Source organism: Prosthecobacter sp. (assembly GCF_046154365.1).
Classification (GTDB): domain Bacteria; phylum Verrucomicrobiota; class Verrucomicrobiia; order Verrucomicrobiales; family Verrucomicrobiaceae; genus Prosthecobacter.
This window is the reverse complement of record NZ_JBJXFV010000068.1, coordinates 1-56454: the sequence shown is the minus strand read 5'-3', so window position 1 is coordinate 56454 and position 56454 is coordinate 1. Positions and strand designations below refer to the sequence as shown.

The window sequence follows — 56454 nt, the reverse complement described above, 5'->3', positions numbered from 1 at the left end:
GATTTCGCTTGCTTCACCTTCCTGATTTCCTGCTCCAACAGCTCTTGAGTCACCCGCCACTTCGCCGGGTCTGCGTCCACGCTGCCCGCATGAATCGCGTTCAAGCACACATTCAGGATGTCCCCGCCGCTGAGGCCGCGTGAAAGGGCCGCGAGAGTTGCGTAATCAGCCTTCACTCGATCGGGGTTGGGAAGATGGAGGGCGAACAACTCCCGGCGCATGGAGGCGTCTGGAAGGCGAAATTTGATGTGGCGCTGGATGCGGCGCAGCAGGGCGGGGTCGTAGTTCTCGAACAGGTTCGTGGTCACGATCACCACGCCATCGAAGCGATCCAATTCCTGCATCAGGCAGTTGCGGTTTTGGTTGATGGAGGTTGAGCAGGATTCGCCGGTGGCGACGCGCTTGGAGAGCAGGCTGTCGGCCTCGTCGAAGAACAGCACGGCGTCTTGTTCACGAGCCTGCTTGAACGCCAGCGCGATGTGCTTGGCGGTGTCGCCGAGGTATTTGGAAATCACCGCGCTGTAATCGATCTGATAGAGCGGCTTGCTCAAGCGCAGCGCAATGCCAAGAGCGGCGCGAGTTTTGCCAGTGCCGGGCGGGCCGTAAAAGTTGAGGATGCAGCGGCCTTGCTGCGGCTGGATGGCACTCAGGTTCCAAATGCGTTCCTGGTCAGCGCGGATCTCCAGCGCTCGCAAGCCCGCGTGGATGTCGCGCTTCACCTCGGGATGCAGGATCAGCTTGTCGAGGTGATGGCGTGGCTCGGGCTGGACGAGTATGCCCACCTCTGGTGTTGGTTCTTCGGTTTCACGCCTGCGACGACGCGGGTTGCGATGATCGGCGGCAGTGGCCGCGTCGGGCGGCAGTTCAATTTCAGGGGCGGACGTAGTGGGCATGGTGGTGCGTTGGTTTGGGTTGATTGAGCCGTCCGCAACGTGCGGGCGGCCCCTCCTGCCTCGTCACCGTGGGTGCCGTTGTCGCGCCGATTGGCGCACCATTTTCCATCACCGCTCAGGTGATGAATCGGTGCTTCATCATAGCGCGGCATTCCTCCAGCGGGCTGCGCAACTGCACGGGGTAGGCCGCGTCGGCGCGCTTCATGACCACGCCCTCGAAGAACTCGGCTCCCAATTGGCGATTGCTCTGCCGGAGGCTCTGGTAGAACGCGATAACCTCGTCTTGAGCGCACATCATGCGGCTGGTGGTGAGCAGGAGAGGCGGTTCATCGCCTGCATGGAGACCGCTCGAAAAAATCTCAAGCGGAATGCGCAGCGATTCCAAGAACGCCCGGCGCTCGGCATAGCTCGGCGTGAACTGCGCATCCTGCGGGATCGCATCGAGCAAGATCAGCGTGCCGCGTGCGATGTGATGCCGGCGTTCCAGTGCTTCGCAGTCGGCCCAGATGAGGCCGTCATCGGCGAGATCACGCAACTGTTCCACTGCGTCACGAAAGCATGCTGCGATGGTCAGCTTGCCACCATGCCGGTTCCACAGCGCGCCGCTGGGCGTGTGGACCAGCGTCCGCCAGCCGTTGAACTTCGGCTCGGCGAACCACAGACCGCGCTTCGGTGGGGCCAGCTCCAGCCGCCCGCCCTGAATCGGACGTGCTGGGTAAGTGAGCAGCGCGGGAGGTGCTGTGGATTCAAGTTGCCTGCACCGTTTGCGTTCGATGCTGCGGGCGGCTTCTTCCAAGGCCGCCCGCGCCGTTTGGCAACGTTCACCATCAAAGATCGTGAGCGTGAGAGCATCATTCATCCTCACCGCCCCTCCCGAGCTTGGTCTTCACGCTCGCGCTCACCGGCACCACCTTGTCGAGTTGCTGATTCTCGGCGGCATTGAACAGCGTATGGCGTGCGGTATGGAACTCCTTGGTCGGCTTGATCACGGCTTTGGCGACCAAGGCCGCTGTGGCACCGTGGCGGGCAAAGAGCGCCTGCAACTCGGCCAGCAACGGCTCCACGGCAGCTTCGGGGATGGCATCGCCTTTGATCTTGATCTCGAAACTCTGCTTGAAGAACCGCTCGGAGTGTTCGCCCGCCAGTCGAAGCAGTGCGGCTTAATCACTCACCCCGCGATACGAATTGGAGAACCCCACGCGCACTACGCGGCCATCAGCCGTTCGTGCCTCAATGGAAGAAGCAAGAACGTGCTGACCAGCGTGATGCGCAAAGTAGAACGGCTTGGCGATGGCGATGAGTTCGGATTTTTCCAGTTCGAGCGCCCCCTCAAGCGCTTCGGCCTGCGCGGAGTGATCGAGAATGGCTGTGACCAGCTCAGCCACCTGACCCTCGGGATCAGGCAGCAGTGGATAGGATTTCGTGCTCTTGCTGGCCGGCGTTTGCACGGCGAAGCCCGCGAGGCTGACCTTGCGCAGGACAGCGGGTGCGGGCGTGGTGGGAGGAACGGGCGCGGCCTCAGTGAGGATGGCGGCGACAGGTTCAGGCTTGGCTTTGGTTCTAGGCATGGTGGTGGTGGGGTGTGGGTTCATGCGGCAGACCGGCTATCCGCAGTGTGCGTATAGCAGGTGCCGCAAAAGGCGTGTTCAAGGCGGGTGGGTTCGGTGCATTCCACGATCTGCCGCGCATAGGCCGGCATGCGTCGGCGCAGGATGATCATCTGCTTGGGGCTGAGGCATCCGCGCCGCTGATACTGACGGGCGAAGCTGGTCATTATCTCAGCATCGGGTCCGGTGAACCCGATGCCATTGCGCTCAATGGTGGTTTCACGGCATTGCTCATCAGCCGTCTGGTTCTGGTAGATGCGCATTAGCGCTCGCAAGGCCCAGCGGTCGTTGCTGGCGAGCCGCTGGCGCAGTTGTTCGATCATGTCTTTCTTGCTCATGGGTGGAGGGATGGGTTCAGATTCATGAATCGGCGTTGAGCCGATCTCCCCTTGGCCTCGTCACCGTGACTGCTGTTGTCGCACCGTTTGCAGCACCATATTGGCGCTCAAACACGGCCATGAATCCCTGCTGCAAGAGGTTGCGGTCCCACTGGGTGGCGAAGTGGAGCAAATCACGCATGAGCGCGGGTTCTCGCGGCTCGATGAGTCCTGCGCTGTTCACGCTTGCCACCACCTGATAGCAGGCGAGGTAGCTGTTCTCGAAGGTGAGCGGCGTCCACGTCTTGCCCTCCGCAGCAGGAACCACGAGGAACGTAATTTCAGGATCGCGCATCGCGTCACCGTTTTGTTCGGCGTAATGCGCGACGCTGACCTCATACGCGCCGTTTGGATACGGGCCACCGATGACCTCGATCACCAACCGCATGAACGGCGGGTTCTCGAGGCGGAGGTAGCGAGTGCGGACGGCTTCAAAGCCGCCGTGTTGATCAATCATTTGTTGGATGTGTTGCATGGCCGTTCGTTGGTTCGGGTTCAGGGTGTGTGGTCGAGGTAGGATTCGAGATCGGCGAGTGCAGCTCGCACGCAGCCGCCGCTGCCCACGGCGATTTGTGAGGCCGTGAATGCAGGCACCGCCCAGTGCGTGCTCAGGAACGCTGCCAGCTCCTCCGTGGTGGGCGGCAGCAACTTGATGGCTTGGAACCGCGTCTGGAACCGCTCGGTGAGCAGATCGAGCTGGAGATTGCTCGTGCCGAGGAACGCTCGTCCCGGAGGCAATCGGTCGAGGTAGGTGAGCAGCAGGTCCTGCGCTTCACGGGAACACCGATCCAATTCATTGACGATCTTGACCGACCATGAACTGAACAGGCTGCCATAAGGAAGCTGCTTCATCCACTCACGCACGAGGTCCACCGTCACCTCGCGTCCGTTGTAGTCCTCGATGGAGAGCGGCGTGCCGGCCAACTGCAAGGCCACCAACTCCACCACGCTGGTCTTGCCCACTCCCGGCGGGCCGTAGAGCAGCAGCTTCATGGTGGCGCTTGGATCACTGGCAAGCCGCTTGGCTTTGCCCGCCTGCGCCAGCGCCACCCGCCGGGCCTGGCCGATCAAATCCTCCGCCGTGTGTGGCCGCCAGTTCATTGGTGATGGTGCAAGTGGCGCTGGTTTGAGCGCACGTTCACGCGGCTTGGATGCCATGATGGACCTCCTTTCCGTGAGGCGTGGAGAGCGTCGTAATCGCGGCCGTGATGGCCCGTGCGCCCTTCTTGTAGAGCGTCACTGCCAGCAGCTCGCCGTCGAGCCACACGGCCCAATACCGCGAGCCATACTTGGTGATGGAGAGGCGCTCACTCATGGCTCCAGCCCTCCCGGCGAATGCGCGCCTTCACGGAGTTGATCGACAGCTTAAACTGCGCCGCTGACTGCTTGATCGAACCGGTGCGGCGATACAGCCGCTTCACCGCCTTCCAATCCACCAGCGTGCCGTTGGTGGTCACGCTGGTGCGCTTGCGCTGTGCCTTCGGTGCCGTGGGCGTGCCAATGATTTGATCTACGGCAGGCGCAAACGCATCAAAGCGTTGCGACGATGGTGGCGGATCATCCGGCGCGATGCGGGATTCGCGCAGGCTGGCGAGTTGCTCGCGCACCGCCGCACTCGCCAGCGGGCGGATCATCTGCTCGACGCTGACCGGCGGCTGGCCGCTGTGCAGGCGTTGGAGGGCTTCGGCGAGCCGCGCATCGACGATGCTCTGGATCAGCTCGACGGGGATTTCGGTGATCGCATAGACCACCCCAGTTAATGATTGAAGGCCAAGCAGGGCTTTCATCTGCTCGCGGGCCTCCCTGGGCGACGGTGCCTCGATACGGTCATCGAAGACCACGTTTCCGGACTTGCTGGCAATGAGTTTGAACAGGCGCATATCAGTGTTGGGTTATGGGTTGAGTTGAGATTCAGACGGCAAAGAGGCAGGACTGGTGGCGCGGTCGGTGATCCGCAGACTGCGTAGCCGTGCGGCGTGCTTGAGCAGACCGCAGACGTGGCACGAAGAACGTGTTGCTCACCTGCATGCCACCCCACGCCTCCCATGGGCCAAACAACCGCGTCTCCGCGTGGTTCATCCACACCCAGCGCCCCGGCAGCTTGTGCAGCGACTCCGGCCCGGTGGTGTGGACCACCAGCGCCGCCGCACGCGTGTCGCTCATCGGCGCAGCGGGAATGGGTTCCTTGCGGTGCTGCGCCAGCCGCTTGAGCGCATCTTCATAACCGCTCCAGGTGCCGTTGTGGAACAGCACCGTCTCGGCCATGCCAGTGAGGCTGGTGCAGGATTTCGGGGTGACGGGAAACGGGTGGCACAGCCGCGCATCGACTCCACCCACGCTGGCCCAGCGGAAGTGGATGACCACTTCGCCCGCCATCTTCTTGAGCAGGGTGACGAGTTCACCGGTGCTCAGGTTCTTCTCCCAGCGCACCCGGCCACTTTCCCGCCATGCCACGCCCGCACCGTGCGGGTTGGCATCATGGCAGGCATACAGCACCTCGGCTTTGGGGCGCACGTTCTCAGGACAAACAAGGATCACACACATATCAGTTTCAGTTGGGTTCAGGTTCGTTGTTCTTCGTTTGGCCCGTCTATCCGCAGACTGCGTATAGCACGGGCAAAGGCTTAAAGGTTGGCATCGGGGTAGCGCTCATCGAACTGCTGGCAGAGCCGCTGCGCGTGCTTGCGGTAGTGATGGAACTCGGCGTGCAGCTTGCCAAAGAGGCCAAGGGCGACGGGCCGCGCGCTGCCGGTCCACCCAAGGTAGTCCCACAGGAACCGCAGGCCGTCGGCGGCCGTGGCGGTGCGCTTGGCTTGAATCTTGTTCTTGCCGAACCCGCCAAGGCATTGGACCTCGCAGGCGCGGCGACACAGGCCAAGCACGCTGGCAAGGTGATGCAGTATCTTCTCGATGTTCACCGTGCCGGCAAAGACGCGGAACTCCACCACACCGACGAACCGGCCATCGCGGTCACGCTTGAACGCCTTTCTAAAGTTCACCATGCCGCGCCCGCATTGCTCGGCGCACTCGGCTTTGACCCGCTCCTGCTCGCAGGTGACCATTTTGCGCATATGCTCGGCGGTCTGCTCATAGAGCGGGTGGCTGTAGTGGTTCAGGTGACGGTCCGTCCCGGTCTGGCCGTAGAGGCTGCGCGCGTGCCAGCGGGCAATGTGGGCGAGTTTGCGGATGAACTCGCTCACCGCTTTGGTGTCGGACGTGCCGATGATGGATTCAATGCCCACGGTGATGTGGCAGCCGCAGGAGCGGTCCACCGTGGCACCGATGGCATTGAGCCATTCAACGAATCCGATCAGATGCTCCACGCCTTGCTCACCGTGGAGGATGGGTGACACAAACTCACAGGGGATCTGCCCGGCGTCGCAGCGAATGGAGCCATCGCGCTCGGCCTTCCACATGTCAGCGTTGAAGGCAGGCGCGTTGCTGCGGGCACCGGCCGTGGTGCGACCGGTGGTGACGGGATGCCCGGCGTGGTAACTGCCCACCGCCACTTGGCTGGTGACAGGCAGGCGCGTTTCGAGTTCGATGCCCCACTGGATGAGGGCGGCTTTAGGATCGGCAGTTTTCATGAGGATGGATGGATGCGGATGACTGGCCCCATGCAGGGCACCCCTTGGCCTCGTCACCGTGGCCGCGTGTGTCGTACCGTTTTGAGCACCATTTTGCGATCCGCTTATGAGAGGTCCCATTGCTCGCGGAACCCGATGAACTTCGGGAAACGCGGCGCTTCCTTCGCGCCGCTGGGTTGGTGCTTGAACTTGACCATGCGGCCCAACAAAGAGGAGCGCTGCTGCCACAGCGTGATGCGGTCCACACCACCGACGACATGGTTGTAGCCCAGTCGGAACTCGATGCCCGTCTCCACCAGCTTAACCACAAAGCCGCCGAGTTCACCGCGCCCGATCATGCCGGACTGCGCCATGCTGCGCTTGGTGCGGCCAAACGCGTCCTTCTCGGCAGCGTTGTGATTGCTCATGCCCTCGTAGGTGTCGAGCACCACCGCCTCCGCGTCCTCGAAGCGTTTGATCTTGAGCAGGTAGCCCTCGCGCTCCGTGGACCGGCCACACTTGTAGGGGGAGCTGGGTGTGCGGATCATGACGCCTTCGTAGCCCTCGGCCACGCAGCGCTCCTCATAGGCCATGAGGTCATCCAGCGAATGCATCTCCTCGGGCAGCACTTTATCGACGTGCGCGTAATCAGGCAGCCGCGCCAGTTCCTGCATGCGGCAGGCATAAGGCACGTCGATGCCATCACTCACATAGTCGAAGACGGCGAAGGTGAAGTCGGGTTCACCGCTCTCGCGGCCCACATGCCCGGCGGTTTCATTGAACGTGGTGCCTTTGACGATCAACTCGCCATCCAGCCCATCGGGCAGGTTGGTTTCGATCCACTCGCGAATGAAGCGGTTGGACACCGGCTTGAAGCTGCGGGTCAGGGCGCGGCCGTTGAGCTTGAGGCAACGAATGCCATCGAGCTTGGGAGTGGCCAGCAGCGGGAAGCTGAGGGCATGGAGACGCTCGCATTTGTCGGCGAGCATGGGTTTGGTGATGGGGGATGCGGCGGTGGTGGTGTTCATGGCTTGGAGTGCCCATGTGGGCATCCTGAGGGCCTCGTCACCGTGGCTGCGTGTGTCGCACCGATTTGATCACCATTTTACAGGCTCAAAAATACCGGCTCACCTGCATGCACAAAACCAGCCTCTTGGTTGCGCATGGGAAGCGTTTAGAGAGCACGAAGGGGCCACAAGGTATGAGAGTATGCCGACCCCCGACATGCACTTGTTGCGACCATCAGCGCATGTTGTTGCGACCATCAGGTCAGCCTTCAATCAAGTGATCAAACAACCCCGGCTGCAACGGCTCCAGCGCCGCCTGCTCCGCTTTGAAGAAATCCGCCTTGGTCTTGCCGCGCTTCTTGCCCTCGCGCGTGTGGCAGTCATACGCATATTCAGGAATGGCAACGTAGTCACCGCTGCTGCGCAACTCCAGCGCCAGCGTGTCAGGGTCAAGACCTGCGCTCTGATCATAAACGTAGTTTTGCAGATGATCGGGATCGCGGCTCTTTTTCGATAAGCACAGCAGAATGATCGCCTTGCTGATGAAGATGCGGCCCTTCGCCTGTTTGGGCGGGATGCCGTCATTGATGACGAGGTAGCTGTCATGCAGCGCTTTCACCTCCTGCGTGAGGATACCCCAGCAGTCCTCCGCGCTGATGGTGAGCAGGCGCTTCCACACATACTTGCCAAAGCCGCTCTGCCACAGCTCCAGCGCCCAATATCCGGCTAATGCAGCATCACCCCGACGGATGGCCTTCTGCATGGCAGAAGATACTTCGCTGAAGTTGTAGCTGCGAATCGTGCGCAATTGCATGGGGTTGGCGGGAAAGAGGTCTGGCAGGTCCATGGAAGGTGCCCTCGTCACCGTGACTTTGGGAATCCATCCGTTTGCATCACCAAATGATGCCGTGAGGTTTGAGTAGGTCGCAGGGTTTGGAAGGTGCCGTGGGGTGCCTGCGTAATATTGACGGCACTCCGCTTTTTGCGTAGTCCTGCCGCATGCCCATGAAACTGCCCAAAGGGGTGACTCCCCGTAAATTCGCCCGTGCTCTCCAGGAGTGGCGTGAACGCAAGGGATTCAGCCAGCGTGATGCGGCTGAGTTCCTCGGCATCAGCAAACGCACACTGGAGAACTGGGAGCAGGAGCGGGCTACGCCGCGAGGCTATGCTATCCAAATGCTCTTAAAGTTGATTAGTCCGGTGCAGGCCAAGCCGAGCAGGCGATCCATTCAGCAGCGGAAATCGTGAACCTTGTTGCGCAACGAGGATGCGCTCAAGCCGTTGTCCTTGGCTGAACACCAAAACGAGCCGCCAGAGCGCTCATCACGGCTGCGGGGTCAAACAGATGCAGCCGGGGGCTCGGCGCAAGGTAGGGGATAAACCGCTGCGCCACCCAGGTGTCGATCGTGCGGCTGCTCACGCCGAGCAACAGGGAGAGCGGCTTCTTTTTCAGCAGTGTAACAGGAGATGGATGTGGTTGGTTCATGCAGAGATTCGCATGTCAACGAGGGGTCTCCGGCAGGATGCCAAACCACTTGTCAGCTTCGTCCTTCGTCACCAGTTCGCGGTAGTGCTTGAAGATAATCGTCGGTGAGTTCCCCGCCTCCAGAGCCACCTGCGCGGCGCTCTGCACCACGGCGATGCGGTAACTGATGTAGGAGTGACGCAACGCGTTGTGCGGCCACGGCAGGCCCAGGCTCTTCGCCAGTCGCCGCGCCTGCAAAAAGACCCCTGCATCCGGCACAACAGGGCCATGCATGTCGATCTTCGCCAGCCAGCCGGCGAGATTGTCGCTGATCGGCACAATGCGACGTGAAGCCGTCTTCGCCTGCCCGGCACGCAGTTCAATGATCTTACGCCCCAGATCCACCGCGCTCCAGTTCAGCCGGGCGATTTCAGCCCCGCGCAGCCCTGCAAACCCGCCAATGGCAAGCACGGGGATCAGCTCGGCAGTCGCCGCGCTCATGAGTTGCGCCATCTGCTCGGGGGTGAAAATGCCGACATCCGTGTCCGCCTGTTTGCCGCGCTTGAGCGCTTCCGCCACCGTGGCCTCATTCTTGGGCAAATAGCCGCGTCGTTTGGCAAAGGCGAACAGCTCCTTCACGCGCTTGAGCCAGTTGTTGCGGGTGACCATCGAATGACCACCACGCCGCAACCAGCCTTCGATCATGGCTCCCGTCACTTGGGTGATCTCACCAGGAAAAGATTTGGCAAACTGGCGCAGATTTCCGTCCAGCAGCTTGAGATAGTGCGCATTGATGCGGTCCTGCTGCTTGTGTTGGATAAGTTCGTCCACCACCCGAGGAACCAAAATGCCAGGCTCGTAACTGCGCGATCTAGTCACGAAATCCTCCACCGCCAGCAACAGTGGCACTGCTCCGAGCCTGCGGCGGCATTGGAGGTATTCTTCGACGACCGCCACCAACGGCAGGCCGAGCGGACTGAGCAGGTCCTGAACGGCACGCAGATTTTCCCGGTCTTGGGGGCGCAGGTCATTCTCGCTGCTCAGGCCGCGCTGGATATTCAAGGCCGCCATGCGGGCTTCTTCCTTGGCGGCATCCAGACTGCCAAATGTGCGCCGTTCGCGTCGCCCGTTCATGTAATAGGCGATGGTGAACCTGGAGCTTCCTCGTGAACTGCCCCGGTAGATTGGAATCGCCGCTGAGCCTTGCTTGACCACTGCCACTGGTCTGCCCTTGGCCCGAGAGGTTCGGGCCGGAGTTGTCATACTTTTGTCATGCATATCCTCGGTTGGGGTGTCAACCGAGACTCCCTGAACAGCATGGGAACCTGATAGAATAAGGGCTCCAAGGCGATTTGATGCCTTGTCCCCGTTGTCGCTTTCGGAAGGCCGTTGGGCTTGATGGGAGGCGTGAAATGGGACGTAGGTTGGGTGTGTGCTGCGTCGAGGGCAGGGCAACATCCCAGACTCGCTTCGCAGCACCGCCCGACGGTTTGGGCGTGGGTGGCCTTTGCGTGAGCGTCAAGCAGACGGGCGGGCTTGCGCCACACCCATCCTACTTGATGACTGGCAGCAGCACGCGTGAGGCGTGCGCTTTTTCGTGGAGAATTGTGTGCGTGCCGGGTTTGGTTTCCTTCATCCAATCGACGGTTTGCGGGCCGCCGGTTTGATTGTTGGGCTCGTAGAGCGGTGCGCCGGTGCTGGCGACGGTGACGCGGAGGCGGTGGCCTTGATTGAGAATGATGCTGGTCCAGCCGATGTGCCATTTGAGCTTCGCAGGCTCGCCGGGCTTGAGCAGCGCCTGATGATCGAAACCTTCGCGATAACGGGCACGCAGTGGGTAATCCATGAGCACGATGCTGCGGCCGTCGGGATAGACATCGGAGACGCGGAGGATGAAATCGGTGTCAGTGACGGTGGACTTGACCCACAGCTCGGCCTCGATCTCGCCGGTGATTTCGAGCGGTTTCGCCAGCGGCTCGGTGGTCCAGGTGCGCACGTCTGGTTGTTTCTCGAAGGACTGGCCATCTTTCGCGCCGAGGAAGCCGCGACCGGGCATTTCCATCGGCTTGAGCGGATCGCAGTCGTAACTGGTGCTGCTGGCGACTGCGGTGGGCGCGGCGGATTTCAATACCGCGCCGTCGTGGAGGTAGAAGCTGGTTTTTTCGACCTGCGGCGGCCAGTTGGCGGCTTCGCGCCAGACATTGCCAGGCGCGTTCGCCTCGCCAACGGCACCCATGACGTAGTAGCGGACGGCGGGCTCTGTTTCGATGCCGTTGTCGCTGCCTTTGAGCCAGTGATCGAACCAACGCGCCATGTGCTCGACCTCAGGCCACGTGGCGTTGTCGGGATAGACGAGTTCGGCGACTTTGCTGCCTTTGTTGAGGCGGCCATGCAGCCAGGGGCCAAGCAGAAGCTGCTGCGGTGCGTTGGGTTTGCGGCCGATGAAGCTCTGCACGCTGCCCTGCACCATGAAGTCATACCAACTGCCAATGGTGAAGCACGGGACGTTCATCTTCGCGAAATGCAGCGTGCAGTCCTCGGCACGCCAGTAGTCGTCATAGTCGGGATGCTGGTCCCACTCGCGCAGCAGGGCGGCGTTGTCCTCGGGGTTGCGGCAGTTCGTGCCGAAGTCGGCGAAGCGGCCCGGACGCGTGACGCCGCCGATGCGGTAGCCTTCGTGAAACAGGCTCAAGCCGGTATCGACCATGTACTGGCAGGTGAGATGCGGTGGCTGTGTGACAGCGAGGAAGTTCTGCGCAAAGCCGCCCTGCGAGCTGCCGAAGCTGCCGACCTTGCCCGTGCTCCATGACTGCGTGGCGAGCCATTCGCAGGTGTCGTAGCCGTCTTTCAGCTCGCCCCAAGCGAGAGCGCGATAACCGACGTATTGGCCCTCGCTGAGCTGCGAGCCACGAAAGTTCACCATTGCCACCGCATAACCACGGCGGGCGAGATCGGCGGAGTTTTTGCGCGTTCCGGCACTGGTGAGTCCGGCGTAGCGCTGCTCGAAGACGACGGGCCATTTGCCATCGCCTTCAGGAAGATAGAGATAGGCGGAGAGCTTCACGCCATCGCGCATCGGGATCATCACATGCTGCTCACGAACGCCTGGGACATCGAGTTTGGGCAACTCCTGGGCGGATATGATCGAGGCGATGCTGAAGAGCAGGAGCGTGGATTTCATCCACCTGATACGTGCGCGTCAGCGCACATCCATCGGGTGTTCAATTCCGGTTCAGCAGCTTCTTCACCTCGGCTTCGGTGTAGGCGCTCTTCTTGTTGCCAAGGTCATTGTAGTTTTCAATGATGCTTGGCGCTTTGCCGATGCTCTGAGAGCGTGTGAGAGCGGAGTCTGTTTTGAAAATGTCACGGGAGCCATTGAAGGCGGCGGCGCCCTCGCGGGACTGCATGCTGCCAAACCGAGATTGATTCGTCTTGAATCCGTTCAGGCCTGAAGGCGTCTTGTCTCCCAGCGCATACGTTTGGTCCATGCCCGGCGCCTTGGATTTGCCGAACCAGCTTTGACTAGTCTTGAACTGCTTCTGCCCGGCGTAAGAGTTCCCGCCGGAGAAGCTTTTGGAGTGATGTGTCTGCTTCTGAAAGTGGGTTCCGGCGCTGCCTTTGAGGCCATTGGAGCCCGTGAGGTATTTTTCGAACTGGCTGCGCCGCTTGTCGTCCGGCTTGAGCATGGCGCGCTGTTCGAGCTTCATGTCCGCCAAGTCGGTCTTTTTTTTCTTCGGGCTGGAGCACTGGCACAGGACCACGCCTGCGCTGAGGCAGATCAGGAGTCGCACGGACTGGTTCATGGCTGGGTGGTGGGTTTGGCGGTCGCGTGACGGGTGAGAAAGAGAATCTCCTGCTTCACCGCACCGGGCAGATGGAACTTTGGCAGCTCCGTCTCGATGCCAGCCAGTCTGCCCCAGCTTTGATAGAGTTCAAAGACCAGTTTCGCCGCCTCGTTCGGCACCACCCAGTTCTGGCGGATGAGAAAGGCCTCCGCGGCATCGAATTCACGCTGGCGCATGAGAAAACGTGCATACGCGGCGAACAACTCGGGCTGCAAGGCGGCGGTGCCTTCGAGACGCTGCAAGGCGGCATCAAACAGCTCGTGGGCGAGTCCCGCGTGGCCGGTGTCCTCAAACGCACGCGCCCATTCGAGGGTCTGCACCCCACCGGGGAAGGACAGGCGCAGTGTTTCGCTGAAAAGCTCCTGCACCGCCGCCGCATCATTCAAAGCATGCGCCACGCGCACGGCCAGCGGCAGCTTGCGGCCCTGCTCGCGCAAGGTGGGAATGCCCGCCACGATTTCACACGCATCCCAGGCCCACGACGCACGTCCTGCCTGCAGCATGGCCTCGGCGCTCAACTCGATGCAGGGCCGATCTTTTTCCTCGGCCTTCTGCCAGGCGGTGATGAAATCAGCCTGCGCTTCCTCGGGCAGCTTGGTGGCAAAGGCGCTCAAAGCCAGCGCCGCCAGCGGGCGGTCGGCACCCGCGCGTGCTTCGGTGCGCAACACCGCCATCCAGCCTGCGGCCAGCCTGCCGGCCGCAAGTTCCTTCAGCCATTGCTGCATGCCTTTGAGCGTGTCCAGATCCCGCGTCGTCACGCGAAACAACGTGGCAATCTGCACGCGTCCACGCTCCGGCGTCCAGTTCGCATCCGTCACCAGCACCTTGAGCTGCTCCAGCCGCAACGTGAAGCGTTCATGATCGCCCTTGAGCGTGCGCTCCGCCTGCGTGAGCAAGTTAAGCGCCTCTGCGGACCGGTCGTGCGTGCGCAAGCCGGCCGCCAGCGCCACCACACAGGGCAGCGATTTGCGTTCGACGCACAGCGTCATCAGCTCACGCACGTCATTCCAGTCGCCTGCGGTCGTGGCGATCTGGCAGCGCAGCTTCAGCACGTCCTGCGCCGCAGGGTCCAGCGGTTCCGCCAGCGGCACTTCACGCAGCAGCTTCGACGCAGCCTGGGATTGCGCGAGACGCTGCAGAATCTGCCCGCGATGCAAACTCGCCTCCACATCCAGATCGGTGCCAGCCTGATCGTTCGCGACGTAGGCGGCATGCAGGCGGTCCCACGCGGAGAGCGCCGCTTTGAAATCCTCCATGCGCTCCAGCAGCAGCCCGAGTTCACGCAGATACGAGATCTCATGCGGGCGGCGGCGCTCCAGCACCTGCGAGAACTGCTCGCGGAAGCCGCATCGGCGCAGTTCATCCACATTGAAATCGCGTGCGAGGAACATCGCATGCTTTTCCCGCAGCGTGTCATCCCCCAGCGCCGGCGGCTTGAGCGGTGGCTCGGCCAGCAGCAGTTGCAGTGCAAAACTCATGCCCGGCTCGATCTCCATCGCATTCTCGCACACGCGCAGCAGCCACTGCGCATACTCGGGATTCGACGGCGCACGCGCCGGGAGTTGGCGATAGACGCTGATCGCCTCACGCGCCATGCCGACTGTCTCCAGCCGGCTGCCGAGATTTCCCAGCGTGTCCACCGAATGCTCCGTGCGCAGATCCACCGCGGCCAGATGCTCGCGGATCAGCCGCAGCCGCGTCGGGTAATCCGCACCGCGCAGTCTGCCGAGCAGCTCATTGATGCGCCATTCACCAAACTCCGAGTCGGAACGCGGTCCCAGCATCGTCGCGCCCGAATGTGCGGCGAGGGTGGCATTCGCACCCTTCACCACGTTGCCGAGGCCCTGCTGCACCATCAGCGCTTCAATCTCCTGCGTTTCTTCCCACAGGCTGCGCAGATGCAGCGGTTCATCATAACGCGACGAACCTTGCGGGATCAAACTGCCCTTGGTCTCAGCCATGTCACGTTGCGCTAGGAACGGCCCCGACAAAAAACGCCCCAGCGTCTCTGCACCCTGGTGTTCCGCACCCGCCAGACCCGCTACCGTTGCTTTACGGATCGAGGTCATTGCCGAAGGCTGTGTGCGTTGCAGTCGCCGCCATGCCATGCGCAGCGCCTCCTCGCGCTGCTGCTCGGACTCCGCCATCCGGCTCAGCAACGTCAGGCTCAGCAGAAACGGATCATAACTCATGCGATAGTTCTCCGCCGCCACGGGTCCGCGCACCGCCGTATTGAGATACTGCCGTGCCAGATCCCAGCGCTCCGCACTTTCCGCGATGCGGGCGAGAAACTGCGAGTAGCCCATCTCATTTTCCGGCGAATTGCGCGGCAAACACCCACCCAGGGCCAGCGCCTCGTCGTAGCGCTGCTTGTCCGCCAGCTTGCGCGTAAGATCGATGACCGCAGCGATGCGCAGCACACGCGAATCTCCCAGCAGTTGCAGATCCTCCGGGTGGTAGCGAAAGCCCGGCACATCCGCCAGCATCGAAACGCAGGCCTGCAGCAGTTCCGCGCGTGCTTTCATCACCTGCGGTGCCCAGCCGTTCTCACCCGCCCACTGTGCCGCTGCCGCCATCCCACGACTGCGCAACGACAGCCACAGCAGGCAGAACTGCGCCTCCAGCGTGCTCGTGTCCGGCAAAATTTGGCGCAGCACCGTGCGAAACTCCCCTCCCGCATCCGCATAATAAAAGGCCCACAGTTTTTCCACATCGTTCGCCGTCGCATCGTCGCGCCACTGCTTGATCCATGCGTTCAAACCAGCGCCACCGCTTGCACGGTGCAGCTTTGCCAGTTCCTCAATCGCACGCAGCCGCACCAGCGCGGCATCCTCCGGCAATTCGGCAAATTCCGCTCGCGGTTGCCCCAGAAACGCACGCAGCGTGTCCAGTTCCTTGCGTTCCAGGCCCGGCGCGAGATCCAGCAGTGACACCAGATCACCCGTCGTCACCCCGCCGCCCGTGCGCCGCGTATCCGTCAGTGGTAGCGGCGCTCGCACGCCCTTCAGCGCATAAGCGCCCGCCTTAACCGGCGCGGCCAGCACCATACGCAGTTGCTTCTCCGCCTCTGCCACATCCGCAAAGCGCAGACACTTCAGCGCCAGCCGCAGCCGCGCCCGGCCATCCCACGCCCGCACGCGTGACATTTGCTCATAGACACGCCGCTCCGCTTCATCCTGCCCCGTTGTTTGATAATACTTCGCCAGTTCCTCCAGCGCCGCCGCATCCTGCGCGAACCGGCTTTCCAAGCGCCGCCGCACGCGATCCGCCTCCGTGATCTGAAACGTCTGCTCCAGCAGTTCCACCAGCCGCCGCGACTCTGCCGCGACCTCCTTCGGTGGTGCCCCTGCCGCGATCTGTTTTTGAAAATAAATCGCCGACTTCACATCCGCCACCTTCAGCGCCGCATCACGCAGTTGATCCAGCGAAAACGGCGTGTCCGGCGCGGTGTAATACGCCTGCTTCATGCTCGCAAACGCCTTCACATGATCCCCGCCGCGTTCAAACACCTGCGCCAGCGCCTCGTGATAAAACCCATCGAACGGATGCCGCTGCACGCGCTCCAGCAGCGCACGCTCCAGCAGCTTCAGCCGATCGCGCGCCACGCTCGGTGCCAGTTCACCACCGCTCGCATCTGAAAACGTCAGCCGGTCGATGCAGCGCCGCAGCACCTCGCGCCGCCGCTTCACGTCCGTCTCACGTTCCATGATCTGCGCCTGCACCTCCACATGCTCCGCGATCTTGTGCTGCCGCAGCAGGATGTCCGCATAACTTTCCAGCAGCGGCAGCGCCGCCGACCCCTCCACACGTTTCACCGCCTGCTTCCAAAGATTGAGCGCATCCTCCACACGCCGTTGCAGAAAATAAATCTGCGTCAGCGCCGACAACAACTGCCCCGACTCCGGGAACTCGCGATACACCCGCTCCAGCACCTTTGCCGCCGCCACGCCCGGCGGCGGCAACGGCGTGTTGCTCTTCCAGCCGGGGCTGCTCGTCTCTGAATCCGCACGGCGTTCCGACTCCAGCAGCAACTCCGCCAGCCGCAGCGTGTAGCGCACCTTCCCTGCCGCATCACGTTCTGACAGCAGCCGCAACTGCCGCTCCACCAACGACAAATTCTCATCCGCCTGCGCCAGATCCAGTTTCAACTGCTCCACCACCAGCGACACCGGCCGCGCTTGCTTTGTCTCTGGATCAAACTCCAGCCGGCACAGCAAGGCATAGGCTTCATCGAACCGGTTCGTCCGCACCGCCCACCAACAACCGCGAAACCCGGCGGCTTGAGCTGCTTTCGATTTGAAATCGCCCTGCTGCGCCGCAGCGATCACTTGCAGTGCAAACTCCATCACCCGCTCCGGCAGCTTCTCACGCTTCGGGCCATCACCTTCATCGCTGGCAAAACCCGTGCCCGTAAACGCATCCGGCAGCTTGAACTCACCATTGGTGGCCGGCTTCGCCGTCGCTTTCGCATCGCCCATCAGGATTGATAGCAGCCGTTCATCCACATCCACCCGTTCCTCGTCCGTCGTGCTCGCATGCCAGGCTTTCTCCACCCATTCCGCCGCCTCTTCACTCTCCCCTTGTTCGGCGAGCAGCTCCGCCAACCGCAACCATCCATCACGGCCCGCACTTGGTTTCGACACCGCCTCACGCGCTAAAATGATCGCACTGTCGGTGTTGTTGCTCGCCGCGAGGAATGCCGCTGCATCACTCAGCCGCTTCTGCTGCTCCTCCGCCGTCGCCGCACCGCCTGTAAATTCACGCAGCAGCTTGTCCTCCGCCACCACATCGCGCCGCAGCCGGAAAAAACCCGCCAGATCAAACACCGCCTCCGCCTTCTGCGGATCGCGCTCCATCCGTGCGCGCAGAATCTTCTCGATCACCGCATCCAGCGCCCGCGTTTGCGCAAAGACGAGCACCTGCTTTTCCACCTCGGCGGTATGTTGCTGCTCCAGCAGCTTCATCAGCCGCTTCGTCGCACTGTCCGCATCGCCCCCACGCAGATCGGCCTCACAGCGCAGCAGCACGATGGCCGGAAGGTCGCTGCCATCACTCTTGAGTCGTTCATCCAGCAGTTTCGCTGCCTCCACCGCGCCTTCATGATCCAGCAGCGCCCGCACCAGCTCCCAGCGATAATCCTCCACCTGCGGCACCGCCCGCACCAGCTCACGCAGCCACCGCACCTGCTCATCCTGCTCCACCGTGATTGCAAAGAAACGCATCGCATTCAGCAGCGCTGGTTCTGAGGGCGGCGTGACCTCCGCCGCTGCCACCAGCACCTTTTGCAGCTCATCCAGCGCCCCAAATCGTTCATGCAGCCGCACCCGGCGACGGAAGAAGTCGAGATAACGACCATCCCGAAAATGCAGCAGCGCCAAACCGTCCTTCAGCGCCTGGTCCGCCTTCGCAAACTGGTCCGCGAGTTCATAAATACGCGCCAGGTCATAGAGCGCGTCCAGCTTGCGCTGCGGATCCTTCTGATCAGCCAGTTTGGCAAAGAAACTCGCCGCACGCTCCGCAAACCCGGCCTGGAGAAGCAACTGCGCCACCTGCCGTGCCAAAGCAAAATCCCCCGGCTGCAAACTCGCTGCCTGCTCCCACGCCGCCGCCGCTGCCACCGCCTTCCCGCTGCCAAACGAAAGATTCCCGATCTCAAGCCAGGTGCCAGCCGTGCTTTCGACCTCCGCCAGACGTTGCAACAACGCGATGGCCGCATCCGGTTGCTTCATCTCCACCGCCAGGTCCGCCCGGCTGCGCAAGGCGAACCCGTTCTTCGCCTCCGCCTTCAGCACCTCGTCATATTTCGCGACCGCCGCTGCCAGATCACCGCTGCGCCGCAGCAGATGCCCATGCACCAGCAACACCGACGAGTGCTTCGAACTCGCCGCCTGCTGCGAGACATTCTCCACCAGCAGCTTCGTCGCCTCATGCTTCTCATACAACGCCCACAGCAGATCCAGCACCCGCCCATACTCCGGCTGCTGCACCAGCAGTGAAAGATACTCGTTCGCCAGCCGCGTCTCACGCTCCGACCACGCCTTGGCCGTCGTCTGCGCCGGGCAGTTCAGCACCAATGCCAGCGCCAGCGTCCCCATCAGACGCCTGAATCGAAACCAATGACCTGTAGTGCCCGGCATAAACTTCCATCCTGATCCTAAACGTCTTTGCCAGCAACGCCAAGGGGCAAGGTTTGTCGTGCGCTGGAAAGACCTTCAGGTCTGGGAAGCACTGCCACATGCGGAGTGGGCGAAGAACAAGACGAAGCTGGCGAAGAAGTGACGGTCGCAGAGATGCTGCGGCAATGGTCACATATCCCACCCCAAGATTCCGCGATTGACTGCCGTCTAGTCATCGCCATCTCCATAACCGTGCTGATCAGTCTCCATCATGTCCTCTTTCTGCTGCTGCCCATCGCGCTGACTGCGCGCATGGTCATCAAGCCGCGTCCAGTCGCCCTGGATGTGGCGCAGGGCGTGATGCGGTTCTGCCTGGGTTTTGGCAAATGGGTGCTGCTGGTCGATCCGCTGTGGCATCTCTCCACCATCGTTCTACGCGGTGGGCCAGACAGTCTGAGCACGAGCGTGGCGTGGATGGGGTTTCTGGCGCTGCTGCTGAGCCTGCATTTTTTCTTCACCGCCGCAGGCGACCTTCTCGCCGGCCTCGGCGGTATGCTGGGCTTTGCGGTGCCTGACAAGATTCAGGATGCGCTCACGCTGCAACGCCTCACTCAGGGGAAGCTCATTCGACTGTTGGTGGTGTTGCTGGTGATGACCGTGCTCGGAGTGCTGCTGCAAACGCTGTCGTTGGGTGACACTTGGTTGCACTTGGAGGCCATGTTTGCGTCTCCAGCCAGAACGATTGCCACGGTGTTTCAACAAGCGCGGGTATGGACGGATTATCACGCGGTCACGATGTTTGCCGCGCTGGCCTGTCTCATCGGCCTGCCGCATTCACGCGATTTTCTGCGCGTTCCAGCGCCCTGGAAGGGAACGATTTGTTTGAGCGTGTTTCTACTGGCGGTGGTGATGCTGTGGACCCACGCCGCACCGATGTCATGAAGCCGACCCCACCCAAAATTGATCCCGCCAAGCGCACGTTCGTGCCGCCCGAGCCGGAATTTGGCCTCAAGGCGGCGCGGAACATCGTGCGGGTGTTTGTGTGCCTGCTGGTGGTGCCGCTGGTGTTTGAGATCGCGGCATGGTTCACCGCCGCGAAGATAAATCTGGCCGCCGCATGGATGCGCAGCGGCATGCAGTGGGTGCTGACGCATGCGTTGCATGAGGGCAATCGTGCCGTCTATCTCGGACGTGAAGGCTGGTTGTTTGATCAGCGTGAACTGGACCGGCTGGTGCAGGCAAAACGCGATGGCAACGACGTGCATGCCGGATTGATCAAGCTGGCGGGACAATTGAAGACGCAGGAGACACAACTGCTCGTGATCGCGGTTCCGGGCCGGGCAGGACTTTATCCCGAGCAGATTCGGCCGGGCACTTATACCGGCGCGGTGCGTTTGGGCCACGAAACCGCCAAGCTGGATGAACTGAAAGCGGCGGGCATTGATGTGATGGACATGACCGATGCCTTGTGGGAGTTCCGCGACAAGGAACAGATCTTTTTTGTTCAAGACAGCCACTGGACGCCTGAAGCGATGAAAGCGGTCGCGCTGGCGGTGAACAAGCATGTGCGGGAAAAATTCCCGCGCCTGGGGAGCACTGAGACACCGATCATCCAAGCCACCATTCTGGAACACACGGATGCTGGCGATCTGGCACGCGAACTTGATCCTTTGAATGCCTCGAATCTGCTGGACGATGAAGAAGCGAACCTGATTTCGATTCAAGGCATCGAATCGAGCGCCAAGTCGCCGGTTGTCCTGCACGGTGGTGAATTGATGCGCGTGTTTGATGATGCAAAACTCAGCTTCAGCGGTGGCAAGCAGCCACATGCCGGGTTTGCCACGCAGCTTGGCACCTTGCTGGGCCGACCGCTGGATGTGCGCGGGCTGCCGCAGGCCGGTGAAGCCTACGAAGACAAAAAACTCGTCATCTGCCTGCTGCCGATGGCCGAACTGGTGCCATAGTCTGCGTTTCTCATGCTGAGACTGCTTCTCCATTTCTTTTTCGGCGGCGTGTTTGTCTATGCGGGCATTCTGAAGGTCGCGGACCCAATGTCGTTCCTCGATGATGTGCGCAGCTTTGACCTCATTGGCGATCCGTTTGCCGCATGGCTGGCGATGGGGCTGCCGTGGCTGGAAATCTTTGCCGGACTGGCGGTGATGAGCGGCTTTCTGCGTTCTGGCGGCATGCTGATCCTGAATGCATCGCTGCTGATCTTTCTGGGCGCGATCATCCTCTCCTGGTGGCGCGGCATCGACATCCGCTGCGGTTGTTTTGGCCACTCCGACGCGACCTCGAACTACCGCGACCTGATCCTGCGTGATCTGCTGCTGCTGGCGACAGGCATCGTGTTGGTGTGGCATGGCAGGCCCAAACTCAAATCATGAGCGTCGAAACCAAATATCACTTCGCCTCCGACAACACGTCCGGCATCTGTCCTGAAGCGTGGCAAGGTCTTGAAGAAGCGAATGCGGGCTACCAGCCGTCTTACGGTGCCGATGCGATCACGGCGGCGGCGTGCGAGACGTTCCGGCAGTTTTTCGAGACCGACTGCGATGTGTATTTCGTCTTCAATGGCACGGCGGCGAATTCGCTCTCGCTCGCGACGCTGTGTCAGAGCTATCACAGCATCATCACAGCCCAGGAGGCGCATGTGGAGACGGACGAGTGCGGTGCGCCGGAGTTTTTCAGCCACGGGTCAAAAATCCTGCTCGCCCGCAGTCCGCTGGGCAAACTGGACCCCGCCGATGTCGAACGTCTGGCGACGAGCCGCAACGACGTGCATTTCCCGAAGCCGAGGGCGCTGAGCATCAGCCAGAGCACGGAACTGGGTACGGTATATCGCCCCGGCGAGGTGAAAGGACTCGGCGCACTCGCCAAACAGCACGGTCTCGCGATCCACATGGACGGCGCACGGTTTTTCAATGCGCTGACCGGTTTGAACTGCGCCCCAGCGGACATCACCTGGCGTGCCGGGGTCGATGTCCTATGCTGCGGCGGCACGAAGCTGGGCATGGCGGTCACGGAGGCCGTGGTGTTCTTCAACAAGGAGCTGTCGCAGGAGTTCGCCTACCGCTGCAAGCAGGCCGGGCAGCTTTGTTCCAAGATGCGCTTCATTTCCGCGCAGTGGCTGCGCATCCTCCGTGATGAAACGTGGAAGCGGCATGCGCAGAACGGCAACACGCTGGCAAAGCGCCTCGCTGATGCGCTCGGTCATCTGCCCGGCGTGCAGATTTTGTATCCGGTGGATGCGAACGCGGTCTTTGCCAAACTGCCGGAGAAGATGAAGGACGGCCTCAAGGAACGTGGCTGGATTTTCTACAGCTTCATCGGCGGCGGCTCGCGTCTGATGTGCTCGTGGCGCACTCAGGAAGCTGATGTCGATGCCTTCGTGGACGATGCGGCACGATTTGCCTGAAATCGTGCCAAATACACGTTGAATCGTGCCATAATCACGCCACTATCGTGCCACCCATGAGTGACACCAAGCTGAATCGTGCCATTACCGATGCCCCACACGGCATCGGGATTGATGCGCTCGTGCAGAAGCTCGGCAAGGAAGCTTCACGCCGCACTTTGCTGCGCCGACTCGAAGAAATGGTGGGTCGAGGCGAGATCGAGCGCATCGGCAAAGCAAGGGCGACGAAGTATCATGCCATCAAGAAAGCTACGGCAAATCTGCCACGCCGCGAGATGCGGCACGAAATGCCGGAGCGTGAATCCATGGTCGTGCGCGAGGATACGCCGACTCATGAGCCAGCGGGCAGTGATGCCACGCTGCGTGAACTGCGGGATGTGTTCCGTGAGCACTACTCGCTGCGCAAGCCGGTGGGGTATCGCCGCGAATTCCTCGATGCGTATGTGCCGAATGAGACGGCGTATTTGCCAGCCAGTCTGTGCGAGCATTTGCGTGCGAAAGGTCAGTCGGCACAGATGGCGGAGCTGCCGCCAGGGACATACGCACGGCAGGTGCTCGACCGGCTCATCATCGATCTCAGTTGGAACTCCAGCCGCCTCGAAGGCAGCACCTACTCGCTGCTGGAGACGGATTTCCTGCTCCAGCAGGGACATAGCGACGATCCCATGCGCCACAAGGAGGCGCGGATGATCCTCAATCACAAAGCAGCCATCGAGTTCCTCGTGGATTCACCAGATGCTCTGGGTTTCAACCGCTACACCTTCCTGAACCTGCACTCCGTCCTCACCGAAGGGCTGCTGAAGAACTGGAAGGCTGAAGGAGCGCTGCGCACCTGCCCGGTGGGCATCGGCGGAAGTGTGTTTCATCCGACGAGCAACCCCGCCGTGATCGAGGAGTGCTTTGATCTAATCCTGCAAAAGGCCGCAGCGATCCGTGATCCGCTGGAGTGCTGCTTTTTTCTCATGGTGCAGATGCCGTATCTGCAACCCTTTGAGGACGGCAACAAGCGCACCTCGCGTCTAGCAGCAAACATCCCGCTGATACGTGCGAACATGTCGCCGCTGTCGTTTGTCAGCGTCCCGGTGCAGGATTACACGACCGGCGTCCTCGGCGTGTACGAGCTGAACCGCATCGAACTGCTACGCGAGGTCTTTGTGCATGCGTATGAGCAGTCCGCGTCCCGTTACGCGGCCATCCGCGATGAACTGGGCGAGCCTGAACCGATCTTGCTGCGTTACCGCAACGAGATCGCGGACTTCATTCGCGAGGTGGTGGTGAAGCGGTTGGGCAAGCTGGACGCCGCCGCACTGCTGCGCCGCTGGGCCGGACAAAACATCACCGCGAGCGAGCGGGCAAGGTTCATTGAGGTGGTCGAGGAGCGGCTGCTGTCGCTCAGCGAAGGCAGCATCGTGCGCGTGCGCGTGCGGCCGTCCGAGTTTGAGGCATGGTGGCCCGTATGGAACGAGGTGCGTCCGAAGTGACTCACACGCCTTCGGGCACACCATCAGCAGCGGCTTTTTCATCGGCGACGCTGGAAAGGCGCTTGAAGTGCAACTGCAGCACGCGGCGCAGGTCGGCTTTCGTGGTGGTTACTTCGTAGTCTTCAATGGTCACTTTTTCGCCAACCTTGGGCAGATGGCCGAGGAGGTGCGTGACGTAGCCGCCAACGGTGGTGACTTCATCGCTTTCGAGGTCGATGCCGGTCTGGTCGGCGAGTTCGTAGAGGTTGTAGGTGCCTTCGACGGTGAACTCGTTCTCGTTGATGCGGCGGAACTCACTGACGTCGTGATCAAACTCGTCCTGGATGTCGCCGACGATTTCTTCGAGCACGTTGTCGAGCGTGACGACGCCGACAGCGCCGCCGAATTCATCGACGGCAAGGGCGACGTGGACGTGCTTGTCGAGGAAGAAGCGCAGCAGCTTGTCGATGGGCATCATCTCCGGCACCATGTGCAGCTCGCGTTTGATTTTGCGCAGGTCGGGCTGCGGTTTGCCGATGAGACCGAGGAGGTCCTTGATGTGGATGATGCCGATGGAGTGGTCGAGATGGCCTTCGACGAGCGGGTAGCGCGTGTGCTTGGAGTCGATGGCGACCTTGAGATTGACCTCGAAGGTCTCGTCGGCATCAAGCGAGATGACCTGGTTGCGCGGCGTCATCACATCGCGGACGCAGCGGTCGTTGAGGGCGAGAGCGTTGAGCAGGATGTCCTTCTCGGTTTCCGTCACTTCCTTCGATTTCTGGCTCTCGGCGACGATGTGGCGCAGCTCTTCTTCGGAGTGGGCCAGTTCGCCTTCGGAGACTGGATCGATGCGGAACAAGACCTTCAACGCGAGGTTGGAGGATACGTTAAGCAGCACGATCGCCGGCTTGAAGATGATGTAGAAGATATGCAACGGGCGGGCGATGAGCAGCGCGGTGGCGAGCGATTTGCGAATGGCGAGCACCTTGGGCGTCTGTTCACCAAGCACGACGTGCAGGTAGGTGACGACGGCAAATGCGAGCGTGATGGAGACGCCTTTGATCCAGACTTCGTTCACGACTCCAAGCTTGAACATGAGTGGCTGAATGACGGCGGCCACATAAGGCTCACCCGCCATGCCGAGCGCAATGCTGGCCAGAGTGATGCCGAGCTGACTGGCGGAGAGATAGGCGTCCAGATTGCGCGTGACGTGCTGGGCGAACTTCGCGCCGGGCGTGCCGTCGTCGATTTCGGCCTGGAGCTGGCTGTCGCGCACTTTGACGATGGCGAACTCGGCGGCGACGAAGAAGGCGTTCAGCAAAACGATGCCCAGCACGATGCACGACTGCCAGAACAGATCGGTGGCGGTGAAATTCCACTCATGCGCGAGTTCGGCAGAGGCGTTGGCTAAAAGATGAGTCATCAGAATCGGTTCAGGGGCCGCAGGGCGGCATGCTCACAGCTTCTCGTAGTTACCATCGCAACGTTTTTCGAGGATGGTGAAGCCAGCAGCTTTGGCGTCGGAGACGGACAGCGGCTTGGTGAGCTTGGGGGTGTTGAAACCAGAGACAAGTTTCTTCACCGGCTGTTTGCACAGCGGGCAGACTTCGAGCGCGGGTCTGCTCATCGGACGGCGCAAGTCAAAGCCCCTGCGGCAAGCAGGGCAGCCTGTTTCAGCGTCTGCCGCGATGTAGGAGTAGGTCGGCATCAAATGGATGACTGCCCCTCTTCTCCATGCAGCCGGAGATCAAACGTCCCGGCTGCAAGTTCGGACGGGAATGCTACCAACTGGACTTCGTCACCCCGGGGATCATGCCCTGGGAGGCGAGTTCACGGAAGGTCATACGGGACATCTGGAAGCGGCGGATGAACGCGCGACGACGACCGGTGACACGGCAGCGGTTGATGAGACGCGTCGGGCTTGCATCACGGGGAAGCATGGTGAGGCCGACAAAGTCGCCCTTCGCCTTGAGTTCAGCGCGCAGCTTTGCGTACTTTTCGACGGTTTTACGTTTGCGCTTGTCGCGCTCGAGCCAGCATGTTTTTGCCATAGGGGCGCGCATTCTGGCCTGCGGTCTTGTTTTCGCAAGGAGAAATTTTCACTGGCAGTCGTGAAGTTTCAGGCTAGATGACCGGCCCTATGGTCATCTTTTACGGCATGTGCATCGCAGTCGGGTTCCTTCTTTGCGGAGTGGTGGTGTTCACCTACCTCGTGAAGGGCTGATCCGTCCACCGCGTTACTGATAGAGAAAGGTCGTCAGCGGACTGGTGGCGGCGGCTTCGTCGGCACTTTCGGTCAAACCGATCTCAAAGGCGCTGCGCCCGGCCTCCACGGCCATTTTGAAGGCCTGTGCCATGCGCACCGGGTCTGATGCCACGGCGATGGCCGTGTTCACCAGCACCGCGTCGGCACCGATTTCAAAGGCTTCTGCGGCATGGCTCGGCGCACCGATGCCTGCGTCCACCACGACTGGTACGGTGGCCTGGGTAATGATGATCTCGATCATCCGCCGTGTGATGATGCCCTGATGCGAGCCAATCGGCGATCCCAGCGGCATCACCGTGGCTGTGCCCACGTCCTGCAATCTGCGGGCCAACACGGGGTCGGCATTGATGTAGGGCAGCACGATGAACCCTTCCTTCACGAGGATTTCGGCCGCTTTGAGCGTCTCGATCGGGTCCGGCAGCAGGTAACGCGGATCAGGATGAATTTCGAGCTTCACCCAATTCGGCAAACCGGCCGCCACAGCCAGTCTGGCAAGGCGCACGGCCTCCTCCGCATTCATCGCTCCACTTGTGTTCGGCAGCAGCAGGACGTTTTTTGGAATGAAATCGAGGATGTTGGCAAAGGGATCGCCTTTGCCCGTCAAATCCGCCCGCCGCAGCGCCACGGTCACGATTTCCGTTTCGGAAGCGATGATGGCATCACGCATCAGCTCGCCACTGGCAAATTTGCCCGTCCCCAGCATGAGGCGGGAGTGGAACTGACGATTGGCGATAGTGAGGGGCTGATTGGGCATTTCAGGAGAAATCAAACTTGGCGGAGGCGGCGACGAATATGTTTGGGATCGCGGCGATGATCCAGAACAGCACGAACATGCACGCCGTCCAGTTCCAGTGTGTAATAGATCATGTAATAGGGGAAATCGCCATCCACGACAACTCGGTGAAACCTGCCTTGCAGCGGGTGGATTCCAGCCGTCACGCCAAGCTCCATTACCTTGGCCTCCAGAAAGTCAGTCACGCGGTCACCCAATCCGCCTTCCTGCTCGTCGTAGAACCGGGCCGCTTCGAGAATGTCTTCCTGCGCCGTGGGGCGCACATGCACCATCATGACGTCCTGCGCTCCCGATGAAGCTTTTCACGGATCTGGCGGAACGCCTCCTCTGCCGGAATCGCCCGGTCCTGGCCCTGCTGGGACAGGTGCTCTCGCTCCATAAGAATCTCCCAATGTGCCTCGGGGATGAACGCATCCCCGGCACCTGCGGCGATTTCCTCGCGAAAAGACTTCTGCTCCTCAGTTGAAAGGTTGCGAAACGTCTCGATCAAAGTCTGCACGGTGGGTGTCAGCGTGGCGGTCATGGGCGAAGCGTATGCCTTTTGTCCGCCAAATCAACTCAGCATCACCCGCTGCAGCAGCTCACTCGTCGGCGGCTGGATGCCGATGTAAAAGTCGCCAAACTCGCCATACTGCGTGGTCACTTCATCAAAGCGCATCTCATAGACGATGTTCTTGATCTGCACCATGTCGTGCGCAAACAGCGTCACACCCCACTCGTGACTGTCGAGACCGGTGGAGCCGCTGATAAGCTGGCGCACCTTGCCGGCGTATTTGCGGCCCGTCTTCGCATGACCGCCCATCAGTTCACGGCGTTTGGCAAAATCGTTCGCATACCAGTTCGCGCCCACGTTGCGGCGTTTGCTCATCGGATAGAAACAGAATACCTGCCAATCGGGCATGTTCGGGTAGAGGCGGTCGTTGAAATACTTCGTCATGTGGGTTTTCCACTCCGTCACACGCTTCTCAAATGCCTCGGTGCCCGGTGTGAGATTCTCGGCCTTCTCAATCTGCGCCTTGAACTCGTCCTCGCTCTGCGAGTACTCGGTCCATTCCGTCATCGACAGGTAGCTGTAGGCCGGCGTCAGCGCATCCGGGCCGAGGGCGAGGCTGAGCTGCTTCTCAAAGCGCTGCGAATCATGCAGGTCCGGTGTGAGCAGCATGAAGCCCAGCTCCGCCTTCGGCGACACCATCGCGAAGGCGAGCAACTGCGTGCCGGGGTGCTTGCGGATCGCCTCGATGGTCCGCGTGAAGTTCTCCCGCCGCTCCTGCCGCTCCTCCGGCAGCAACGCCGCCCAGTAGCCATGGTCGATGTTGAAAAACAAATGCTGCACGATCCAGCCTTCTTCGGAAATCAGCGGTTTCGATTCAGCAGGGCCGGTGGAGGTAGGGAAAGAGGTCGGGATGAGCATGGTTGGGCGATTGGGGGTTCCGTCCTCATACGCCGGAATGGCGCATGCTCAATGATCGAAAGTTGGCAACTGCTGCGCCTCGCGCTGGTATCCCCGACAGGAATCGAACCTGTATTTAGAGTTTAGGAAACCCTCGTTCTATCCATTGAACTACGGGGACAACGAACGCCCTGCCTTTTCACCGGATCGGGCCGCGATTCAACTTCGGATTGCAGGTTGCAACCTGCTGCAACATCTCCTTCCCTCCGGCGTTTCCGCCAGCCGCCTCCAACCCAGCCTCAACTTATGAACTCCAGCACGCTTTCACGTCGTCATTTCCTCTCCACCTCAGCCGGACTTGCGGCGGGTGCTTTCACCGGCCCGAATCTCCTGCTGAAAGGCCAAAATGCCGCCGGCAAGCGGCTGAACTTGGCGCAAATCGGTGCGAACGGCAAAGGCCTGGCCGATACGGGCATGGTAACGCTGAACCATAACATCGTGGCGATGGTCGATGTCGATTCCAAGCGCCTCGATGAAGCCGCGAAGAAGCGTGAGAAGCACCATCTCGATTCCAGTCAGGCTGCGCCGCCTGCGCCGAAGCTCTACCAGGACTTCCGCAAGATGTTCGACGAAATGGCCAAAGACATCGACGGCGTCATCGTCTCCACACCCGACCACACGCATTACCTCGCCGCGATGCATGCCATCAAGCACGGCAAGCACGTCTGTGTGCAGAAGCCGCTCTGCAATTACATCTCCGAGGTGCGTGACCTTCACCGGGCCGCGAAAGAGGCGAAAATTGTCACCCAAATGGGCAACCAGGGCCGCACGATGGACGGCCAGCGCATGGCAAAAGAATGGATCGAGCAGGGTGCCATCGGCACGCTCAAGGAAATCCGCCTGTGGACGAACCGCCCGATCTGGCCACAGGGACCGATCAAAAAGAAGCTCATCGAGTGCCCCTCGAACCTGAACTGGGATCTGTGGCTCTCCTGCGAACCCAGCGAGCCGTACTTCGAGTTCGATCTCGACGAAACCGCGTCCAAGAAAAACAAGCGCAGCCCCGGCCCGCATCACTTCAACTGGCGTGGCTGGTGGCAGTTCGGCTCCGGCGCGCTCGGCGACATGGGCTGCCACATCATGGACTCCACCTTCAGCATCCTCGGCCAGCTCATTCCTGAAAAAATCGACGCCGAAAGCGGCCCGATCAGCGATTTGAACGCCCCCACCTGGAGCAAGCTCGTGTATCACATGCCTGCCGGCAAACACGCCGCCATGACGGTTTCCTGGCATGATGGTGAGAAAGACGGCAAGCCCAACAAGCCCGAGCGTCATCCCGACATCCCCGAAGAAACCTTCAAGAAAGCCAGCAGCGGCATGATGTTCATCGGCACTGATGGCGTCATCTTTGAAGGCGATGCCTACTGCAAGAGCCCGATCATTTATCCGCTCGACAGGTACACCCAGGTCCGTCTCGACATGAAGGCGGGCAAGATCAAGCAAACTGAAACCCGCAGCGTCATGCCCGACAATCCGCAGGGCGAGTGGGCGCACCACATCGTCAACGGCGGCCTGCCCAGCTCGAACTTCGACTACTCCGCCCCGCTCACCGAGTTCGTGCTGCTCGGCAATCTTGCCATCCGTGCGCAGCAGACCGTGCAGTGGGACAAGGGGGCGATGAAGGTCACGAATGCAGAAGCGCCGAACAAGTTCATCACCCGTCCGTCGTATCGGGATGGGTGGAAGGTGTCTTGATGGCGCACCACTGACTTTACGCTGGCTGGCACTGATTCGGAACTGAAATTCATCAGTGTCAGTCAGTGCAAGTCAGTGGTTCAAGAATCCGGCTTCATCATCACAATCGCTCAGCCCCAATGGCCCGTCTTTGCACGGACGTGATGAACTGCACATCGAATGTCCGCTCCACCCCTGAGCCGGCATCTCGAATCAGCCGAGGTCTCCAACATGCACATCATCGTGCATTCCGACCAAGGCCATGACTCCTTCCTGCTCGAACCGCAGCTCTACACCCCGCACCTCTCTTTCACCCTCGACGGCCGCTGGAACAAAGGCTCCGTCGATCGTCCTGTGGCAGAGGTGGAGTGACGATTCGGACCGAGCCTACGATCCGTCTGGTGTTCTATCGCCTGCCACCACATTGTTGCTGTAGGCGGCCAGCGGTGGTGGTCCAACTGCGGAGATGGATTCCACGTCGTTCCTGGGGGGCTGGCCTCGATCACCTCACCGCCTAAATATAGGTCACGCTCTGGCGCAGACCGTCGACAATGATTCATTGTTGGGCATTCTTCTTAACTTCCTCTTTTGCCGCACCAGTTGAACCAGACCGCTTCTGGCCTTCCTGAACTTGCACATTGGCTTTGTTTTCCAGGCTCAAATATTTTTTATATTCAGTCGCAGCCCATGTGTAGGTTGCCCCAAACGGAACCTCTGGATACTTGCTGTCGGATTTTTTGAAAAGCTGCAACCAAGACTCAAACTCAGGCAGAGCACCGCCCTGCCAAATGGACAAGTCTGTCACGAAGCTACTTGTTGCCGCCCACTTGCACCATGTATTGTGATAAAATTTCAAGGTTCTCTTCATGGCAAGATACTCAAGATGAGCAGATGCCTGGATGAATTTCTCGCGTGATATTTGATCTCTGGCGACGCGTGTAAAAAGATCCGCAAAGCCACGGCTGTTCTCCAGATTGTGCATCTCAAACACAGCCCAAAACCATTGTTTTTCAAACCGTGTATTGACCGGTGCTTCCTCGACTGATGGGTTGGCAATTCGAATCGTCGCAGGATCACCCATGATCGGAGTACTGTGATCCGCATTAAATCCCTTTGGAAGCACCGGGTCCCAAAAAATACGCCCCCCCGTTACCACGCCTGCATACCTCCTGACCATCCACTGATAAATGGTATCCGTTGTGTCAACATAGACTGTTTCCCGACGGGAATTTAAAAACAAATTCATCTGTAGGCGGTCCGAGAGCATCCGCTTCATCTGAAACTCGCCATGATTTATTAGAGTCTGCTCGTTTTTTACCAGAGTATTGTTTTCATCTGCATTTGCCGTCAACACGCAACAAAAGGCTGCTGCGTTGACCGCAATGCATAGAAGCAGTTTAGCTTGTTGTGAGGGGTTCAATAGAATTCGTTGGTATCGTATGGACATTTGCTCATTGGCTTTTCGCCCGGTGGCACCAAAGGAATAGGCGTTCTGTCAGGTGGCAAAGGGGGGACCGTGGGCGGCTGTGACGGAGTTGTCGGAATTTCAGGAATCCTCGGCTGCTCGTCTTTTGACGGTGGTTTGAATGGAATGGATGGTTTTTCTGGCGGGTAATTTGGCGGAGGCACTGGTTTATAAGGGATATTAGTTGGCGGCTGTGGTGTTGTTGGTCCAAAAGGATTAAACCTTGGCAAACGCGGTTTCCAAGCACCTGGGTCTTCCTTGGGAGGTGTTGGGGGCAATTGTGGCAACTCAGGAATTGGAATCCTACCAGGGATAAGCCCTAAAGGATCGTTATCCAACACGCTATTATTCCTAACATATACATAAATATTTGCATCTCCCGCCGCAAACCTAATCGGGTCGGTCTGCATGAACCTACCCAGCGCCGCAGAGTACACCCGATTGCGATAATCATATAGCGCGGCCTCGGCAATCCATTCTCGCCCGGTGTAGAGGAACCGGTTGCCGAAAAACGAGGCAGCGCTGGACGCATTCGTGCTCGCATTGGTCGCCGTCGCCTTGCCGAAGGCGTCATACTTATAGCTCTCCTCCAACTGAGCGCTGCCGCTGGTGAGAGCAATCACGTTGCCAAGCGCGTCATGGTGGTGGTAGTGCGCGCCGCTGGTGTCGATCATCGCCAGGATTTCATCCACGCCCGCGCCATGCACATAGCGGCGCACTTCATTGCCACTGGCATCGCGTTCCTCGATTAAATTCCAACCATCCCACACGAAGTAAGTCATTACTCCGTTGATCGTACGGCTCACCACGCGGTTCTTGGTGTCATAAACCTGACTCACCGTTCCGCTGTTTGTGGTGATGCCCAGCAGACGGTTGTTCGCATCATAGCTGGCGCTCTGCGTGCTGCTTTGCTGTTGAACATTCGCCGGGGCTGCGGTCAGGTTCCCATTGGCATCGTAGATCAACGCCGCAGCATTGACGGCAGGATACTGGTTCACGCTGCTGGCCGTGGTGTACACATCTGTCAGCGTCGGCAGGCCCGTGCCGGTGCGTTTGACCTGCGTGCGGTTGCCCACCGCGTCGTAGGTGTAAGTCATCGTACTCACGGGCGTGGTGCCGGTGTTGCTGGCGGCGCTGTACTTCACGCTGGTGACCTGGTCGGTGAGGTCGTAGCCGTACACATCCCAGGTGCCCGCATTCACCTGCATGGCGGTGCGCAGGCCACGGGTGTTGTAGGTGTAGTCGCGCCGGGCCAGCGCACCGGCACCGGAACTCTGCACGACGCTGAGCAGTTGATCGGCCACGTCATAGCCATAGCTGGCCGTGGTGCCGTTTTCCAGCACCTTCTGCGCCAGCGTGCCGTCCACATTGTAGCTGTAGCTGGCCAGCGGTGGTGGTCCACCTGCGGAGATGGATTCCACCTCGTTGCGGGTCGTGTAGCTGGTTTCGATCACTTCGCCACCTGGATAGGTCACGCTCTGGCGCAGACCGTCGGCGTTGTAAGCATAGGTCAAAGTCCATGCCGCAGGCGCACCCGCTGTGCCTTGAGTTTCTGTGAGCATCTGGTTGGCGACATCATAGCTGTAGCTGGTGGTGGCGCTGCCATTGCTGCTGGCGAGCAGCCTGCCTGCGGCATCAAAGCTTCGGCTCACATTCGGCGCACCACCACTCCAAGACTGCGCGGTTTCACGATTCCGCACGTCCAGTGTGGCGGTCATCACCTGCCCGGCACGTGTGCGGTAGGTCTGGCGATTGCCAGCGGCATCGTAAGTCCACGCTTCAAAGCTAGCGTTGGGGTAGGTGAGCCGCGTTTGGCGGTCCACCAAGTCATACGTATGCAGGTAAGTGTTGCCGCGTGCATCCGTGAGGTGAGTGAGATTACCTTCCACATCGTATTGAAACGATGTCGTCTGCGTCTTGGGGTCCACCGTGCTCACCCGGCGGTTCATGAGATCATAGGTGTAAGTGGTGAGCACATTGCCCGGACGCTTCTGGGTGAGCAGGTTGTCAGCCGCATCATAGGTGTAGTCCGTGCGGCGCAGCAGCGCGTCCCTCACCCAGATGCGCCGGTCCCGGCTGTCGTAGGCCAGCGTGGTGGTATTTCCCTGCGGGTCCATGATGGCGGTCACGTTGTCACCAGCGTCGTAACCATAGGTAGTCGTGGCTGCCTGCGGCGTGCCGTAGCCGGACGTTTCTGTGATCAGGTTCCATTTCAAATCGTACGCGAACTTCTTCTTTCGGCCCGTGGGCAGAGTGATGAGAACGGGCTTGGATTCCGTGTTGCAGGCGCTGCAGCCGCCGCCCGGCTCGCCGTAGGCGACCAAGGTGGTGCGGTTCAGCGGGTCCGTGGTGGATGTAAGGCGCTTGAACTCATCGTAGCTGCTGGCCCACACGTTGCCGAGTTCATTGCTCTGCTGAATCAGGTTGCCATTGTCATCATAAACAAAGCTCCGCGTGCTGGCATCTGGCTGGGTTAGCAAGGTCACCTGAGCGCGGTCATTGTAGGTGTAGCCGGTCGTGTTGCCGCGTGGGTCGGTCAGTGTCGCCACCAGATCGAGGCCGTTGTAGGTGTAGGCCGTGGTTTCACTTGCCGCATTCGTGTAGCTGGTGAGTAAGCCGGTGGTGGAATACACACTTGTCTCCACGCCGCCGTTGCGCTGCTGGTGCGTGAGCACCTGCCCGAAGGCGTTGTAAGTCCACAGTTCAAACGTGGCATCGGGATGGTCAACACGCACCACCCGTCCGCTGGTATCCCGTGTGTAAGTCGTCGTGCGTGGCTGGATGCCAGGGCCGCTGAGCGTGTGCGTGAGCACGCGGTCACGGCTGTCGCGGGTCCAGGATTCGACACTGGTGTCAGGATAGGTTTTCGACAACAGGCTGCCCAGCGGCGTGCGCGTGTAGGTGGTGGTAAACCCGCGTGCGTCCTTCCGTGTCGCGACATGCCCAGCGCCACTGGCCGCATAGGTCCAGGCGGTGGTGCCGCCATTGGCGTCCACCTGATTCGCCAGATTGGCATTGGTAAGGTTGAACTGGTAGTTCACTACCGCGCCGTTCGGGTACACCGCCTGCGGCTTGTGCGCGCTGATGAAATCCGTGCTGGCAATCGTCTCTCCCGTCAGCCCGCTGCGCTCCTCCCGCAGGAAGCCCAGCGCGGTATCAGGATCGAAGACATACTGCATCGTCGTGCCTTGGCCCACGATGCGCGGATCAATGCTGTGCTCAAGGATCGGCCGGGTGAACTCATGCACCTGCGTGTAGGAATACACCGCCACGGTGCTGTCCGGGTAGTTCACCGAGGTCAGCGTGCCCCAGCGGAACCAGGTGCTGGGGTCTTCAAAGATGGAGTAATTGTACACCACGCTGCGTCCGTCACTGGCCGCGACCTCCTTCACCACCCAGTTCGCGCTGTTCGTGTCATTCATGCCGATGAAGCTGGCGTTAGCCACGCTCGCCACCACGCCAGAAGAGATGAAGTAGCGAATCTTGGAAACGGTCCGCGCCGTGCCGGCGTCGATCCCCACATAGCCATTCCGCATGTAGGCGTAGCGGTAGTAGGTTGCCGTATCCCCATCGAAGGCTTTGTCCATTTCCTGGCCCGTGGCAAACACCGGGTCGCTGCCAAACGGCGTTCCCGTGATTAACTGATTGTTCTCATCATAGAACTCCAGTTCCGCCACCGGCAGCGCCGGGTCATTGCTAAAGTCATTCGCATAAAACAGCGTCAGAAACCGGCATGACGTCGTGTTGGTAACGGTGATCTCATTCCATACGCCGGTGGTGGTGTCCGCCGGGCTGGAACCAAGCGTCACCCGTTGCTGGGCAAAGCCACCCTGGTTCAAATAGGTCAGCTTCAGCCAGCGCCCGGTCGGATCCGTCACCTGCCGCAGCAGCGTATCATTCGCATTGCTGTAAGTGAAGGTGTACACGTTGCCCGCCACATCCTCCATGCTCTCGATGCGGTAAAAAATCGCGCCACTGCTGGTGTTGTTCCGCTGTAGGAAGCGATAGACTTCGCCTGCGCTATTATGAAGGGAGTACTCCGTGCCGTTCTGCCGAATTTCCCAGTTGGCGTTCGAGGTGCCCACCCACAGCGTCGGATCATTCACATCCCGCACAAAAAGTAGGTCTGCACCGCTGGGCGTGCCCACGCGCAGTTGTGGCTGGCCACTGCCCGCAGTCCCGCCGCTACGCATGAACCACTGGTAATTGTGCGTCCACACCCCCTCACGTCCGAACCGCCCCTGGCTGGTCGCCTGCGGTGCCAGGCGGGTGTTGCTGTAACGCGCAAAATGCAGCGGCATCTCACCCACGGAGCCGAACACCCGCAGGTCCGACACATGCCGGTGCGCGTTGCCACTGTAAGCGCTGAAGAAATTCGTGCCGTTGCAGTCATTCGGCGGCGGACTCGAATCTTCATCGGGACAGGGTTTGTTGCTCCCGCCGCCGCCTGAGCCGCCGGTGCAACCCGGTGGCTGTGAAGGGCCGCCGGGCGACTGGTTGGCACAGGGATTGCCGTCGGCATACAAGAGTGATCCGGTGACCACCGTGGCGGCCAGGAACAACCAGGAAGAATTCAATTTCATAGCGTGTGTGTGTTGAAAAACGGTTCGGGAAAAGGCAAATCAGCGTTGAGCCGTGGTGCGCATGGTGTTGGGTTCACCCACCCAAAAATCGAGCGTCTTGACCTCGCCCGCAGGCGTGGCAATCGTGACGCGATGCGTTCCCACGTTGGCACTGGCAGCGAAATCGAAGAAGACGGAGCGCTGGTCATCCAGCACCACACGCTGGCTCACCTTGGCCCCCGCCAGCGTGCCGCCATCCTGCGCGGTCAGCGCGACCGGCATGCCGGTCTTTGAAGTCTGAAACTGGAGCTTGATGTTCACACTCTCCTGCGGTGCCACCTGCACCCGCGGGTATTCGCCCATCTGGTTGACCTCCAGATGCAAATTCCGTTTGCCTTGTCCGGTCGTCACCTGGGCCACCACCGGCTCTCCTTCATAGTGAGGTTTTCCACCCGGCCAGGCGACCACTTCAAATCCTTGCGCGTCGGTTTGCCCGCTCGTGACGGGCAGCAACTGGCTGGTCATGGTCGTATTGGCAACAGCCGTGCTTTGTGAAGGTGCGGCCAGCGAGCCAGCAAGTGGTGCTGACGAACCATCTGGCAACGGCGCAGCGGCGGGCTTGTTTTTTTGGCCTGCTTTCTTTTCCGCTGGCGAGCTGACAGAGCTCTCGGTTTTTTGGCTCACCAAGAATGCCACCGCAACTGCGAGGGCAACCATCAGGACGATCAATCGTGTTTTCATAAGTTGTTTGTTCGAGGATTCAGCATGCTGGATTACCCGCCGACGGTGATGCTCACCTCATCACTCCACTGGCCGACGCGCTGGTCGCCCACGCGGTAGATGGCTTTGTAAGTCCACTTGGTCGGCGTGGCGGGGAAGGGCGTGGTGTCGGTGTAGTCCGGCGTGGTGTCGAAGGCCACGGTGACAAAGCCTTTGCCGTCCGCGCGGTCCACCACCAGCTCCAGCATGTCGAGGAAGGCGGCATGGCCCTGCCAGCTCCAGCGGATGACGACCTGACCGCCATTGATCTCCAGCCTGAGCAGCGGCCGCAGCACGGCGAAGTCCGGGCCGGTCTGCACCGGGCCTTCAATGCCCAGCACCTGGCCGGTGCTCTCATTGTAGGCCGTGTGCGCCTTGATCTGCTTCACCAGCGCGCGGAAGCGCAGCTCCACGCCGGGGTCCACGGCTGCCACGGCAGGGGGGAACAGCGCCGGAGCCGGGGCGGTGGTGGATTGGGTGCCACCCTCGCGGATGAAATCCTTCCACCCCGTCCACTGCTGGCCGCAGTTGATGCACACGTCCTGCATGGCCAGCGTGTGGCTGAAGTAGGCCGCGTCCTCCGCCTGCGTGCTGATCTGCGCGGCGGTGACACCCAGCGTGGCGCTGTACTGCCCGATGTTGAGTTTGAAGGTGTTGAGCTGCGCGGCGAAGTCAGCATCCCGGCGTTTGAGGTAGTCTGATTTAGGCATCTTGTGTTTAGGTTTGGGTTGAGTGGGTGTGGGTGCAGGAGCGGCGTATGAAATGAAATTTTGATCTCCCGGTTCACGGGCATAGCCGAGACCGTCCGGGCCGAAAAAAAGGTTGGGATCGTCCCAGCGGTAGGGCTGGCCCGGCGGGATGGAGTGGGGATTGATGGCGTCCCAATGCAGCAATCTCATGGTCGTATAGGGTGAAAAAACCGCCCAAAAAAGGCCACCACCCCCGTGTTTGTGCCAAACTGCCACCTCCCTGCGCTCCGTCGGTGAGGCCGGACGATTTGACCGCACCTATGGACACTCCGTCGGTGAGGTCGGACGGTCCGTACGCAGGTGCCGGTAGCCCGCTGGTGCGGCCGGATGATTTTACCTCATGTACCGGCGGTCCGCCGGTAAGGCCGCACAGTGGGCCCGCAGGGGCCGCTGATTTGCCGGTGCGGCCGGATGCGGGGACCGTGCGGCCCAAGATGCGCGAGCATACCGCCAAACCACCCAAGGTGAATCCAATGGCGGTGGCCGTCATCTCCCCGCCCTCCTTCCCAGGACGCCTGGCAGAGCAAATGCAGCTTGAAAACCCAGCCAAACGGTACACCGAACCTTTAGGCCCTGCCGCTCTGCCGCTCTGCCGCTCAAGCGCATCATGGCGCTAAGCGTAGGAGTCGGCATCAGGCATGGAAGAGTGTTTCGCATGTTTAATTTGCTGAATTATTTTCATCTCAGCAGGAACCTTATTTTTCCGCAATCTTTTTCCTCATTCATTTTTCATGGGCAGCCAGGAGCTATGGACAGCCCCGCTCGTGTTCCTGTGTGGTGAGTGGATGAATACCGTAAGGCTACTGGCAACGGCCCTCCCACAACTGCCAAAAAAAGCTGGACGGTCAGGTCGGATATCGAAGTGCGGCGATCGCCACATGAACGCCGCCAGCGGCGGCTGAAAAGTGTCTTGATGGCGGACCACTAACTTCACGCTGACTGGCACTGACTCAGAAGCTGAAATTCATCAGTGTCAGTCAGTGCAAGTCAGTGGTCTTTGAATCCGGGCTGTCACCGCAGGTTCACCGCGCCACCGTCAATCGGATAGGAACTGCCCGTGACGAAGGACGCCTCGTCGCTGCACAAATACAGCGCGAGCGCCGCGATCTCGTCCGGCTTGGCCATGCGGCCGATCGGCTGGGCTTCGCTGAGCTTTTGGAACATCTCGGCTTCCTGGCCGGGATACGTTTTAGCCAGATAACCGTCCACGAACGGCGTGTGGACGCGTGCCGGTGCGATGCAGTTGCAACGGATGCCCTGTTTGATGAAATCCTTCGCAATTGAGTAGGTCATCATCAAAACGGCCCCCTTCGTCATCGAATATGCAAAACGATCCGCGAGTCCCATCTGCGCCGCGATGGAGCACATGTTCAGGATCACACCGGCCTTCTTCTCGGTCATGTGAGTCAGCGCGGCCTGCGCGCAGGCATGCACGCCCTTGGTGTTCACACGGTGCAGCCGGTCCATGTCCTCTTCCGTCGTGGTCAAAGCGGTGCCGATGTGCGCGATGCCTGCGTTGTTCACGAGGATGTCGATCTTGCCGTGCTGCTTCGCTACCTCGTCAAAGATGGCCTTCACTTCGGCATAGCTGCCCACATCACACGCAGAGCCACGCGCACTGCCGCCAGCGGCTTTGATCTGATCCACGGTGACCTGTGCCGAGTCCTGCTTGAGATCCAGCACTTCGACATGCGCTCCTTGTTTGGCAAAAAGAACAGCAATGGCCTGGCCGATGCCTGATCCGGCGCCGGTGATGATGACGGTTTTGTTGGCGAGTGAGAACATGAGTGGGAGAAAACTGCGATTGGCGGCGCTTTTTTACTTCTTTCCTTTGTTTCGGGCGGCGGATTCCACAAAACCGGGCACAAAGCCCGCGAACCGGCTTTCGAAGCGCTTCGGGATCACACATTGAATCACCGCACGACCGCTTTCGTAGTCTTCGGTGAGCACCTTTCCCTCCTGATGTGCCAGGGCGACGAGATCCATGCGGTCCAGCGGCAAATCCAGTTCGAGGCGCACCACGCGGTCGATCAAAAACTCGTCCAGGCGGTGCAGGAGATCGTCCATTCCCTGCCCGGTTTTGACGGAAATGGCCAGGGCTTCGGGAAACTCACGCTGCAACTCCATCAGCCGCGCATCATCCACCAGATCAACCTTGTTCAGCACCAGCAGCACGCGTTTGTCACCCGCGCCGAGTTCACCGAGCACCTTCGTGGTGGTTTTATAAAACTCGACGGCCTGCATGGAGCTGGCGTCGATGACATGGATGAGAAAATCCGCCTGCGTGGCCTCTTCCAGCGTCGCTCGGAAGGATTGCACCAGATCGTGTGGCAGATTGCGAATGAAACCGACGGTGTCCGTGACGAGGAGCGACTGACCGTCCGGCAGCTCCATGCGCCGGGTGGTCGTGTCCAGCGTGGCAAAGAGCTTGTTCTCCACATAAGCATCGGCGGCGGTGAGTTTGTTCAGCAGCGACGATTTGCCTGCGTTCGTGTAGCCGACGATGGCCACATGCGGCACAAAGACGCGCGTGCGATCCTTGCGCATCGTGTCACGCTGCTTTTTCACGTCTTCGAGATCGGCACGCAGTTTGTCGAGCCGCTTGCTGGCGAGACGACGGTCCACCTCGAGCTGCGTTTCACCTTCACCACGCGCCGCCCCGGCTCCACCCTGGCCACCGCCTGCGCCACCGCCCTGACGGTCAAGATGTGCCCACATGCGCGTCAGTCGTGGGATGGAGTATTCCATCCGCGCCAGTTCCACCTGCAGCCGCGCCTCACGCGTCTTCGCCCGCATGTTGAAAATATCGAGAATGACCTCATGGCGGTCGATCACGCAGATGTTGCCCTCGCTTTCCCACGCCCGCTGCTGTCCTGGACTGAGTTCATTGTCCCACACGATGCAGTCAGCACCAATGTCCTTCGCCTGCTTCATCAACTCCGCCGCCTTGCCGCTGCCAATCAGGTAGCGGGCCGTATGCTCGCGGGAAAAGACGAGCTCCTTGCCGATGATGTTGATGCCCAGCGTAGTCACCAGCTCGGCCAGCTCTTCGAGCAAATCGAAGCCCTCCTGCTTATTGCGGCGGTCAAAGTAGGCCCCGATGAGAAAGGCGTTCTCGACCATGTTGGGTTTTTCGCGGATGTCGAACATGCGGCGAGCATGGCGAGCGACGCTGCATTGCCAAGCTGCGTATTCCATGCCATGAACACGAACATGACACGCCGCCTTCTTCTGATCAGCCTCTGCCTCGGTCTCGCCGCCTGCGATTCCTCGGATACGGCCGCCCTGCCGCTCAATCTTTATGAATGCGACGCTGGCGAGGCGGCGCTGCGTCATCTCATCACCAAGCTGCCCGATCTCAATCCCGGCGTCGCCAAAAGCTACGCCATCGTGCTCGGCGAAATCAATCGCGACGGCATGACGCCTGCCACCGATGTTTTCACGGGACGCTTTGCCGATCTGAAGCTCAAATTCATCAACGCGCAGAATTTGAAAGACATCGACCCCGACCACACCATCGTCGATGCCGAAACCCGCCTCGCTGCCTTCGTGCTGCAACTCCGCAAACTCCAGTCCACCAGCGCCACCACCTGGGATGCCGAAGTCGGCTGGAGCTACAAGAAGGAATTCGGCCGCCTGAAGCTGCGTATCGAGGTCAAAGACGGCAAGGCAAGCGTGGTCAGCGAGACGACGGAAGCGGGGAATTAAGAAGTGGCGTGGTCAAGCGCTCGCGAAGGCCGCCAATCAATACTTCAGACTAACCCGATTCATCATCATACAGAATGATGGTTACAAAATGATGCCGATCCATTCCCCCTCATCATCATTCTGTAACCATCATTTTATAACCCCATCTCACAACGAGCTCGGGTCATAGGAAAACTGGTCAGGAAATGTCGGTTTCAGCGTTCTATTTGCCTCACGAACGCTCACAGACATGCCCTATCACATTTCGCTTCCTCTCACCGCCTGCGTTTTTTTCATCAGCTTCTCGACCGCGGCTGAAATCGTATTGAAACCGGATGCGGCTGGCTACTCCGGCATCGTGCAGCCGTTTATCAAAGAGCACTGCGTGACATGCCACGGACCGGAAAAGCAGAAGGGCAAGCTGCGGTTGGACACGCTGGCGAATGACTTCGGTGATCCGGCGGTGACGGCGAAGTGGAAGGAAGTGGTGAACTCCATCAACGGCCACGAGATGCCGCCAGAGGATGAGCCGCAACCTGCGCCGGAAGCAGCGGCGAAGTTCGCGTCGTGGTTGGAGATGGAACTGGCGCGTGGGGAGATCGCGAAGCGCTCGACGCGCGTGGTGCTGCGGCGCATGAACCGTGCGGAGTATGACAACACGATCCGCGATCTCGTGGGAGTGGATTTTCAGCCGTCGGAGAAGTTCCCCGAAGACCCGCCCGCAGGCGGCTTTGATAACAACGGCCAGGCGTTGACGATGTCGCCGATGCAGGTGGAGCTGTATTATGCGGCGGCACGGCAAATTTTGGATCGTGCGCTAGTCGAGGGCGCGCAGCCTGCGGCGATCAAGTGGCGCTTTGATCCTGAAGAGAACACCCAGGGCGGCGACCGGCTGCGGGTGAAGCGCGATGGGCAGAACATCCTGCTCAATGATGGCAAGAACGAGACCGAGAACGGATTCACAGTGATCCACCACGACTCCTGGGACAAGGGTTTGGGCTTCCGTGACTTCGCCGTGCCGCATGAGGGCGAGTATGTGATTCGCATCCGCGCGGCGAGTCGTGTGCCGACACGCGATGAAGTGGTGGCTTCGGCAAAGACGATGCTGACGAAGCGCCGCGACGATCAGATGGCAAAGAACCCGAAGGGCGCGGTGTATCACGACCGCGCATTCGAGAGCGACTTGCTGCACTTCACCACGCATCGCAGCTATGACTATGGCTCCGCACGCGTGAAGCTCACGCAGCATCTCGGCGGCACGCCGAAGGTGATCGCGGAGATGGACATCGACGCCCGCGAGTCAGCACCGCAGAACTACGAGGTGCGGGCGCACTTCACCACGCTCAAAGCCGGCTTGGGCTTCAGCAATGCCTATGAGATCCCGAAGATGCTGGAGAACTTCTGGATGCAAGGCGGCGATGCCTTCGCGCGCCCCTCGCTGATGATCGACTGGATCGAACTCGAAGGCCCGGTGCATGCAAGCTGGCCGCCGCCGAGTCATCAGCGCGTGCTGTTTGATTCGCCGACCAAAGACAAGGACGAGAAAGCCTATGTCCGCGAAGTCATCACGCGCTTCATGACGAAAGCTTATCGCCGCCCCGCGCAGGCTGATGAGGTGGATGCCAAGTTCGCGCTGTTCGATAAGCTGCGCGTGGAGAAGCCTTCGTTCATCGAAGCCATCAAGGTGCCGCTCGCCGCCGTGCTCGCCTCGCCGAACTTTCTTTACCTCGTCGAGCCTGAAGCACCGCAGGCCAAGCCACGCCCGCTCTCACCACACGAACTCGCCTCGCGCCTCTCGTATTTCCTCTGGTCATCGATGCCGGATGACGAACTCATACGCCTCGCGACTTCAGGAGAACTCAAGCAGCCCGAAGTCATGCGCACGCAGGTGAAGCGCCTGCTCGCCGATGCCCGCAGCGAGGCCTTCGTGAAGAACTTCGCCGGTCAATGGCTCGGCTTGCGCAAAGTCGGCGCAAACCCGCCTTCGCAGACGCTGTATCCCGAATACGACCGCCATTTGGAGATCTCCATCGTGCGCGAGACAGAAGGTTTCTTCGCCGAAGTGCTGCGCAGCGATCTCGATGCTCGCAACCTCATCAAAAGCGACTTCGTGACCATCAACGAACGCCTCGCCCGCTTCTACGGCATCCCCGGCGTGAAGGGCGATGCGATTCGTCGCGTGCCTGCGCCGCCGGAGTCGCATCGCGGCGGTCTCATCACGCAGGCGTCCATTCACAGCATCACATCGAACGGCACCCGCACCTCGCCCGTGGTGCGCGGCGTGTGGGTGATGAAAACCCTGCTCGGCACCGATCCCGGCCTGCCTGTGGCGAACGTCGGCGAGATCCAGGCCAAAGTGCCCGGCATCGACAAAGCCACCGTGCGCCAGCGACTCTCGATTCATCGCGAAGCCGCCTCCTGCGCCCGTTGCCATGACAAGATCGACCCGCTCGGCCTCGCGCTGGAAAATTTCAACGCCACCGGTGAATGGCGCGATCAAGAAGGCCACGGTTACAACGGCCGCATCGGCAAAGACGACCCCGCTATTGATGCCAGTGCGAAGATGCCCGACGGCACCGAGTTCAAGGGCGTCGAAGGCTTGCAGCAGCAGCTTTTGCAGAAGGAAGACCTCTTTTTGACCTCACTCGCGAACCAGCTCACGACTTATGCGCTGGGCCGCGAACTCGGCTTCTCCGACCGCCCCGCCATCCGCCGCTTCGTCGAGCAGATGAAGGCGCAGAAATACACGCTCAGCTCACTCATCACCGCCATCGCCACCTCCGAGTCCTTCACCACCAAGTAACCATGACGCCGCTCTTCCACACCCCTCTCTCCCGCCGCACCGCCTTGCGTGGACTCGGCGTTTCGCTGTCGCTGCCGTTCCTCGAAGCCATGCTGCCGCGCTCGGTTCATGCCGCGCCTTCGACTTACAAGCCGCTGCTCAAGTCAGGCACACAGCCAACACCGCGCGCCATTTTTTGTTATGTCTCAAACGGTGTGAACATCCTCGAATGGGTGCCGGAGTCGAAGGGCAAGGGCTACAAGCTTTCGCCCACGCTCGAAACATTGAAGGAGCATCAAGCCAACTTCAGCGTGCTCACCGGCCTCGGGCATCCGCACTCCACGGGCGGGCACAGTGGTGGCGATACATGGCTCACGGGCGCTGATCTGCGTGCGGTACCGGGCAAGGATTACACGAACGCCATCTCGGTCGATCAAGTCATCGCCGAGCAGATCGGCGCGAAGACACGCTTCCCCTCCATCGAGATCAGCGATATGTCTGGCACTGGCGGTGCGGGTCACAGCCACACGCTCGCCTTTGATCGCAATGGCACGCCGCTGCCCGCCGAGAACAGCCCGCAGCGTCTATTTGAGCGCCTCTTTGTCCCCGACGATGCCGCCTCGCGCGAGGCCACGCTCAAGCGCTATGCCGAGAAGCGCAGCATCCTCGACGACGTGCTCGGCGAGGCCCAGGCACTCGAGAAAAAACTCGGTCGCTCCGATCAAACCAAGCTCGCCGAATACCTGAACTCCGTGCGTGAAACCGAGCTGCGCGTGCAACGTCAAGTCGATTGGGTGGACGTGCCCAAGCCGCAGGTCGATCCCAAAGGCCTCCAGCTCAACAGCAAACCCGGCGACGCGCACGACCGCCCGATGTGGCTCGATGTCATGCTCGAGATCAGCTACCTCGCCTTCGCCACCGACACCACGCGTGTCATCACCTTCGAGTGGGCCCGCGAGGCTGGCGGACTCGGCATCGGCGGCGAAAACCATCACGAACTCTCCCATCACGGTGGCGATGCTGGAATGCTCACCAAGCTCGCCGCCGTCGATCGCGGCTACCTCTCAAAACTCAGCCGTTTCCTCACCTTCCTCCAATCCACCGACGAAGGTGGTCGTCCCATGCTTGATCACACCATGGTCGTCTATGGCTCCGGCATGAACAGCGGCCCACGCGGCGAGCACTCACCCAAGAATCTCCCGCTCATCGTCGCCGGTGGTGCCGCCTACGGCCTCAAGCACGGCCAGCACATCGCACATGATCCCGACAAGCATCCGCCGCTCGCCAACGTGCTCCTCTCCGTCGCGCAGAAGATGGGCGTGGAAACCGAGAACTTCTCCGACAGCACCGGCACGCTGTCGGAACTGGTGTGACGGAAAATCAAACCGGAAGCTGTGTGTTTGAGATCCAACGGCTCAGCCATGCCTGAATCTGCCAGCTTTGCAGCTCTCAGGTTCAAATTCGCCATCACTCAGCACTTGAAGGACGCACTGGGGAACCGAGTTCGGCTTGGCAGTTCGAGAGCCTAATTCTTTATCCTTCACGCGTGCCTCAGGGAGCCAGATTTGCTTTTCTCAGTGATCCGATTGCGAGAAAGAAACGTGCAGAGCGCATGGCCGCTATGAGAGAGGCGAGGTCGAACATTCCACCGCCTCCCTGTGCTTAACTCTGCAAACAACTACACCCACAGCGCTTCCAGCCGCTTCACGCTTACCGGCTGCGCGGTTCCGAGTTCCTGGGCGAAGACTTGGACGCGGTACTCTTCCATCATCCAGCGGAAGGTTTCGTGCTGGGATTTGGGGACGTGGGACTGCCAGCCGTCGAAGTCGGCGATGAGGTTGTATTTTTCGATGTCTTTGGCGGGATTGGCGAGGCAGCGCTCGTTGCGGACTTGGATGGCTTTTAAGTAGCGGGGGAGATGCTGGAGCTGCTCGTGGGGTGTGGTGGCGAGGAGGTCGGCGGGAATGAGCCGGGCGAGGTCTTGTTCGAGGCCGGGGTAGCGTTTGGGGAGCGCGAGGAGTTTGGCGCGCAGGTCGTGGATCTGCGTGAAGAGGGTTTTGACGCGGTGGGTGACGGCGGGGAGATCGCGGCGGACGGTTTCGCAGAGGGTGAAGAAGCGTTTCTCGGTGAGCGGGAAGACGGGCTGTAGGCGCAGCATGTGGGCGAGGATGTGCTCGTGGGCCTGGGTGCTGAGATTGGACGCTGGCGCGGCGGTGGGCTGGATTTGAGTGAGTGCGCCAAAGTTATTGGCCACAGGTGCTTTGGAAGCGGGTGCGCTGATGCTGCGGAGTTCTTTGGGAAGCCAGAGGAGGTCTTTGGCGAGGGTGTTTTCGGCGAGCTTGCGAATGGCGGGTGGTGTGGTGCGTGCGGCTTCGGCTTGGGTGCGGAAGAGGCGGACGTCGATCTCGTTGTCCCGCAGGACGAGGCCGAGATAACCGAGGATGGGCGTGCCGTTGAGTTCTTCGACGAGGATGGTCTCAGGAAGATCGCCGAAGGACCAGGATTTGAGCGCGAAGCGTTCGACGCGAGGCAGGAGCTTCTCCCAGGCATCCGAGCGCACCTCTTGTTTTTGCACGCTGCTGCGGATGGCATCGAGATCGCGGCTGGAGGCGATGACGCTGTTGTTTTTCGGGTCCAGAACCTCCACGCGTGGCTGCAAATGTGCGGGCAGGCTTTGCGGCGGCCAGTCTTCGGCGCGGACGTGAATGCGGTAGCGGCGCGTGATAAAATCGGCGAGCGCGGTGAGGAAGTCATCGCGCCCAGGATCGAAGGCGGCGGCGATTTCGCGTCCTTTGGGGTCGATGGGCATCAATTGGCGGCGGATCACTTTGGGAAGCGCACGCAGCATGACGTTGGCGAGTTCTTCGCGGTTACCAGGCACCATCCACTGCACCTGGCCGCTGGTGAGATGGCCGGCGAGCTGTGCGGGGACTTGCACGGTGACGCCGTCGCTCTCCTCGCCGGGTTTGTAGTTGTAGGTGACGGGCAGCGCGGTGTTGCCGAGCGAGACTTTGTCGGGGAACTGCTGCAGGTCGCACTCGAAGTCCTCGCCAGCGGTGAGATCGGCCTCGGTGGCGCAGAGGAAGTTCGGCTGCTCGTCGAGGTGCTCTTTGACGACGCGGTTGAGGTCGTGAATGGACGAGACGTTTTTGATGCGCTGGTCGTAGAAGCGGAACAGGCGCTCCTCGATGGCATAGACGCGATTGTTGCGCACGCGGGTGAGCATGGTCTCGATGCGCTGACGCAGGAGGTTGTTGTGCGCGTAGAAGCGCAGCGTGATGGGCACCTCCTGGCTGTCGATGAGCGCGGCGCGGATGAACATCTGCGTGGCGGCGACGGCATCGACCTTGAGAAAGTCGATGTGCTGGCGCTTCACCTCCAGCCCGTGAATGAGCGTGCGCTGCGTGACGAGCACGCGGCCGGATTTGAGGTTCCAATGCGGCTCGCTGTATTTGTGAGTGCAAAGGTGCGCGCCGAGTTCGGCGATCCAGTTGGGATCAATCTTCGCTAGCGTGCGTGCGAAGAGTTGCGTGGTCTGCACGATCTCGCCCGCGACGATCCAGAGTGGCTGGCGGCCTTTGTCCTGGCCGGGCTTGCCCTTGCTGTTCTTCTCGCGGCGCTCGTAGAGATTCGAGCCGGGGAAGACGGTGACTTCGCGATTGCCAGCGGCCTTGTAGAGGTTCCGCTCCTCTTTCATGGCGATGTGACCGAGCTGCGCAGCGAGGATGCAGCGATGGATGGAATCATCCAAACTGATCCCCTTCTCTGCTTCTTTGCCTCTCTGCTCCTCTGCGGCTAATCCGAACGTTTCAGCCGCTCGATTTTGCCGCAGAGGGGCAGAGGGGCCTAGAGGCTGAGGTTTTGAATCTTTTAAATCATCCCTGAAACAGTCGCAGAGCTGGTTCCAGACATCACGCCACTCCTGCATGCGGGTGAAGGAGAGGAAGTGAGAGCGGCAGAATTTGCGCAGTGCATTGGTGGTTCCGGGGGTGGCTTGCCAGATTTTGAGCAGCGTGAGAAAGTCGGACTCGGGCGCGGCGAAGGCCTTGTGCGCGGCGTTGGCGATTTCGCGTTTTTCTTCGGGCCGCTCACGTGGATCGGGAATGCTGAGGCCAGCGGCGATGATGAGTAGCTCGGGCAATGCTTTCTCAATGCGTGCTTGAAGCAGCATGCGGCCGAGCGTGGGATCGAGTGGCAAGCGTGCGAGTTCGCGGCCCAGCGGCGTGAGTTCGTGCGTCTCGTTGAGCGAGCCGAGTTCGTGTAACAGATCGTAACCGGCGCGGATGGCGGCGCTGCTGGGCGGATTGATGAAGGGGAAGTCTTCGATCTCGCCGAGCTTGAAGGCCTTCATGCGCAGGATGACCTCGGCCAGGTTCGCGCGCTGAATTTCTGGCATGGTGAAGCGGTCGCGCTTCTCAAAATCCTCCTGCGAGTAAAGGCGGATGCAGATGCCGTCCTGCACTCGGCCGGCGCGGCCTGCGCGTTGATTCGCGCTGCTTTGCGACACGGCTTCGACGGGCAGGCGCTTGGTGCGCGTGCGCGGATTGTAGCGGCTGATGCGCGCGAGGCCGGTATCGACGACGTAGCGGATGCGCGGGATGGTGATGGATGTTTCAGCGACGTTCGTGGCGATGACGACGCGGCGTTTGCGGCCCGGTGAGAAGATGCGCTGCTGCTCGGCGGAAGCCATGCGGCCATAAAGCGCGAGCACTTCGAAGCCTGCGCCGAGACGGCCATCGAGCAGGTCACGCGTGTCGCGGATGTCGCGCTCGGTGGGCATGAAGACGAGCACATCGCCGTCATCGGTTTCGATGAGGGCATTTTCGACAGCGGAGACCGCACCGTCGATAAAACCGAAGTCGTCTTCCTCGGTGACAAGCGGTGCGTAACGAATCTCGACGGGATAAAGCCGTCCAGAGACCTCAATGATCGGTGCACCACCGAATGCGGCCGAAAAGGCCTCCGTGTCGATCGTTGCAGAGGTGACGATGAGTTTGAGGTCAGGCCGCTTTTTGAGCAAACCGACGAGGTAGCCGAGCAGGAAGTCGATGTTCAACGAGCGCTCGTGCGCTTCATCGAGAATGAGCACGGAATAGTTCCGCAGCATCGTATCGCTCTGGATCTCGGCCAGGAGAATGCCGTCTGTCATGAACTTGATGCGCGTGTCGCGGCTGGTGTCGTCGCTGAAGCGCATCTTGCAGCCCACTTCGCGGCCCCACGGCACATTCAGCTCCTCCGCGACGCGTTTGGACACGCTCATCGCCGCCACACGCCGTGGCTGGGTGCAGCCGATTTGGCCTGCGGAGCGCTGGGAGTCCACGTTCTGGCGAACGTGGCTACGGTCGAGGGCCTCTAGGCACATCTTGGGGAGCTGCGTGGTCTTTCCTGAACCCGTTTCGCCCGCAAGGATGACAACCTGATTCTGCCGAATGGCCGCGATGATTTCCTCACGGCGTGGCGTGATGGGAAGATCGGGGGGGTAACTGATGTGCGGCATGGGGCGAAGCGGGCGCGGAGGGTAGGCGGAAAATGGCGAATGACGAATTCCGAATGACGAAAGAGGCCTCATGCGGCAGTCTGGCGGGACTCCTGCCATGAATGCCGTTGCTCTACGATTCGCCGCCGCCTGCTGTTTGGGATCCTGTTTAACAGCCGCCGAACTTCCGACCATCAAGTCCGGCTCGGAGGAATGGCGCACGCTTTATGAGCCCGCGTTCGAAAAGCCGACGGAACTCGATGCAGACTCGGAATTGCGCAAAAGCTTGTTCCAATTGATCCGCCAAAGAGCGGAGAAAATCGCCAAGCAACCGGTCAAATTTCAAGGTCACCTGCGGGTGTATCGCAACTGGGCTTTTTTCGGTGGCAGCTCGGTCGATGTCAATGGAAAGCCGGTGGAGTATCCTGAACTCGGCAACAGCGACACGGTCGCGCTTTGGCTGCGAACGCTGGATGGTTGGAAATTGGTCGATTTCGCAGCAGGGCACAGCGACGCCTTTTTTATCATATGGCCGGAGCAATATGGAATGCCCGCCGAGTTGCTGAAGTGACAGACTAGATCGAGCGCGGCATTTCGCCACGTGGCGTGAACTTGATGTTCTGCTGCGGTACTTTGGCTCCTGCTTTGATCCAGGTGCGCAGAGTGTCGACATCCTTCTTGGAGATCGCATGCCCTGTTGGTGGCATGGCACCAGGGATGGTGTCTGGGAAGGTGATGACCTGGAAGAAGCGGCTCATCTCTGGCTTGCCGGGCACGATCCAGTGCTTGCCGATGAGTTTTGACAACGCATGCGTGTCGTTGATCGGCGGCATGGAGGAGAGGCGGTTGTCGCCGTGGCAGTGGACGCAGTTCGTTTCGAGCACTATGCGCACTTGGGAGAAGGCTTGGTCTTCGACTGAATTTGTGGGCGTGGTGCGGCAACTGGCGAGCAGTGCTGGCAAAATGCAGGCGGCGAGGATGGATGGCTTCATGGCACAGCATGCCTGCTTTTCGTGATCGTGAAATCGGAATGCTTGCGCGCGGATTGGCTCACTCCTCGTCCTTGAAATAGTCCGCCTCGGTCATCTCGAACACCTTGCGCTGCGGTTTGACCATCCATTTGCCGGAATCGGGGTAGTGGATAACATCGGCCTGTGGCTGGTCGGCGATGACGAGGTAGGTGAGGTCTTCGGCGCCGGTGTTGATGAGCTGGTGTGCTTCGCCGGGCGGGAAGACGAGGTAATCACCGGCTTGGATCGCTTCCTTGCCTTTCGGCGTGCGCACTTTGCCGCTGCCGCTGAGGATGTAATAGGCCTCCCACTGGGCGGAGTGCTCGTGGAGCGGAAAATTGATCTTTCCAGCCGGGATGCGGTGGATTTCGAGGTCAAAGGGGTGGCCGCCACCCCAAGTGCCGATGTCCTTCTGGCCGCCTGCGCCCTGCGAGACACTGCGGCGCTGGATGCCATATTTGCCCTTGGGGGAGTTTTGCGCGATCCAGGGGAGGTCTTCGGTTTGGGTGCGAGTCATGCCGGAGGAGTAGCATGGCTCTGGGAAGGCCGTCCCCTCGAAGAATGCTTTTTTCAGATGAAGCGGCATCCAGCCTTGCCAAAGGGGCGTTTCCAATGCAGTTAGAATCATTCTAATTCTAAAGCGCCATGCCCCCCTCTACCCCACGCCCTCCTGCCAAAGCCTCTGGCTTGGACTGCCGTCTCGCCGTGCTGGGTGCTGACGTGCGCCTGACCCCCCACCGCCGCGAGGTCTTCGATGTCCTCGCCGCCTCCACCGATCACCCGACGGCCTACGACATCCTCGATCGGGTGAAAAGCCGCTCCCCGGCCATCTCCCTTGCCACCGTCTATAACTGCCTGGAGCACCTGACCACCCACGGTCTCATCAAGCTCGTCCACCTCGAGCGCGGCCAGTCCCGCTACTGCGCGAACCTCCACGAGCACGTCCACTTCCATTGCGAGACCTGCGGCAAGGTCATCGACGCGCATCCCAATGCCGACTTCGACCCCGCCAAGTTCTGGAACCTCCCTGCGGGCACCAAAGTCACGCGCACCGACCTTGCCATCCACGGCACCTGCCAGAACTGCGCCGCCAAGAATTTATGATTTACGATTTATGATTCTTGATTTGCCCAATTCAAGAGTCGCCCGCGAATCACCTCCCCAAATCATAAATCGAGAATCATAAATCATAAATCGCCTTCCCCTTTTCCCCCATGTCCCTCGAAATCAAAAACCTCCACGCCCAGATCCCCGGCCGCGAAATCCTCAAAGGCCTGAACCTCACCATCAACCCAGGTGAAGTCCACGCCATCATGGGCCCGAACGGCTCCGGCAAGAGCACGCTGAGCAAAGTCCTCTGCGGCCACAGCGATTACGAAGTCACCAGCGGTGAAGTGCTGCTCGATGGCGAAAACATCCTCGACATGGCCGTCGATGCCCGCAGTCGCGCCGGTTTGTTCCTTGCCTTCCAATACCCGCACGAAATCCCCGGCGTCAGCAACGCCAACTTCCTCCGCGCTTCCTTGAAAGCCCGTCTGCCAAAGGGCGAGGACATCGACGCGGTGAAGTTTTATAAACAGCTCTACGCCCGCATGGACCAGCTCGAGATGGACCGCAGCTTCACCAGCCGCAGTGTCAATGAAGGCTTCTCCGGCGGTGAAAAGAAGCGCAACGAGATCCTCCAGCTCATGATGCTGGAGCCGAAATACGCCATCCTCGACGAAACCGACTCCGGCCTCGACATCGACGCCCTCAAGATCGTCTCCCGCGGCGTGAACGCCATGCGCAGCGAGAACCGCGGCTTCCTCGTCATCACCCACTACCAGCGCCTCCTGAACTACATCCAGCCCGACATCGTCCACGTCCTCAAAGACGGCCGCATCGTCAAAACCGGCGGCAAAGAGCTCTCCCTCGAACTCGAAGAAAAAGGCTACGACTGGGTCCATGAGGAGCCTTTGGCAGCGGCGGCTTAATCGGCAATCACCATCATGAAACCCAGCGTGTACATCGAAACGACCATTCCGAGCTACCTCGTGGCACGGCCGAGTCGTGATGTCGTGCTCGCCGGGCACCAGGAAGCGACGCGGGACTTTTGGGTGCAGCGCCGACAGGAGTTCGACCTCTTCATCTCTTCGTATGTGATCGAGGAGTCACGCGGTGGTGAAGCTGAAATGGCAGCCAAGCGCTTGGAAAGCCTCAAAGGCATCCCCATGCTCGCGGACACTCCAGAATCCGATGCGCTGGCTTTGCGATTGATTGCCCGGCTCGGTCTTCCGCAGAAAGCCGAATCGGATGCTTATCACATTGCCATCGCCGCGGTCCACTCGATGGACTTTCTGCTCACCTGGAACTGCACGCACATCAACAACCTGCACATGCTCCGACGCATCGAAGAAACCTGTCGGGAAGCAGGTTTTGTCCCGCCGGTCATCGGCACACCCGACGAACTCATCTAACCACCACCATGAACGCCATTGAAGACCCCATCGTCGCAGAAGTGCGCGCCAATCGTGAGGCCATCTTTGCCAGTTGTGATTACGATCACACCAAATTCAACGCCCACATGCGCGAAGTAGGCGAGCAGCTTAAACGCGAAGGGTGGGTCTATGCCGACCGCCCCATCGTCCGCCGCAATCCCGTCACCTACCAGTCCACGCCTCGGGAATCCTTCACCGTCCGCGAAGATCCTCCCGCAGCGACTCAGCACTAACCACTTCTGACTTCTCACCTCTAACCTTTCACTTTTATGGTCACCGCCCCAGAACCCGTCGATAACGACATCTCCGACATCCGCGCCGACAACACCGGCAACTTCACCTTCCCGGAGCGCAACAAATTCGACTCCGGCTTCGGCATCACGTCGAAGACCGTCGATTTCATTAGCGACGTAAAGGGCGATCCCGATTGGGTTCGCGAGTTCCGCCACAAAGCGCTCAAAGTCTTCCAGGATAAGCCCATGCCCACGCATTGGGCCACCAAGGACCTCGAAAACATCCACTTCGATGAGTTCCGCTACTACCTCAGCGACGGTCAGAAGCCGAAGCGCTCCTGGGACGATGTGCCCGAGGATGTGAAGAAGACCTTCGACCGCCTCGGCATCCCTGAGCAGGAACGGAAATTCCTAGCCGGCGTCGAGGCGCAGTATGACAGCGAGGCCGCCTACTCGAACATCAAAGCCGCCGTTGCCGAGCAAGGCGTGATCTTTGTGAACAGCAGTGAAGGCCTCAAAGAGCACCCCGAGATCTTCAAAAAATGGTTCGGCAAAGTCATCCCGACTGGCGACAACAAATTCTCCGCGCTCAACAGCGCCGTGTTCAGCGGCGGCTCGTTCATCTACGTCCCGCCCGGCGTGAAGGTGAAACACCCGCTCCAGGCCTACTTCCGCATCAACAGCGAGCAGTTCGGCCAGTTCGAACGCACGCTCATCATCTGCGATGAAGGCGCGGAGGTCATGTACATGGAAGGCTGCACAGCGCCGAAGTTTGAAACAGCCACACTGCACAGCGCCGTCGTCGAGCTCGTCGCTCTCAAAGGGGCGAAGATCCAATACGTCACCGTGCAGAACTGGAGCAGCAACGTCTTCAATCTCGTCACCAAGCGCGGCATCGCCATGGAAGACGCCGAAGTGCGCTGGATCGACTGCAACATCGGCAGCCGCCTAACCATGAAATACCCTGGCGTCATCATGAAGGGCAAACGCGCCCGTGGCGAAGTCATCAGCATCGCTCTCGCCAACAGCGGCCAGCATCAGGACACCGGTGCCAAGATGGTCCACGCCGCCGATGACACCACCAGCAACGTCATCAGCAAATCCATCTCCATCGGCGAAGGCCGCGCCACCTATCGCGGCCTCGTCCACATCCCGAAGCATCTCAAAGGCTGCAAAAACAACACCGAATGCGACGCGCTGCTCATCAACACGAACAGCCGCACCGACACCTACCCCGCCATCAGCGTCCGTGGCAACCAGCACTCCACGCAGCACGAGGCCAGCGTCAGCCAGGTCAGCGCCGATCAAATCTTCTACCTCATGCAACGCGGCCTCAGCGAAGCCGAAGCGATGAGCTTGTCCGTCAACGGCTTTATCAACGACCTCGCCAAGGAATTCCCGATGGAATACAGCGTCGAGCTGAAGCGCCTCATCGACCTCGAAATGGAAGGCAGCGTCGGCTAGCGCCGACAATGACGAAATCCGAATGACGAATGACGAACAGCACCGGATTGAAGCCCAACGGGCTTCCGTCATGCAGCCCAGGGTTGCGCGCAGCGCTACCCTGGGTTCGACGTCCCAAGATTCCCAAATCTTCTTCAACCCCAACGGGGTTGCGTCCATCGCCGCAAGCACACAAGACGGCTCTAATAAGGAGGTGTCCTCATGAGCATGCTCGACACCGTTCATCACGCCGGCCTCGAATGGCTCTCCAAGAGCACCACCGACCGCTCCGGCGGCATGCAAGGTGACTTCGAGGTCAAAGATAGTCGTCTTTGGCTCAAGCCTTGGGACACCGACGACAACGACAAGCCCATCGAACTGCCAGCCAAGGACTTTGAATGGCACGGCATCCTCGAACTCTTCCGCAACCTGCCACGCAATGAAGGCGGAGACCGGCATCGCGCCGAACACAAGCGCCTCATCTTCGTCGATGGCCTGTTGCACAGCGAAACCACTGCCGCTGTCGATGTGGAAAACGATTTCGGCTGGCAGGGTGATTACACACCCACTGACCTAACGCAACGCTTCGCCTGGCAGCTCCACTCCGTGCGCGGCATGATCGCCGCGATCCTCGCGAACTCAGCTTCTGTGCCGTCCGCTGCCATGCCCGCCCTCAAACAAGCCGAAGCGTCCATTTTAGAGGCGCTTTCCCACTTGGAATCGTGAAGATGAAAACACGAAACCCAAAACCGATTACACCGCAAAAATCCGGGGCTAGTGTGCCATCTGGGCATCCTGCCACGCGGCAGCGTCCTGGAGTGCTCCAGCCCTCTGGAGCTTTTCGCAGGCCAGTGGACGCTCGAAAGCGCCAGAGGACTGGCGCACTCCAAAACGCTCTCGCGCCCTTCGTCGCCGCAGCTTCAAAGTTTCGTCATTCGGTCTTCGGCATTCCTTCGTCATTGATGCGCTTCGCTTCCCTTCGGGCTGCCTGCGGCAGTCTGTCTCGCTTCGCTCGGCTCTGAATTCGTCATTCGTCATTTTTCCATGTCCGCCACTCTCGCCCCCGCTTCCAAAACCTCCTCCATGCCTTCCGAAGCCGCACCCATCGCCGCACCACCTGCCGGACTCGAAATCATCGCTCCTGCTCGCGAAAAATCCGCCGCGCCTGCTTGGTTCCTCGAAAAAGCCGCTGCTGCATGGAGCAACTTCCAATCCTTACCCGTTCCAGGTCTCAAGGACGAAGCCTGGCGCTACTCCAACGCGAAAAAGATCGCGCTGAGCACCTATCAACCCGCCGCAGCCGCCAATGAGCACATCGAAGCCGAAGCCGTTGCCGCATCGCAAGGCCTCGCTGAAACCGCCGCACGTTTCGTCTTCGTCAACGACCGCCTCGTCGTCGCCGAAACCGACAGATTGCCCCCTGGCGTGATCTGCCTGCCATTTGAAGAGGCGCTGCAATCTCAAGCCGCACTCCTGCAGCAGCATTTCATGCAGCGCGAGATGACTCTCGGCTCCGCCAAGTTCGCCGCGCTGCATCTCGCGCACGTTCGTGCCGGCCTTGTCATTCTCGTGCCCAAAGGCATCGCCATCGAGCAACCGATCGAGATCTTCCATTGGATCGCCGCCGAGCACACCGCCATCTTCCCGCACACGCTCATCGTCACTGAGGACAACGCCGATGTCACCGTCGTCGATCATTACCGCACTTGGAAGGCCGAGACTGGCCTCAGCCTCGCCGTGGCCGATCTTGTCGCCGGCAAAGGCAGCCGCATCCGCTACATCGCCTGCCAGGAACTGGGCGAAAAAGCACAGGCCATGCACCTCTCCAGCACCGTCACTGCACGCGATGCGCAGGTGAAAAATTTCCAGGTCCA

54 protein-coding genes and 1 tRNA gene (1 of these 55 only partly in view) are annotated in these 56454 nt (G+C 60.4%); 20 read left to right on the top strand and 35 right to left on the bottom strand.

Going from position 1 to position 56454, the window contains the following annotated elements; translation table 11 throughout:
* The 13 genes from ACKVY0_RS09075 to ACKVY0_RS09015 form a co-directional block, all read right to left on the bottom strand.
* Positions 1-893 carry the 5' portion of an ATP-binding protein gene (locus ACKVY0_RS09075; RefSeq protein WP_409214489.1) on the bottom strand. Its footprint begins 55 nt before the window's first position, so only the first 893 of its 948 coding nucleotides appear in the window; its start codon is at positions 891-893; the stop codon falls past the left edge of the window.
* Between the two features lie 115 nt (positions 894-1008).
* A complete protein-coding gene (locus tag ACKVY0_RS09070; RefSeq protein WP_409214488.1) occupies positions 1009-1752 on the bottom strand; it encodes a hypothetical protein in 744 nt (247 codons plus the stop codon).
* Complete coding sequence (locus tag ACKVY0_RS09065; protein WP_409214487.1) at positions 1745-1957, bottom strand: hypothetical protein; 213 nt, start codon at positions 1955-1957, stop codon at positions 1745-1747. Before ACKVY0_RS09065 ends, ACKVY0_RS09070 begins: the two co-directional genes overlap by 8 nt.
* A gap of 96 nt (positions 1958-2053) precedes the next feature.
* Positions 2054-2461 carry a hypothetical protein gene (locus ACKVY0_RS09060; protein ID WP_409214486.1) on the bottom strand — a complete coding sequence of 136 codons (408 nt, stop codon included), beginning with the start codon at positions 2459-2461 and terminating at the stop codon, positions 2054-2056.
* A 20-nt stretch (positions 2462-2481) separates the two neighbouring features.
* Positions 2482-2838, bottom strand: coding sequence for a hypothetical protein (locus tag ACKVY0_RS09055; RefSeq protein WP_409214485.1), 357 nt, complete (start codon positions 2836-2838; stop codon positions 2482-2484).
* 22 nt (positions 2839-2860) lie between these two features.
* Entirely contained in the window at positions 2861-3352 is a 492-nt protein-coding gene (locus tag ACKVY0_RS09050) for a DUF6908 domain-containing protein (RefSeq protein WP_409214484.1), read from the bottom strand.
* Positions 3353-3372: 20 nt separating this feature from the next.
* Positions 3373-3978: an ATP-binding protein gene (locus ACKVY0_RS09045; RefSeq protein ID WP_409214483.1), complete on the bottom strand. Its 606-nt coding sequence runs from the start codon at positions 3976-3978 to the stop codon at positions 3373-3375.
* Between the two features lie 37 nt (positions 3979-4015).
* Positions 4016-4192: a hypothetical protein gene (locus ACKVY0_RS09040; RefSeq protein ID WP_409214482.1), complete on the bottom strand. Its 177-nt coding sequence runs from the start codon at positions 4190-4192 to the stop codon at positions 4016-4018.
* Positions 4185-4757, bottom strand: a complete 573-nt coding sequence (locus ACKVY0_RS09035) for a hypothetical protein (RefSeq protein ID WP_409214481.1) — start codon at positions 4755-4757, stop codon at positions 4185-4187. The genes ACKVY0_RS09040 and ACKVY0_RS09035 overlap by 8 nt, the downstream gene beginning before the upstream one ends.
* 31 nt (positions 4758-4788) lie before the next feature.
* Positions 4789-5421 carry a hypothetical protein gene (locus ACKVY0_RS09030; protein ID WP_409214480.1) on the bottom strand — a complete coding sequence of 211 codons (633 nt, stop codon included), beginning with the start codon at positions 5419-5421 and terminating at the stop codon, positions 4789-4791.
* An 80-nt stretch (positions 5422-5501) separates the two neighbouring features.
* A complete protein-coding gene (locus tag ACKVY0_RS09025; RefSeq protein WP_409214479.1) occupies positions 5502-6464 on the bottom strand; it encodes an amidoligase family protein in 963 nt (320 codons plus the stop codon).
* A gap of 104 nt (positions 6465-6568) precedes the next feature.
* Positions 6569-7471, bottom strand: coding sequence for an ATP-dependent DNA ligase (locus ACKVY0_RS09020; protein ID WP_409214478.1), 903 nt, complete (start codon positions 7469-7471; stop codon positions 6569-6571).
* Positions 7472-7712: 241 nt separating this feature from the next.
* Positions 7713-8264 carry a hypothetical protein gene (locus ACKVY0_RS09015; RefSeq protein WP_409214477.1) on the bottom strand — a complete coding sequence of 184 codons (552 nt, stop codon included), beginning with the start codon at positions 8262-8264 and terminating at the stop codon, positions 7713-7715.
* Between the two features lie 185 nt (positions 8265-8449).
* Between ACKVY0_RS09015 and ACKVY0_RS09010 the strand changes: the two genes are divergently transcribed.
* Positions 8450-8698 (top strand): helix-turn-helix domain-containing protein, encoded by a 249-nt coding sequence (locus ACKVY0_RS09010; protein WP_409214476.1) that lies wholly within the window; start codon positions 8450-8452, stop codon positions 8696-8698.
* 25 nt (positions 8699-8723) lie between these two features.
* Here the strand turns inward: ACKVY0_RS09010 and ACKVY0_RS09005 are convergent, their stop codons facing one another.
* The 5 genes from ACKVY0_RS09005 to ACKVY0_RS08985 all read right to left on the bottom strand — a co-directional run bounded on the left by ACKVY0_RS09005 (position 8724) and on the right by ACKVY0_RS08985 (position 18855).
* A complete protein-coding gene (locus ACKVY0_RS09005; protein WP_409214475.1) occupies positions 8724-8936 on the bottom strand; it encodes a hypothetical protein in 213 nt (70 codons plus the stop codon).
* A gap of 15 nt (positions 8937-8951) precedes the next feature.
* A complete protein-coding gene (locus ACKVY0_RS09000; protein WP_409214474.1) occupies positions 8952-10049 on the bottom strand; it encodes a tyrosine-type recombinase/integrase in 1098 nt (365 codons plus the stop codon).
* Positions 10050-10467: 418 nt separating this feature from the next.
* Positions 10468-12096 (bottom strand): CocE/NonD family hydrolase, encoded by a 1629-nt coding sequence (locus tag ACKVY0_RS08995; RefSeq protein WP_409214473.1) that lies wholly within the window; start codon positions 12094-12096, stop codon positions 10468-10470.
* Positions 12097-12136: 40 nt separating this feature from the next.
* Complete coding sequence (locus ACKVY0_RS08990; protein WP_409214472.1) at positions 12137-12718, bottom strand: hypothetical protein; 582 nt, start codon at positions 12716-12718, stop codon at positions 12137-12139.
* Complete coding sequence (locus tag ACKVY0_RS08985) at positions 12715-18855, bottom strand: tetratricopeptide repeat protein (RefSeq protein WP_409214471.1); 6141 nt, start codon at positions 18853-18855, stop codon at positions 12715-12717. Before ACKVY0_RS08985 ends, ACKVY0_RS08990 begins: the two co-directional genes overlap by 4 nt.
* Positions 18856-18886: 31 nt before the next feature.
* Between ACKVY0_RS08985 and ACKVY0_RS08980 the strand changes: the two genes are divergently transcribed.
* From ACKVY0_RS08980 to ACKVY0_RS08955, 6 genes are all read left to right on the top strand, one after another.
* Positions 18887-19039, top strand: a complete 153-nt coding sequence (locus ACKVY0_RS08980; RefSeq protein WP_409214470.1) for a hypothetical protein — start codon at positions 18887-18889, stop codon at positions 19037-19039.
* Positions 19040-19128: 89 nt separating this feature from the next.
* On the top strand, positions 19129-19818 hold the full coding sequence (locus ACKVY0_RS08975) for a hypothetical protein (protein WP_409214469.1): 690 nt from the start codon (positions 19129-19131) through the stop codon (positions 19816-19818).
* Positions 19815-20840: an alginate O-acetyltransferase AlgX-related protein gene (locus tag ACKVY0_RS08970; RefSeq protein ID WP_409214468.1), complete on the top strand. Its 1026-nt coding sequence runs from the start codon at positions 19815-19817 to the stop codon at positions 20838-20840. The genes ACKVY0_RS08975 and ACKVY0_RS08970 overlap by 4 nt, the downstream gene beginning before the upstream one ends.
* Positions 20841-20852: 12 nt before the next feature.
* A complete protein-coding gene (locus ACKVY0_RS08965) occupies positions 20853-21263 on the top strand; it encodes a MauE/DoxX family redox-associated membrane protein (protein ID WP_409214467.1) in 411 nt (136 codons plus the stop codon).
* Positions 21260-22294, top strand: a complete 1035-nt coding sequence (locus ACKVY0_RS08960) for a threonine aldolase family protein (RefSeq protein WP_409214466.1) — start codon at positions 21260-21262, stop codon at positions 22292-22294. The genes ACKVY0_RS08965 and ACKVY0_RS08960 overlap by 4 nt, the downstream gene beginning before the upstream one ends.
* Before the next feature lie 56 nt (positions 22295-22350).
* A complete protein-coding gene (locus tag ACKVY0_RS08955; RefSeq protein WP_409214465.1) occupies positions 22351-23775 on the top strand; it encodes a Fic family protein in 1425 nt (474 codons plus the stop codon).
* Position 23776: 1 nt separating this feature from the next.
* Here ACKVY0_RS08955 and ACKVY0_RS08950 read toward each other — a convergent pair whose 3' ends face one another.
* The 8 genes from ACKVY0_RS08950 to ACKVY0_RS08915 all read right to left on the bottom strand — a co-directional run bounded on the left by ACKVY0_RS08950 (position 23777) and on the right by ACKVY0_RS08915 (position 28384).
* Positions 23777-25177, bottom strand: a complete 1401-nt coding sequence (locus ACKVY0_RS08950; protein WP_409214464.1) for a hemolysin family protein — start codon at positions 25175-25177, stop codon at positions 23777-23779.
* A gap of 33 nt (positions 25178-25210) precedes the next feature.
* A complete protein-coding gene (locus tag ACKVY0_RS08945; protein ID WP_409214463.1) occupies positions 25211-25462 on the bottom strand; it encodes an FmdB family zinc ribbon protein in 252 nt (83 codons plus the stop codon).
* A gap of 73 nt (positions 25463-25535) precedes the next feature.
* A complete protein-coding gene (gene rpsN / locus ACKVY0_RS08940) occupies positions 25536-25805 on the bottom strand; it encodes a 30S ribosomal protein S14 (protein WP_409214462.1) in 270 nt (89 codons plus the stop codon).
* A 186-nt stretch (positions 25806-25991) separates the two neighbouring features.
* Positions 25992-26774 carry a thiazole synthase gene (locus ACKVY0_RS08935; RefSeq protein WP_409214461.1) on the bottom strand — a complete coding sequence of 261 codons (783 nt, stop codon included), beginning with the start codon at positions 26772-26774 and terminating at the stop codon, positions 25992-25994.
* Between the two features lie 11 nt (positions 26775-26785).
* Complete coding sequence (locus ACKVY0_RS08930) at positions 26786-27088, bottom strand: type II toxin-antitoxin system RelE/ParE family toxin (protein ID WP_409214460.1); 303 nt, start codon at positions 27086-27088, stop codon at positions 26786-26788.
* Positions 27085-27336, bottom strand: a complete 252-nt coding sequence (locus ACKVY0_RS08925) for a hypothetical protein (protein ID WP_409214459.1) — start codon at positions 27334-27336, stop codon at positions 27085-27087. Before ACKVY0_RS08925 ends, ACKVY0_RS08930 begins: the two co-directional genes overlap by 4 nt.
* 30 nt (positions 27337-27366) lie before the next feature.
* The gene (hemQ, locus tag ACKVY0_RS08920) at positions 27367-28224 is read right to left on the bottom strand and encodes a hydrogen peroxide-dependent heme synthase (RefSeq protein WP_409214458.1); all 858 of its coding nucleotides are present in this window, start codon (positions 28222-28224) and stop codon (positions 27367-27369) included.
* A gap of 85 nt (positions 28225-28309) precedes the next feature.
* Positions 28310-28384: transfer RNA gene (locus tag ACKVY0_RS08915), tRNA-Arg, on the bottom strand.
* Between the two features lie 125 nt (positions 28385-28509).
* Between ACKVY0_RS08915 and ACKVY0_RS08910 the strand changes: the two genes are divergently transcribed.
* Together ACKVY0_RS08910 and ACKVY0_RS08905 are read left to right on the top strand one after the other, a co-directional pair.
* Positions 28510-29958, top strand: coding sequence for a Gfo/Idh/MocA family protein (locus ACKVY0_RS08910; protein WP_409214457.1), 1449 nt, complete (start codon positions 28510-28512; stop codon positions 29956-29958).
* 159 nt (positions 29959-30117) lie between these two features.
* Positions 30118-30309 (top strand): hypothetical protein, encoded by a 192-nt coding sequence (locus ACKVY0_RS08905; RefSeq protein WP_409214456.1) that lies wholly within the window; start codon positions 30118-30120, stop codon positions 30307-30309.
* Between the two features lie 184 nt (positions 30310-30493).
* Here the strand turns inward: ACKVY0_RS08905 and ACKVY0_RS08900 are convergent, their stop codons facing one another.
* From ACKVY0_RS08900 to hflX, 6 genes are all read right to left on the bottom strand, one after another.
* Complete coding sequence (locus ACKVY0_RS08900) at positions 30494-31357, bottom strand: hypothetical protein (protein WP_409214455.1); 864 nt, start codon at positions 31355-31357, stop codon at positions 30494-30496.
* Positions 31354-35985, bottom strand: coding sequence for an RHS repeat-associated core domain-containing protein (locus tag ACKVY0_RS08895; RefSeq protein WP_409214454.1), 4632 nt, complete (start codon positions 35983-35985; stop codon positions 31354-31356). Before ACKVY0_RS08895 ends, ACKVY0_RS08900 begins: the two co-directional genes overlap by 4 nt.
* Before the next feature lie 39 nt (positions 35986-36024).
* The gene (locus tag ACKVY0_RS08890; RefSeq protein WP_409214453.1) at positions 36025-36489 is read right to left on the bottom strand and encodes a hypothetical protein; all 465 of its coding nucleotides are present in this window, start codon (positions 36487-36489) and stop codon (positions 36025-36027) included.
* A gap of 248 nt (positions 36490-36737) precedes the next feature.
* Positions 36738-37622 carry a hypothetical protein gene (locus ACKVY0_RS08885; protein WP_409214452.1) on the bottom strand — a complete coding sequence of 295 codons (885 nt, stop codon included), beginning with the start codon at positions 37620-37622 and terminating at the stop codon, positions 36738-36740.
* 861 nt (positions 37623-38483) lie between these two features.
* Entirely contained in the window at positions 38484-39257 is a 774-nt protein-coding gene (locus tag ACKVY0_RS08880; protein WP_409214451.1) for an SDR family NAD(P)-dependent oxidoreductase, read from the bottom strand.
* 33 nt (positions 39258-39290) lie between these two features.
* Entirely contained in the window at positions 39291-40622 is a 1332-nt protein-coding gene (gene hflX / locus ACKVY0_RS08875; RefSeq protein ID WP_409214450.1) for a GTPase HflX, read from the bottom strand.
* Positions 40623-40685: 63 nt separating this feature from the next.
* Between hflX and ACKVY0_RS08870 the strand changes: the two genes are divergently transcribed.
* The 3 genes from ACKVY0_RS08870 (at position 40686) to ACKVY0_RS08860 (ending at position 45314) form a co-directional block, all read left to right on the top strand.
* Complete coding sequence (locus tag ACKVY0_RS08870) at positions 40686-41180, top strand: hypothetical protein (RefSeq protein ID WP_409214449.1); 495 nt, start codon at positions 40686-40688, stop codon at positions 41178-41180.
* 229 nt (positions 41181-41409) lie between these two features.
* Positions 41410-43962: a DUF1592 domain-containing protein gene (locus ACKVY0_RS08865; protein ID WP_409214448.1), complete on the top strand. Its 2553-nt coding sequence runs from the start codon at positions 41410-41412 to the stop codon at positions 43960-43962.
* A gap of 2 nt (positions 43963-43964) precedes the next feature.
* The gene (locus ACKVY0_RS08860) at positions 43965-45314 is read left to right on the top strand and encodes a DUF1552 domain-containing protein (RefSeq protein WP_409214447.1); all 1350 of its coding nucleotides are present in this window, start codon (positions 43965-43967) and stop codon (positions 45312-45314) included.
* A 305-nt stretch (positions 45315-45619) separates the two neighbouring features.
* Here the strand turns inward: ACKVY0_RS08860 and hrpA are convergent, their stop codons facing one another.
* A complete protein-coding gene (hrpA, locus tag ACKVY0_RS08855; RefSeq protein WP_409214446.1) occupies positions 45620-49438 on the bottom strand; it encodes an ATP-dependent RNA helicase HrpA in 3819 nt (1272 codons plus the stop codon).
* 97 nt (positions 49439-49535) lie between these two features.
* Here hrpA and ACKVY0_RS08850 point away from each other — a divergent pair, with 97 nt between their 5' ends.
* The gene (locus tag ACKVY0_RS08850) at positions 49536-49988 is read left to right on the top strand and encodes a hypothetical protein (RefSeq protein WP_409214445.1); all 453 of its coding nucleotides are present in this window, start codon (positions 49536-49538) and stop codon (positions 49986-49988) included.
* Between the two features lie 4 nt (positions 49989-49992).
* On the opposite strand, the gene ACKVY0_RS08845 is transcribed toward ACKVY0_RS08850, so the two are convergent.
* Both ACKVY0_RS08845 and ACKVY0_RS08840 read right to left on the bottom strand, forming a co-directional pair.
* Positions 49993-50409 (bottom strand): c-type cytochrome, encoded by a 417-nt coding sequence (locus tag ACKVY0_RS08845; protein ID WP_409214444.1) that lies wholly within the window; start codon positions 50407-50409, stop codon positions 49993-49995.
* Positions 50410-50467: 58 nt separating this feature from the next.
* Positions 50468-50944 carry a cupin domain-containing protein gene (locus ACKVY0_RS08840; protein ID WP_409214443.1) on the bottom strand — a complete coding sequence of 159 codons (477 nt, stop codon included), beginning with the start codon at positions 50942-50944 and terminating at the stop codon, positions 50468-50470.
* Between the two features lie 128 nt (positions 50945-51072).
* Between ACKVY0_RS08840 and ACKVY0_RS08835 the strand changes: the two genes are divergently transcribed.
* The 7 genes from ACKVY0_RS08835 to ACKVY0_RS08805 all read left to right on the top strand — a co-directional run.
* Positions 51073-51531: a Fur family transcriptional regulator gene (locus tag ACKVY0_RS08835; RefSeq protein ID WP_409214442.1), complete on the top strand. Its 459-nt coding sequence runs from the start codon at positions 51073-51075 to the stop codon at positions 51529-51531.
* Between the two features lie 110 nt (positions 51532-51641).
* The gene (gene sufC, locus ACKVY0_RS08830; RefSeq protein ID WP_409214441.1) at positions 51642-52400 is read left to right on the top strand and encodes a Fe-S cluster assembly ATPase SufC; all 759 of its coding nucleotides are present in this window, start codon (positions 51642-51644) and stop codon (positions 52398-52400) included.
* Between the two features lie 15 nt (positions 52401-52415).
* A complete protein-coding gene (locus ACKVY0_RS08825) occupies positions 52416-52883 on the top strand; it encodes a type II toxin-antitoxin system VapC family toxin (protein ID WP_409214440.1) in 468 nt (155 codons plus the stop codon).
* Between the two features lie 8 nt (positions 52884-52891).
* Entirely contained in the window at positions 52892-53137 is a 246-nt protein-coding gene (locus tag ACKVY0_RS08820) for a hypothetical protein (RefSeq protein ID WP_409214439.1), read from the top strand.
* Between the two features lie 36 nt (positions 53138-53173).
* Positions 53174-54601, top strand: a complete 1428-nt coding sequence (gene sufB, locus ACKVY0_RS08815) for a Fe-S cluster assembly protein SufB (RefSeq protein ID WP_409214438.1) — start codon at positions 53174-53176, stop codon at positions 54599-54601.
* Positions 54602-54802: 201 nt separating this feature from the next.
* Positions 54803-55306 (top strand): hypothetical protein, encoded by a 504-nt coding sequence (locus tag ACKVY0_RS08810; RefSeq protein ID WP_409214437.1) that lies wholly within the window; start codon positions 54803-54805, stop codon positions 55304-55306.
* Between the two features lie 318 nt (positions 55307-55624).
* Positions 55625-56454, top strand: an 830-nt coding sequence (locus ACKVY0_RS08805) for a SufD family Fe-S cluster assembly protein (protein ID WP_409214436.1), incomplete at its 3' end; no start/stop codon positions are given.

Bases quoted from the DNA above. Each gene is read 5' to 3' on its own strand.
- ACKVY0_RS08890 (WP_409214453.1), bottom strand. From the start codon at position 36,489: ATGACCAGCCAGTTGCTGCCCGTCACGAGCGGGCAAACCGACGCGCAA.
- ACKVY0_RS08810 (WP_409214437.1), top strand. From the start codon at position 54,803: ATGAGCATGCTCGACACCGTTCATCACGCCGGCCTCGAATGGCTCTCC.
- ACKVY0_RS09040 (WP_409214482.1), bottom strand. From the start codon at position 4,192: ATGAGTGAGCGCCTCTCCATCACCAAGTATGGCTCGCGGTATTGGGCC.
- ACKVY0_RS08820 (WP_409214439.1), top strand. From the start codon at position 52,892: ATGAACGCCATTGAAGACCCCATCGTCGCAGAAGTGCGCGCCAATCGT.
- hemQ (WP_409214458.1), bottom strand. From the start codon at position 28,224: ATGCTCATCCCGACCTCTTTCCCTACCTCCACCGGCCCTGCTGAATCG.
- ACKVY0_RS08995 (WP_409214473.1), bottom strand. From the start codon at position 12,096: ATGAAATCCACGCTCCTGCTCTTCAGCATCGCCTCGATCATATCCGCC.
- rpsN (WP_409214462.1), bottom strand. From the start codon at position 25,805: ATGGCAAAAACATGCTGGCTCGAGCGCGACAAGCGCAAACGTAAAACC.
- ACKVY0_RS08990 (WP_409214472.1), bottom strand. From the start codon at position 12,718: ATGAACCAGTCCGTGCGACTCCTGATCTGCCTCAGCGCAGGCGTGGTC.
- ACKVY0_RS08860 (WP_409214447.1), top strand. From the start codon at position 43,965: ATGACGCCGCTCTTCCACACCCCTCTCTCCCGCCGCACCGCCTTGCGT.
- ACKVY0_RS08955 (WP_409214465.1), top strand. From the start codon at position 22,351: ATGAGTGACACCAAGCTGAATCGTGCCATTACCGATGCCCCACACGGC.
- ACKVY0_RS08960 (WP_409214466.1), top strand. From the start codon at position 21,260: ATGAGCGTCGAAACCAAATATCACTTCGCCTCCGACAACACGTCCGGC.
- ACKVY0_RS09025 (WP_409214479.1), bottom strand. From the start codon at position 6,464: ATGAAAACTGCCGATCCTAAAGCCGCCCTCATCCAGTGGGGCATCGAA.
- ACKVY0_RS09055 (WP_409214485.1), bottom strand. From the start codon at position 2,838: ATGAGCAAGAAAGACATGATCGAACAACTGCGCCAGCGGCTCGCCAGC.
- hrpA (WP_409214446.1), bottom strand. From the start codon at position 49,438: ATGCCGCACATCAGTTACCCCCCCGATCTTCCCATCACGCCACGCCGT.
- ACKVY0_RS09020 (WP_409214478.1), bottom strand. From the start codon at position 7,471: ATGAACACCACCACCGCCGCATCCCCCATCACCAAACCCATGCTCGCC.
- ACKVY0_RS08925 (WP_409214459.1), bottom strand. From the start codon at position 27,336: ATGACCGCCACGCTGACACCCACCGTGCAGACTTTGATCGAGACGTTT.
- sufC (WP_409214441.1), top strand. From the start codon at position 51,642: ATGTCCCTCGAAATCAAAAACCTCCACGCCCAGATCCCCGGCCGCGAA.
- ACKVY0_RS09035 (WP_409214481.1), bottom strand. From the start codon at position 4,757: ATGCGCCTGTTCAAACTCATTGCCAGCAAGTCCGGAAACGTGGTCTTC.
- ACKVY0_RS08865 (WP_409214448.1), top strand. From the start codon at position 41,410: ATGCCCTATCACATTTCGCTTCCTCTCACCGCCTGCGTTTTTTTCATC.
- ACKVY0_RS08895 (WP_409214454.1), bottom strand. From the start codon at position 35,985: ATGAAATTGAATTCTTCCTGGTTGTTCCTGGCCGCCACGGTGGTCACC.
- ACKVY0_RS09000 (WP_409214474.1), bottom strand. From the start codon at position 10,049: ATGAACGGGCGACGCGAACGGCGCACATTTGGCAGTCTGGATGCCGCC.
- ACKVY0_RS08910 (WP_409214457.1), top strand. From the start codon at position 28,510: ATGAACTCCAGCACGCTTTCACGTCGTCATTTCCTCTCCACCTCAGCC.
- ACKVY0_RS08905 (WP_409214456.1), top strand. From the start codon at position 30,118: ATGTCCGCTCCACCCCTGAGCCGGCATCTCGAATCAGCCGAGGTCTCC.
- ACKVY0_RS08965 (WP_409214467.1), top strand. From the start codon at position 20,853: ATGCTGAGACTGCTTCTCCATTTCTTTTTCGGCGGCGTGTTTGTCTAT.
- ACKVY0_RS08945 (WP_409214463.1), bottom strand. From the start codon at position 25,462: ATGCCGACCTACTCCTACATCGCGGCAGACGCTGAAACAGGCTGCCCT.
- ACKVY0_RS08950 (WP_409214464.1), bottom strand. From the start codon at position 25,177: ATGACTCATCTTTTAGCCAACGCCTCTGCCGAACTCGCGCATGAGTGG.
- ACKVY0_RS09045 (WP_409214483.1), bottom strand. From the start codon at position 3,978: ATGAACTGGCGGCCACACACGGCGGAGGATTTGATCGGCCAGGCCCGG.
- ACKVY0_RS08845 (WP_409214444.1), bottom strand. From the start codon at position 50,409: ATGAAGCCATCCATCCTCGCCGCCTGCATTTTGCCAGCACTGCTCGCC.
- ACKVY0_RS08840 (WP_409214443.1), bottom strand. From the start codon at position 50,944: ATGACTCGCACCCAAACCGAAGACCTCCCCTGGATCGCGCAAAACTCC.
- ACKVY0_RS08930 (WP_409214460.1), bottom strand. From the start codon at position 27,088: ATGATGGTGCATGTGCGCCCCACGGCGCAGGAAGACATTCTCGAAGCG.
- sufB (WP_409214438.1), top strand. From the start codon at position 53,174: ATGGTCACCGCCCCAGAACCCGTCGATAACGACATCTCCGACATCCGC.
- ACKVY0_RS08850 (WP_409214445.1), top strand. From the start codon at position 49,536: ATGAATGCCGTTGCTCTACGATTCGCCGCCGCCTGCTGTTTGGGATCC.
- ACKVY0_RS08985 (WP_409214471.1), bottom strand. From the start codon at position 18,855: ATGGGGACGCTGGCGCTGGCATTGGTGCTGAACTGCCCGGCGCAGACG.
- ACKVY0_RS08885 (WP_409214452.1), bottom strand. From the start codon at position 37,622: ATGAGATTGCTGCATTGGGACGCCATCAATCCCCACTCCATCCCGCCG.
- ACKVY0_RS09005 (WP_409214475.1), bottom strand. From the start codon at position 8,936: ATGAACCAACCACATCCATCTCCTGTTACACTGCTGAAAAAGAAGCCG.
- ACKVY0_RS09060 (WP_409214486.1), bottom strand. From the start codon at position 2,461: ATGCCTAGAACCAAAGCCAAGCCTGAACCTGTCGCCGCCATCCTCACT.
- ACKVY0_RS09070 (WP_409214488.1), bottom strand. From the start codon at position 1,752: ATGAATGATGCTCTCACGCTCACGATCTTTGATGGTGAACGTTGCCAA.
- ACKVY0_RS08870 (WP_409214449.1), top strand. From the start codon at position 40,686: ATGACACGCCGCCTTCTTCTGATCAGCCTCTGCCTCGGTCTCGCCGCC.
- ACKVY0_RS09030 (WP_409214480.1), bottom strand. From the start codon at position 5,421: ATGTGTGTGATCCTTGTTTGTCCTGAGAACGTGCGCCCCAAAGCCGAG.
- hflX (WP_409214450.1), bottom strand. From the start codon at position 40,622: ATGTTCGACATCCGCGAAAAACCCAACATGGTCGAGAACGCCTTTCTC.
- ACKVY0_RS09015 (WP_409214477.1), bottom strand. From the start codon at position 8,264: ATGCAATTGCGCACGATTCGCAGCTACAACTTCAGCGAAGTATCTTCT.
- ACKVY0_RS08835 (WP_409214442.1), top strand. From the start codon at position 51,073: ATGCCCCCCTCTACCCCACGCCCTCCTGCCAAAGCCTCTGGCTTGGAC.
- ACKVY0_RS09050 (WP_409214484.1), bottom strand. From the start codon at position 3,352: ATGCAACACATCCAACAAATGATTGATCAACACGGCGGCTTTGAAGCC.
- ACKVY0_RS08880 (WP_409214451.1), bottom strand. From the start codon at position 39,257: ATGTTCTCACTCGCCAACAAAACCGTCATCATCACCGGCGCCGGATCA.
- ACKVY0_RS08935 (WP_409214461.1), bottom strand. From the start codon at position 26,774: ATGCCCAATCAGCCCCTCACTATCGCCAATCGTCAGTTCCACTCCCGC.
- ACKVY0_RS08825 (WP_409214440.1), top strand. From the start codon at position 52,416: ATGAAACCCAGCGTGTACATCGAAACGACCATTCCGAGCTACCTCGTG.
- ACKVY0_RS09010 (WP_409214476.1), top strand. From the start codon at position 8,450: ATGCCCATGAAACTGCCCAAAGGGGTGACTCCCCGTAAATTCGCCCGT.
- ACKVY0_RS08970 (WP_409214468.1), top strand. From the start codon at position 19,815: ATGAAGCCGACCCCACCCAAAATTGATCCCGCCAAGCGCACGTTCGTG.